Raw genomic sequence first — 51432 nt, 5'->3', positions numbered from 1 at the left:
CTGAAACCGTATGCGTACAAGCAGTGGGAGCAGACTTTGTTCTGTGACTGCGTACCTTTTGTATAATGGGTCAGCGACTTATTTTCAGTGGCGAGCTTAACCGAATAGGGGAGGCGTAGCGAAAGCGAGTCTTAATAGGGCGTCTAGTCGCTGGGAATAGACCCGAAACCGGGCGATCTATCCATGGGCAGGTTGAAGGTTAGGTAACACTGACTGGAGGACCGAACCGACTACCGTTGAAAAGTTAGCGGATGACCTGTGGATCGGAGTGAAAGGCTAATCAAGCTCGGAGATAGCTGGTTCTCCTCGAAAGCTATTTAGGTAGCGCCTCATGTATCACTGTAGGGGGTAGAGCACTGTTTCGGCTAGGGGGTCATCCCGACTTACCAAACCGATGCAAACTCCGAATACCTACAAGTGCCGAGCATGGGAGACACACGGCGGGTGCTAACGTCCGTCGTGAAAAGGGAAACAACCCAGACCGTCAGCTAAGGTCCCAAAGTTATGGTTAAGTGGGAAACGATGTGGGAAGGCTTAGACAGCTAGGAGGTTGGCTTAGAAGCAGCCACCCTTTAAAGAAAGCGTAATAGCTCACTAGTCGAGTCGGCCTGCGCGGAAGATGTAACGGGGCTCAAACCATACACCGAAGCTACGGGTATCACCTTCGGGTGATGCGGTAGAGGAGCGTTCTGTAAGCCTGTGAAGGTGAGTTGAGAAGCTTGCTGGAGGTATCAGAAGTGCGAATGCTGACATGAGTAACGACAATGGGTGTGAAAAACACCCACGCCGAAAGACCAAGGTTTCCTGCGCAACGTTAATCGACGCAGGGTTAGTCGGTCCCTAAGGCGAGGCTGAAAAGCGTAGTCGATGGAAAACAGGTTAATATTCCTGTACTTCTGGTTATTGCGATGGAGGGACGGAGAAGGCTAGGCCAGCTTGGCGTTGGTTGTCCAAGTTTAAGGTGGTAGGCTGAGATCTTAGGTAAATCCGGGATCTTAAGGCCGAGAGCTGATGACGAGTTACCCTTTGGGTGACGAAGTGGTTGATGCCATGCTTCCAAGAAAAGCTTCTAAGCTTCAGATAACCAGGAACCGTACCCCAAACCGACACAGGTGGTTGGGTAGAGAATACCAAGGCGCTTGAGAGAACTCGGGTGAAGGAACTAGGCAAAATGGCACCGTAACTTCGGGAGAAGGTGCGCCGGTGAGGGTGAAGGACTTGCTCCGTAAGCCCACGCCGGTCGAAGATACCAGGCCGCTGCGACTGTTTATTAAAAACACAGCACTCTGCAAACACGAAAGTGGACGTATAGGGTGTGACGCCTGCCCGGTGCCGGAAGGTTAATTGATGGGGTTAGCTAACGCGAAGCTCTTGATCGAAGCCCCGGTAAACGGCGGCCGTAACTATAACGGTCCTAAGGTAGCGAAATTCCTTGTCGGGTAAGTTCCGACCTGCACGAATGGCGTAACGATGGCGGCGCTGTCTCCACCCGAGACTCAGTGAAATTGAAATCGCTGTGAAGATGCAGTGTATCCGCGGCTAGACGGAAAGACCCCGTGAACCTTTACTATAGCTTTGCACTGGACTTTGAATTTGCTTGTGTAGGATAGGTGGGAGGCTTTGAAGCGTGGACGCCAGTTCGCGTGGAGCCATCCTTGAAATACCACCCTGGCAACTTTGAGGTTCTAACTCAGGTCCGTTATCCGGATCGAGGACAGTGTATGGTGGGTAGTTTGACTGGGGCGGTCTCCTCCTAAAGAGTAACGGAGGAGTACGAAGGTGCGCTCAGACCGGTCGGAAATCGGTCGTAGAGTATAAAGGCAAAAGCGCGCTTGACTGCGAGACAGACACGTCGAGCAGGTACGAAAGTAGGTCTTAGTGATCCGGTGGTTCTGTATGGAAGGGCCATCGCTCAACGGATAAAAGGTACTCCGGGGATAACAGGCTGATACCGCCCAAGAGTTCATATCGACGGCGGTGTTTGGCACCTCGATGTCGGCTCATCACATCCTGGGGCTGAAGCCGGTCCCAAGGGTATGGCTGTTCGCCATTTAAAGTGGTACGCGAGCTGGGTTTAGAACGTCGTGAGACAGTTCGGTCCCTATCTGCCGTGGACGTTTGAGATTTGAGAGGGGCTGCTCCTAGTACGAGAGGACCGGAGTGGACGAACCTCTGGTGTTCCGGTTGTCACGCCAGTGGCATTGCCGGGTAGCTATGTTCGGAAAAGATAACCGCTGAAAGCATCTAAGCGGGAAACTTGCCTCAAGATGAGATCTCACTGGGACCTTGAGTCCCCTGAAGGGCCGTCGAAGACTACGACGTTGATAGGTTGGGTGTGTAAGCGCTGTGAGGCGTTGAGCTAACCAATACTAATTGCCCGTGAGGCTTGACCATATAACACCCAAGCAATTTGCGAACTCGAGAGAGGCCAGATTGCGGTGTGTGAAGACGAAACGAACCGAAAGTTCGAGAGACTCGCAAAACACCCGCTGTCACATACCCAATTTGCTGAAGCGAGGCCAACTGGCCACGACTCGGTACCCGAATTTCTTGACGACCATAGAGCGTTGGAACCACCTGATCCCATCCCGAACTCAGAAGTGAAACGATGCATCGCCGATGGTAGTGTGGGGTTTCCCCATGTGAGAGTAGGTCATCGTCAAGATTAAATTCCGAAACCCCAATTGCGAAAGCAGTTGGGGTTTTGTTTTTATGCGCGAAAAAACAGGGAACGACCCATTCAGGGTCAATTGTGAAAAAAATCACACAAACCTGACTTCCCGGGTTTGGTAAGGTGCAGCTCATTTTTAATGGACTGAGTCTGCGCCCACGGATCGGCATTCTTTTCAAAGAGTTGCTGCACAAGTGCCTGAACCGATACCGATCAAGGACCACGAAAAAGAAACACGCCTGGTCAACAAGAGACTCCTGGCCTGCGCCTTGTTCGTTGCCGCCATCACCTGTGCTCTGGTGGTACGCCTGTATGTCCTGCAGGTCGTTGAGTTCGACTATCACTCGACCATCTCCGAAAACAATCGCGTACATGTCCTGCCGATTACGCCTACCCGCGGATTGATCTATGACCGCAACGGCGTGCTCCTTGCGGACAACCGCCCCAGCTTCAACCTGACCATCACCCGCGAACGTGCTTCCAATGTCAACGAAGAGCTGGATGAGGTCGTCAATCTCCTGCACTTGTCCGCTGAAGACCGCTCGCAATTCGACAAGGTGATGAAGCAGGCCCGTCACCCCTTCGTACCGGTGACGCTGTTCTATGAACTGAGCGAAGAACAGATCGCCGTGCTCGCCGTCAACGAGTTCCGATTGCCGGGCATCGATGTCGAGCCGCAGTTCGTTCGGCACTATCCGTTGGGTGCGCACTTCGCGCATTCGGTCGGCTACGTCGGACGCATCAACGAGAAAGAGTCAAAGGCTCTGGATACGGTCGAGTACCGAGGTACCCAATCCATTGGCAAGACCGGGATCGAAAAATTCTACGAGGCGCAACTGCACGGCCATGTCGGTTATGAGGAAGTCGAAACCAATGCCCAGGGCCGCGTGCTGCGAGTGCTCAAGCACACGGATCCGGTGCCGGGTGAAAACATTGTCCTGAGCCTCGACGTCAAGCTGCAGGAAGCCGCCGAACAAGCTCTGGGCGATCGTCGCGGCTCGGTGGTTGCGCTCGATCCGTCGACCGGTGAAGTGCTGGCCATGGTCAGTAACCCGAGTTTCGACCCTAATCTGTTCGTCACCGGCATCAGCTCCAGGGAGTACTCCACGCTACGCGACTCCGTCGACCGACCGCTGTTCAACCGTGTGCTGCGCGGTCTGTACGCGCCGGGTTCGACCATCAAGCCGGAAGTCGCAATCGCCGGCCTCGACGCGGGAGTCGTCACGCCACAGACCCGTGTGTTCGACCCCGGTTATTACCAGCTGCCGGATTTCGATCACAAGTACCGCAACTGGAACCACAGCGGCGATGGCTGGGTGGATATGGATGCAGCGATCATGCGTTCCAACGACACCTATTTCTATGACCTCGCACACAAGCTGGGGATCGATCGCCTGCACGACTACATGGCGATGTTCGGACTGGGTGAGAAAGTTTCCCTGGACATGAACGAAGAATCCCCCGGCCTGATGCCATCCCAGGCATGGAAGCGCGCCACGCGTCGGCAGGCCTGGTTTCCTGGCGAGACGGTGATTCTCGGTATCGGCCAGGGCTACATGCAAGTCACGCCGCTGCAATTGGCCCAGGCTACGGCGCTGATTGCCAACAAGGGCGTGTGGAATCGCCCGCACCTGGCCAAAACCGTGGACGGCATCGCGCCGGTGGATGAGCATCCAATGCCCAATATTTTGCTCAAGGATCCACGCGACTGGGAGCAGGTCAACCATGGCATGCAGATGGTGATGCACGATGCCCGCGGTATTGCCCGGGCCGCAGCGGCGGGCGCGCAATACCGTATTGCCGGCAAGAGTGGTACCGCGCAAGTGGTGGCGATCAAGCAGGGCGAACGTTACAACCGGGAGAAAACCCGTGAGCGTAACCGCGACAATGCCTTGTTCGTCGGTTTCGCCCCGGCCGAGCACCCGAAGATCGTGATTTCGGTGATGATCGAAAACGGTGAGGCGGGTGGCCGCGTCGCCGGACCGGTCGTACGACAGATCATGGACGCCTGGCTACTCGATCAGGACGGGCACCTGAAGCCGCAATACGCAGCGCCGAGCAAGGCGCCGGGCGATCCTCAGGTCTGAACCTTCATGGCTTCACAGCACAGGCTCGCGGATGCTGAGCATGTGCAGGAAGCTCTCCAGGAACACCGTTTCGGCCGGGCTCATCTTCTGTTCGCGGTTCCACAGCAAATGAATGTCGACATCGGCAATCCCTTCGTGGGGCGGCAGGCGCCAGAGTAATCCGGCGTCGACGTCCGCTGCATGCTCAGCTCCTGGCCAATCAGCCGAAAGGTGTGCAGAAGGTTCCAGTCCAGACGGTCATTGCGCAGGCATTGCATAGACGTTCATCTGCAAGTCAGGGGGCGATGGGGAAAGTCCATGGCTTGCAAGCGCCGTGCGCAAGCCATGGAAAATCTACAATCGCGAGTTCGTAACGCTATTGGCACGCCGCAGCCGAAGCAAGTCGGATCCTGCAAAAAAGCCTCATGCGTAGGCGAGGTTTTTTTCTTCCAGCAGTTCCTCATACAACGCCGCCCATTTGCGACCCATTTCGTCCGCCGTAAACAGATTCTGATAGCGGGCCTGCGCCTTCTCGCCCATTTGTGCCGCCAGCACCGGGTTTTCCCAAAGCGTGCGCATCGCCTGACGAAACGCCAGTGGATCACTGGGCGGCACCACCAGTCCGGTTTCGTTATGGATGTTGATGTAACTGGTGCCCGTGCCAATCTCACTGGAGATCATCGGTTTGCCATACATCGCGCCTTCAAGCAGTGAAATGCCGAAGGCTTCGGAACGCAGGTGCGACGGAAACACCACTGCATAACTCAACTCGAGCAAGGCAACCTTGTCTTCATCACCGAGGAAGCCGAGAAAGTGCAGGTTCTGCAGCCCCAGTGTCCTGGCCTGGGCATGCAGCTCTTCTTCCAGCGGGCCGGCACCGACGATCACCACGGGATAGTTCAGTCCCCGCATCGCTTCGAGCAGAATGTGCAACCCCTTGTAGTAGCGCATGACACCGACGAACAGGAAGAATTTGTCTCCCAGCTTCTGGCGCCAACGATCGGCCCGTGCCGCGTCATGCTTCGGATAACCCGACTTGTCCAGGCCGTAGGTGATGATTCTGGTCTTGTCCCGGTAGTCCTTGAGCACGTCGCTGGTGTGAAAGTAGTTGGGGGACGCCACGGTGATTCGATCCGCGCTGTCCAGGAACCGGCGCATCAACGGACGGTACAGCTTGAGCAAATAACGCTGGCGAATGATGTCGGAGTGGTAACTCACCACGCTGGGCTTTTTGGTGGCGCTTGCAAAATGCACCAGGTCCATGAAAGGCCAGGGGAAGTGGTAGTTGACCACGTCGGCCTCAGCCGCGAGCTCACGAAACTGCTTGAACACGCTGTAGGAAAAACCGGTGGAGGCGAATTGAAAATCCATTCTGGCCTGATGCACCTGGTGCTCGCGGATCTGCAACACGCCCGGCGCCGGGTTATTGCTCAGGGTCAGTACCGTGCTGTCGACACCATGGCGCACGCCAATTTCGCTCATCTGGAAAATGACTTGCGCGATGCCGCCCATGGAGTCGGGCAAATAGGTTTTGTAAAAGTGCAGAACGCGCATATCAGTTCTCCATAGCCTGGCGGTAGGCGCGGGCGGTCACCGTCGCACAACGCTCCCAGGAAAAAAGCTTCGCCCGCTGCAAACCCGTCTCGCGACAGGCCTGCCAGTGTGCCGGGTCGTCGATCAACCGCAGCATGGCATCGCGCAAGGTGTCAGGGTCGTGCGCCTCGATGTAGTTGCCGGCCTCGCCAGCCACCTCCGGCATCGCCGATATACCCGTCAGAATCACCGGGGTGCCACTGGCCATGGCTTCCAGCACCGGCAGACCGAACCCCTCGTACAAGGAAGGGAAGACCAGCGCCCGGGCGCCGGCCAGCAATTGCGCCAGATCCTCGTCGGGCAGGTAACCCAGCAGGCACACGTGACCTGAGGCGAGGGCCGAACGCAACTCGTCGTTGAACTGCTGACGCTGCCAGCCGGCCATACCGGCGATCAGCAAGGGAAAACGCTGGCGCACAGTTTCCGGTAGTCGGGCATGGGCGCGCAGGGCCTGGGTCAGGTTCTTGCGCGGCTCCAGGGTGCCGACGCAGAGAAAATACTCCCGCGCCTCGACGCCGTGGGTCTTGAGGACGCGATCGATGGCCTCGGGTTCACGCGGGTGGAATCGTGCGGCCACACCCAGCGGTGCCACCACGAAGCGCTCGGCAGGCAGTGCGAACCAGGCCTGCGCTTCATCGGCGATGTGCTGCGAGTCCGTCAGAATCAGCCGCGCCCGTTGTACGCCGTCGGCCAGTCGCCGCTCGATTTCGCGCAGACGGGCCGGTGGTTGAGTGTCGGGATAGTGCAGGTGGGTGAGGTCATGCAGCGTGATGATGGTCGGGCCGTTGAACGACAGCGGCCACAGGCTCGGCTCGTGATACAGATCGATTGCCTGGGCGGGTCGCTGGTCGAAGCGCTTCTGTTCCAGCCAGCGCCGTGCCTGATAGGCCCCCGGGATCTGTCGCAACAATGGCGTCAAACGCGAGTAACCGGGCATCGCCGCTTCAGGCAGGCTTGAACTCCAGCGCCAGCCATGGAACAACGCCAGATCGACGTCTGGTTCTCGGGCCAGGGCTGTCGCCAGTTCGGCGACGTAGTGGCCGATGCCCGTGCGCGGGGCCTGGAGGATGCGGGCGTTAAGGGCAATTCGCATGCTGACTCTCAGGCACCCTCGCATCGCTGTGCAGGTTGTACTGTATGCGATCGACCAGTTGCGCACTTGCCTCGCGCCAGCTCAGCCAGCGCCAGTTATCCAGGTTGAGGGGCGCGGGAAATGCGCCGCTCGTTTCCATGTCGATGATCATGTCGGCCAGGTTCTGCGGGGCGGTAAGATCGAAGTACGCCATGTACTCTCCACCGATTTCGCGGAACACCGGGATGTCGCTGGCCATTGCCGGCAGACCACGCTGCATGGCTTCCACCAGCGGCAACCCGAACCCTTCGACGTAGGACGGGAACACCAGCGATGTCGCGTGGGAATAGGCGTGTTCCAGGCTCTTGTCCGAGAGCGTGTTGAACATGAACAGGCGCTGGTTCAACTGCGGATGCAGGCGGATACGCTCGATCAGCGCCTCGCACTTCCAGCCGATCTTGCCGACGATGCACAGGCGGGCCCTGGACCCGGCCGCCCAGGCGCGCTCGAACGCGTCGAGCAGATACGCATGGTTCTTGCGCGGTTCGATGGTGCTGACCATCAGGAAGACAGGGTCCGCCGATTTGAACATCTGCAGCAGCCCCGGGTCGACGGCGGAGCGGGCATCGCTCAGGTCGAGCTCGGAGCCGAGGTGAAAGTAATCGAACCAGCGTTGCTGGACCTGCGCGGTGCCGATCCTGCGGGTCATTTCCTGGCGCACCTGGTCGCGGATGGTGGTCGAGATCGTCACGTAGCCATCGGCGGTACGGGCGATCCAGTCGAACCATTCATTGAACACCTTCACCAGCCCGCCATCGCAGAACTGCGGGTGGGTCAGGGGAATCAAGTCGTAGATCACCGACACGATGCCGACCCCGTCACGCTTGAGTTGCTCGGCCAGGGGGAAAAAATTGGCGTGCCAGGACGAGTCCAGCAGCACCAACTGGTCGCCAGAGCGATGTTTCAATGGCACGCAGCGCTCGGGAACCGGCTTGCCCTTGAGTATCCGGTCCAGCAGGCGAATCGGCAGGCTCAGGCAGGCAAATGCGGTGAGTCGGCAACCGACATAAAGCACCCCGCGGGCGAGCTTCGATTGGCTGAAAGGACGGCGTCGTTCCAGCGTGCGGTGGCGCAACCAGAACTGATTGGCGACCTGCTCGATCTTCACCCGCAGGCTCGTCAAATCCACTTTGACGGTCGGTAAAGGGGCCAGGCTTTTCACCTCGAACAACGCGCCATTGAGCATCACCACCGGAATGCATTCACGCTGGGTGTCTGCGGCCGGCAATTGCTGAATTACATTACGAACGACCCGTTGAATACCCGAGTTGGCATCCGGGTGTTCGAAGACGTAGGTACATTCCACCAACAATCTGGTCATCGTGTTTCCCCAATAGATTCCACCCGATTCTCACTGGAACGGGTTACGCTGGTCTGCGCTTCGAGCCAGGAGCAGCCCACGAAGTCTTCCTGGCGATTGTTGATCACGTGGAAGACCAGCCCGTAGTCACGCCATTCGAAATTGCGATCCAGATGCGAATCCAGCCGCGACAGGCTCAGGGCCACTGAATAATTGCCTTTGCCCAGGCGCATGTCGAAGGCAAAACGGTAGGTGATGCGTTCGCCGGCACTCAGGTCGGTGAGGGCTTTGTCGATCCGGTGGGTATTGATGCCGTACATGGGCTGGCCGAGGCGATCCTTGATCATGAAGCCGAGAATCAGCCGTTCGATATCCTGGCGCACCTCGACCTGCACTTCCAGGACCATCGCCTGACCGACTTCTGCCACTTCCACCGAACGGCCCTTGGGGTCAAGCAGACGGACGCTGAGAATGCCCGCTTCGCCTGTCCCGGAAATGGTTTGCACCTGCCCGTTGGCGAGCATTTCCTGGCGCACCGTCTGGCCCTCGCGCTGGGCGAGCATGGCGTTGTAGTAGTCCATCACTTCTTCGGGTTTGCCGTGCATGGCCATACGCCCGTTTTCCAGGAGGATGGCGGTGTCGCAGATCGACTGGATCGCGGAGCGGTCATGGGACACGATCAGCAACGTGGTGCCGGCTTTGCGGAAGTTGCGGATGCGATCGAAGCTTTTGTGCTGGAAGTAGGCGTCACCCACGGACAGCGCCTCGTCGACGATCAGGATATCCGGCCGTCGCGCGGTGGCTACGCTGAACGCCAGGCGCATCTGCATGCCACTGGAGTAGGTGCGAACCGGGTGGTCGATGGCCTCGCCGATTTCGGCGAAGCTCTCGATCTCCGGCATCAGCGCTTCGATTTCTTCCACCTGCATGCCAAGCAACTGGCCGGCCATGAAGGTGTTCTGCCGACCGGTGAAGTCCGGGTGGAAACCCATGCCCAGTTCAAGCAGCGCGGCCACGCGGCCTTGCAACTGGATGTCGCCGCAGGTTGGCTGGGTGGTGCCGGTGATCATCTTCAACAGCGTACTTTTGCCGGCACCGTTGACCCCGACGATGCCCACGGCTTCGCCAGGCTGAATCTCGAAATCGACCCCTCGCAGCACCCAGTGCAACTGATGCCGGGTAGGGGAAAAGGGCACCAGCCATTCGAACAACCGGCTCCAGCGATTCGGGTATTGCTTGTAGGCCTTGCCCAGGCCACTGACACGTATCTGTCCCATCAGAGCTCGTCCACCATTTCACCGACACGCTGGCGGAACAGCCGCAGCGCCATCCCGCAGAACAACAGGCCGATCACCAGCAACGGGACCAGCGAGCTCCAGTTCGGCCATTGGTTGTAGAGAAACAGGTTCTGGTAGCTGTTCATCAGTGCCGTCATCGGGTTCAGTTCGATGAAGCTCTGGATACCCGACGGCAGGATCGACAGCGGATAAACGATCGGCGTCAGCCAGAACCAGAATTGCAGGCAGATGCCGAAAAACTGACCGACGTCGCGAAAGAACACGTTGAGCACACCCAGGATCATCCCCAGCCCCGCGGCGAACATCACTTGCAGGATCAGCAACGGCACCAGCGCCAGTAACGCGATGCCGGGCAGCCGCCCGCTGATCAACAGGAAGCCGAGGAACAAGCCCAGGATGATCGCGAAATTGATCCCGGCATTGAGCAGCGCGATGACCGGCAGGCAGATTCGCGGGAAGCTGATTTTCTTCAGCAGATTGGCATTTTCCAGGAACATGCTCTGGCTGCGCGTGGTGATCTCGGCGAACAGGCCCCAGGTGAGCAGGCCGGCGCAAAGGTAGACACTGTAGGCGAGCCCATCATCTACGCCCGGCAAGCGGGCGCGCATGATCGTGGAAAAGATCACCGTGTAGACCAGGATCATCGACAGTGGATTGAGCACGGTCCACAAGGCACCGAACAGCGAGTTGCGATAACGCGCCTGGAACTCTCGTTTGACGCTGCCGAGGATGAAACCCCTGTAACTCCACAGCGATTGGTAAAGATTACGCAGCATTCAAACCGTCCGCCCGTATTGGTCTTCGAAGCGGACGATGTCGTCCTCTCCCAGGTATTCGCCGCTTTGCACTTCGATGATCACAAGGTCGATCACACCGGGATTCTCCAGGCGATGCTTGTGACCGGCGGCAATGAAGGTCGATTCGTTCTTGGCCACCAGGTGCGTGCCGGTGCCGTTGTTGGTGACCTTGGCCATGCCTTCGACCACGACCCAGTGTTCATTGCGATGGTGGTGCATCTGCAAGGACAACTTGGCGCCGGGCTTGACCACGATACGTTTGATCTTGAAGCGCGGGCCTTCCTCGAGCACGGTGTAGGTGCCCCATGGCCGGCTGACCGTACGGTGCAAGCGATAGGCCTCGTGTTCTTTGTCCTTGAGTTGCCTGGCCACCCGGCGCACGTCCTGGGCGCGGTCGGCGTGGGCTACCAGCACCGCGTCGGCGGTGTCGACGATGATCAGGTCATCCACGCCCACGGTCGCGACCAGACGGTTGTCGCTCTGGACAAAGTTGTTGTGGCTGTCGATGAAAATCGCCTCGCCGACGGCGCGGTTGTTCTGTGCATCCGCCGGTACCAGTGCGGCCACCGCGCCCCAGGAGCCGATGTCGCTCCAGTCGAAACGGGCGGGCACGACGACCACTTTGTCGGAGCGCTCCATCAACGCGTAGTCGATGGAAATGTCCATGATTTCGCCAAACAGGGCCGGTGACAGTTCCTGTTGTACGCTCCCGGCGTTTTCCACCGCCGCGCTGGCGGCCATGCAGGTTTGCGTCTGCTCCAGCAAATCGGGAGCGTGGGTTTGCAGTTCGGCCAGCAGGGTGGCGACCGAGAAGCAGAACATCCCGGAGTTCCACAGGAAGTTGCCGCTTTCCACGTAATGCGTGGCGGTTTGCAAGTCGGGTTTTTCGACGAAGCGTCGCACGCTGGCAGCGCCCTTGTCGTCCAGTGGTGTGCCGGCCTCGATGTAGCCAAAACCGGTTTCCGGAGCAGTCGGCACGACACCGAAGGTCACCAGGTGACCGCTCCTGGCCAATGTCACGGCATGCTCGACTGCGTCCTTGAGTGCGTCGACATTGACGATCAGATGATCGGCCGGCATGACCAGCATGATCGCGTCGTCGCCATGCAGGGCCTGGAGGGAGAGGGCAGCGGCGGCAATCGCCGGCGCCGTATTGCGTCCCGTCGGTTCCAGCAGGAAGTGCCCGCGATGACGGCCAAGGTGCGCGTCCCGAAAGTGATCCTTGCTCTGGAAGTAGTATTCGCGGTTGGTCACTGTGACGATATCGCCCCAGCCGTCAAGCAGGTCGGCGGCACGCCGATAGGTCTTGCCCAGCAGCGACTGGCCGTCAGGCAAGGCCATGAACGGTTTGGGATGGCCTTCACGCGACACCGGCCACAACCTTGTCCCGGCACCGCCGGAGAGAATCACGGGAATCAGCATGGCCTACTCCTTGGCAACGCGTTTCATGTCCGCATCCATCATCATGCGGATCAAGGCATCCAGGTCGGTTTTTGGCTTCCAGCCCAGCACACGCTGGGCCTTGGCCGGGTTGCCGAGCAGCACTTCCACTTCGGCCGGGCGGAAGAACGCCGGGTCGATCTTCACGTAGTCGCGGTAGTTCAGGCCCACATGATCGAAGGCGATCCGGCACATCTCGCGTACGGTGGTGGTCACGCCGGTGGCCACCACGAAGTCGTCGGGTTTGTCCTGTTGCAGCATCAGCCACATGGCTTCGACGTAGTCCCCGGCAAAACCCCAGTCGCGCTTGGCGTCTATGTTGCCCAGGCGCAGTTCCTGCTGTTTGCCCTGTTTGATCCGGGCGGCGGCGTCGGTGACTTTGCGTGTCACGAACTCGATACCGCGCAGCGGTGATTCATGGTTGAACAGAATCCCGCTGCTGGCGTGCAGGTCGAAGCTTTCACGGTAGTTCACGGTAATCCAGTGGCCATACAGCTTGGCCACGCCATAAGGGCTGCGCGGATAGAACGGCGTGTTCTCGTCCTGCTGCTCGGCCTGGATCAGGCCGAACATTTCACTGGTGGACGCCTGATAGAAACGTGTGTGCGGACTGAACTGGCGGATCGCTTCGAGCAAGTGCGTAACGCCCAGGCCGTCGACGATGCCGGTGGTCACCGGTTGATCCCAGGAGGCCGCGACAAAGCTTTGCGCGGCGAGGTTGTAGACCTCGTCCGGCGCTGACTTGATCACCGCACGCTGCACTGAACAGGCATCGGCCATGTCGCCATCGAGGTAGACGATGTCCGCCTCGACCCCCATCTCGCGCAGGCGCCAGCGCGAGTCGCTACTGCGACGCGCGACCAGACCGTGGACTTTGTAACCCTTGTCGAGCAGCAGTTTGGCCAGATACGCGCCATCCTGGCCGGTGATCCCCGTGATCAATGCACTTTTAGTCATACTTGTCGTACTCGCTTCTCCCAGTCGGACAGGATCGCCCGCAGGGATTGTTGTGTTGTGATTTCAGACTTCCATCCGGTGGTCCGGGCCAGTCTGTCAGGGCTGCCACACACCCGACGCTGATCCGCGCGGCGAAGTCGCGCAGGGTCCTGGACCAGTTGCAGGTCGACCTGGGCAAGATCTGCCAATTGTTCGATCAGACTGCGAATGCTCTGCTCGCGTCCCGAGCAAATGTTGTAGACCTGCCCCGGTATGCCTTTTTCCAGCAAGGCCAGGTAGGCCGAGACCACGTCCGCGACATCAAGGAAGTCGCGCGTGACGTCGATGTCCCCGACCTCCAGTCGTGGCGCTTGCAGGCCTTGCTTGATCCGGCAGATCTGGTGCGCGGCGCCGGCAATGACGAAGCTGTCTTTCTGCCCGCTGCCGATATGGTTGAACGGGCGGGCAACCAGCACAGGCCAACCTTCGCTCAGGCCCCATTGCAGACTCAGGAACTCGGCCGACAGTTTGCTCACGGCATAAGGATTGCGCGGGCAGGGGGGCTGCAATTCAGTGATGGGCAAATGCTCTTCAGCGACCTGGCCATAGACATCACCGGAGCTGACGTACAGAAACGTGCCGGTGAACCCGCGTGCCTTGAGGGCTTGCAGCAGGTTCAGGGTGCCCAGCAGATTGATGTTCAGGGTGCCGGCCGGATCACGAAAGGCCTCCGGGACGAACGTCTGGCCGGCCAGGTGAATCACCGCATCGGGCATTTGCGGCCACAAGCCTTCAAGGCTGTCCGGCGCAGCAAGATCGTAGCGGCAAGGAACCGGCAGCAGCTCCCATTCCGAGGTATCAGCCTGCAAACGCGATTGGATGTGTTGTCCTACGAATCCACTCAGACCCGTGACAAACAGACGTTTTTTCAAACAGCGACCCCTTGGTCATGCATTTCATCCATTTTCCACAGGCTCCATGGAAAAACTTGCGAGCGACATGATCGCTCGAATGGTGGGTGAAATGTTTGTTGTAGTTGTTTGGTAGCCAATCTGTGCCATTTGCTCGGCAATTTCAACAAGTCCAATCGTGACTGATCGGTTCTCGTCAGCGTACCCCGATTTATTCTCGTCGGGCGGTTCACGAATCATCAACGGATGTGGTTAGAATGCCCCTCGTCACGATTACCCGGGGTTCGGCAGCGTCACTTCGAAACTGCGAGAAACTGACCACTAAAACAAGAACGTAGACGAGCAGGAAGACGATGGGCGAGCGCTGCTAAACGCGGGCTCGAACCCTGTCCTCCCCGTCATAGCGTGAGGCTGCCGGGATGGCGGCGTCACCGTGGGGTGCCATGAACTTCATTCTTTACTCCGACGTCAACGACAGCTCCATCAGCCAGAGTCTCGGCCGTCCCGAGTACAGTTACTACTTCGTGCTCAAGGCGTATCGGCCGTTGTTCGAAAGCCTGGGACCGGTGCACGTCGTGTCATCGGCCTCTGAAGTCGATCCGCTGTACCGACAGTTGCAGCAGGCCGGTCAGGACTGCCTGTTCATTTCGTTCGCGCCACCGCACAAGACTCCCACTGACTTGCAATGTCCGATGGTGTGCGTGGTCGCCTGGGAGTTCGACACTATTCCCGCCGAGCACTGGGACAACGATCCGCGGCAGGACTGGAGCCGGACACTGGCACGCCTGGGGCGGGTGATCACCTTGTCCACCCACACTGCCGAGGCCATCCATCGAACCTTGGGCGACGACTTCCCGGTGCTGGTGCTGCCGACGCCTTTGTGGGAACGCTTCGCCGACATTCGCCAGCAGTATCCCGGTGCGCCGGTGAACGCCGGTGCCACGCTGCAGATCAAGGGTTGCATCCTGGACAGCCGCGCGATGGGGTTGTCCGCCGATGGCCTGATCGCGCCGATCATCGAGCAACCACCCGTGGAAATCGTTGAGCCGGAGCCAATACCAGAACCAGAACCAGAACCAGAACCGCAACCCGCGCCGCCGTTGACCCTGCGGCGACGCCTCTTCATCACAAGGCATTACGTGCTGCTGTGGTATTGCGAAGCCATTCGCGATCTGGTGCCGGATGCCGTTCGCCCATGGCTGGCCAGGTTTCGCAGGCCTCAGCCGTTGCCGATCGAATCTGTCGTCAGCGTACCCTCCGTGCCGGATGAACCCGCCCTCAGCGCAGCTTGCGCGCAGGACGAGCATCCACAAGCGGCTTTCCCTGACACCAGCCAAACGGTCGAAATCGAGGTCGACGGCGTCATCTACGTGAGCGTGTTCAACCCTGATGATGGTCGCAAGAACTGGCACCACCTGATCACGGCGTTCTGCTGGGCGCTGCGTGATGTAGAGGACGCCACGCTCGTGTTGAAGATGACCCAGAACGACCTGTCGACCTATTACGTCGAGCTTATCACCTTGCTGTCCCAACTCTCGCCCTTCGCCTGTCGCGTGGTGGTCATGCACGGTTATCTGCAGGACGAGCAGTTCGCCCGTCTCTATGGCGCGGCGAGTTACTACGTCAACGCGTCACGCTGCGAAGGCCTGTGCCTGCCGCTGATGGAGTTCATGTCGTGCGCCCGGCCGGTGATCGCCCCGAACCACACGGCGATGGGCGACTATATCGACGAACGTGTGGCCTTCGTCGTCAAGTCCAGCCAGGAACCGACGATCTGGCCGGAAGATGCGCGAATCCTGTATCGCACCCTGCGTCACCGTCCGGATTGGGGTTCGTTGAAAACGGCTTATGAGAACAGCTACGCCATGGCAAAAAACCGGCCGGACGCCTGGCAGGCCATGGCGGTCGCGGCCAGCGAACGCATGCACGAATACTGCAGCTTCGCGCCGGTGCAGCAGCGGCTGGCGCTGTTCTTCAAACAGGAATCCGTCCGTGATGTCGTGCCGGTGGTTGCCGAAACGGGAGCTGCATCGTGCTGATCATCATTCATTCGGAAACCAACAAGAGCAACATCCAGCAGAATCTGGGGCGACCCGAGTACAGCTATTACTTCGTCCTCAAGGAATTCCGCCCGGTGCTCGAACGGCTGGGGCAAGTGATCGAGGTCAGCAACCCGGACGAGTTGGTCGACCGGCTGTATTTCGATTGCCTGGGCCGGGGCGAAGACTGCGTGTTCCTGTCCTTCTCCCCGCCGCATCGCACGCCGGTCCACTACGCGTGCCCGACGATTCCGGTGTTCGCCTGGGAGTTCAGCACCATTCCCACCGAGAGTTGGCAGAGTGAACCGCGACATGACTGGCGGATGGTGTTGGGCACCTGCGGGACGGCGATCACCCACTCCAGTTTTACCGTGAATGCCGTGCACGATGTGATGGGCCGCGATTACCCGATCAGCGCCATCGCGGCCCCCGTCTGGGACCGTTTTGCCGCCCGCGGTGAGCTGCTGGACAAGCGTCCGGTCGTGGGCCCCACGCGCCTGAACCTGCGCGGGCTGTTGATCGACAGTCGCACGGCGGACTTGCGCCCCTATGGCCCCGAGCGTTTGCGCGAGGGCACGCCGATCGCCTTCGATCAACCGCCGCGCGACTGCGAGCTGTTGCTCGAGGGCGTGGTCTACACCTCGGTGTTCAATCCGTACGATGGCCGCAAGAACTGGAAGGACATGATCAGTGCGTTCTGCACTGCCTTCCGCGATACACCCGACGCGACCCTGGTGCTCAAGCTCACGCACCATGACATCGCCAATGCACTGACCGACATGATGCACCACGTCTACAAGAACCAGTCCTACCAGTGCCGCATCGTGTTGATCCACGGCTATCTGGCCGACATCGACTACGAGCGCCTGGTCGAGGCCACCAGTTACGTCGTCAACTGCTCCTATGGTGAGGGGCAGTGCCTGCCGTTGATGGAGTTCATGTCCTGCGGCAAGCCGGCGATTGCGCCGCTGAATACCGCAATGGCCGACTACATCGACCGTGACAACGCGTTTATCGTCGAAGGCACCGACGAGCTGACATCCTGGCCCCACGATCCTCGTGCAGCCTATCGTACCCTGCGCTACGTCACGGACTGGGACTCTCTGTGTACGGCTTTTTCCGCCAGCCATGACGTTGCCAAACAGGACGTCGAGCGCTATCAGCGGATGTCGGCCCATGCCGTTCGCAGCCTGCAGGGATTCTGCAGCCAGGCCGTTGCCGAGCAGCGCCTGAAGGCGGTGTTCGAGCAGTTGCTGCAACGGCGTGAAGCAAACTGCGCACAAGCGTCGGACACATGATCCGGCGCCTGCTTGCGAAGTTACGACCCGCACCGGCAGCGGTCGCCCCACCAGAAAAGCGAGTCTCGCCCAGGGACATCGGTTTGTACGATGCCCTGCTCGACGGCTGGTTTCTGGGCGACAGCGGCGAATTGCTCAAAGGGTTTGCCATCACCGCCGACGACACCTTGCTGGATGTCGGCTGTGGCGAAGGGGTCGCGACCTTGTTTGCGGTGCGTCAAGGCGCTTCGGTGATCTTCACCGACAGTGAACACGACAAGGTCCGCGACCTGGCGCTGCAAGTGCAAGCGCAGTCGGATAAAGCGAATCTCGGTCTGGTCAGCAACAGCCTGCCGCTGCCATTGGCCGATGGTTGCGCGAGCAAAGTCGTGTGCATGGAAGTGCTCGAGCATATCGACCAGCCGGAACCCTTCATGGCCGAGCTGGTGCGTATGGGCCGCCCCGGCGCGCAGTACCTGCTGAGCGTACCGTCGCCGGTGGGCGAGCATTTGCAGAAAGGCATCGCCCCGGCCAGCTACTTTCAATCGCCCAACCATGTGCAGATATTCACCCCCGAGCGGTTCGCCGCGCTGGTGGAGGACGCAGGCCTGGTCATCGAACATCGCCAGGCCACCGGGTTTTTCTGGGTCATGGGCATGATTTTTTTCTGGGCCAGTGAACGGGCCGCCGGGCGCGACCTGGGGGGTGCGGTTCGCGACCGGATCCAGGCGCCGTACCCGCCGCTGATGGAGAGCTGGGCGAAAACCTGGCAGGACTTGCTGGCACAGCCCGACGGGTTGGCGATCAAGCAGATGCTGGACCGGTTCATGCCCAAGAGCCAGGTGATCATTGCTCGAAAACCTCATGTCCGGGAGGGCGCATGAGCAACGAAAAACGGATCATGGACATCGAACTGTTGCGCGGCATCGCGGTGCTTGGCGTGCTGTTTCATCATTTGCAGGACAGCCTGTTCGCGGCGGCTGTGCCCTTGCTGCAGGCCATCACGCTGTACTGCCAGCCGTGGTGGGGCGTGGATCTGTTTTTCGCGATCTCGGGCTTTGTCATTGCCCGCAGCCTGATCCCGGCCATGCGCCGCTGCACAACGCGCCGGGAGTATTGGCAACAGACGCGCAATTTCTGGTTGCGCCGGGCCTTTCGATTGCTGCCGTCAGCCTGGTTGTGGCTGGCGCTGATGTTGCTGGCGTGCCTTTTTCTCAACCGCTCCGGCGCCTTCGGCACCCTGCACGCGAACCTTCAGGCGACCCTGGCCGGTGTCGCGCAGTACGCCAATTTCCGCTTTGCCGACAGTTTCTATCGCTACGAGTACGGCACCAGTTTCGTGTACTGGAGCCTGTCGCTGGAAGAGCAGTTCTATCTGCTGTTCCCGCTGATGATCGTGCTGTTTCGCAAACACCTTGTGTGGCCTTTGCTGGCGCTGGTTGCGGTGCAGTTGTTCACCTTGCGCACGCCGATCCTGATGGTGGTGCGCACCGACGCGCTGGCCCTTGGCGTGCTGTTGGCGATGTGGAGTACGCAACCGTCGTACCTGCGCTGGGAGCCAACATTCCTGCGTCGTCCATGGGCGGGTGTTGCCGCACTGATCACGGTGTCGCTGCTGCTCAGCTACATGGCCACGGATCGCTTTACCTTTACCCATTACCGGATCGGTGTGATCGCGGTGCTGTGCGCAGTGCTGGTCTGGATCGCTTCCTACAACCGCGATTACCTGTTGCCGCGCGGTGTGTTCAAGCACCTGATGACGTGGGTCGGCAGCCGTTCCTACGGGATCTACCTGATCCATATCCCGGCCTACTTGCTGGTACGTGAATTCATTTTCCGTTTGCAGGCTGCCGGGCTGCCCAGCCCGGCTGGCCATCCGATACTGATGTTGCTGATGGCAGGCGGCCTGATCGTGCTGCTGAGCGAACTCAACTATCGCTACATCGAAATGCCCATGCGCAACCGCGGCGCCTCGCTGGTCAAACGCCTGGGCACCTCCCGAACAGCCGTCTCATCCTCTGGAGCCACCTCATGCTGAGCCTTTTGAAGAAACTCACGGCGGGCACGCCCGCGCCTGTGCAGCCAGAGATTGCGCCTGCCCCACCCCTGGCGGAGAAGGTCGACCCCTATATGCTCGGCCTGCACGACGCCATGCTCAGCGGCTGGTTCAATCAGCAGACCGGCGAACTGTTCAGCGGTTTCCCGGTGACCCCCGAGGACACACTGCTGGATGTGGGCTGTGGCGACGGCGGCAACGTGCATTTCTGCGGGATGCGCGGAGCGAAGATCATCATCGCCGATATCGACGCGGCCAAGGTCGAAGCGACCCGCCAGCGCTTGAGCGATACACCGGCCCGCGACGTCGAATGCCACGTCACCGATTGCAACCCGCTGCCGATTGCGGATGCGACCGCCACTCGGGTGGTGTCGACCGAGGTCATCGAGCATGTGGACGATCCGGTCCAGTTCCTCGCTGAACTGGTGCGAGTGGGTAAACCGGGAGCGTTGTATCTGCTGAGCGTCCCGCACCCCAGCTCCGAAGACCTGCAGAAAGACATCGCGGCGGCCGAGTACTTCCAGAAGCCCAACCACATTCGCATCATCAGCGAAGCGCAGTTCAAGGCCATGGTCAGCGATGCCGGCCTGGAAGTGATCAGCCACAGCCAGTATGGATTCTACTGGTCGATGTGGATGCTGCTGTTCTGGGAAGCCAAGGTCGACTTCAGCAACCCGGACCATCCATTGCTCAACCACTGGGCGGACACCTGGCAGGCGATCCTGGCTTCGCCGCGGGGTACACAGATCAAGCAGGCGCTGGATGCGGTGGTAGCCAAGAGCCAGGTGATCATTGCGCGTAAACCCTGATTGGCCAACGGTGGGGGTGACGGTCTGCAACAGGCCGTCAGGCACAGCCATGGATGCCGTCCCGTAGCATCGCATCAAGCCGGATCAGCAAAGTCCGCCAGGCTGCGGGGGCAGGCAGCCCCTGGCAAATGCGGCCGGTGCAACAGGGCCGCCCCTCTCTCCATAAATGGGGCATTACACCCACCCAACTGGGCGGTTACCACCAAAGTTGAGGAATATTCCCCCCTCACGCTTCCTCTTGCTTGAAACATTCTGAAACAGCCTGTTCATTAATCTGAGCTTTTTCTTCGCCCTGGGTAATGGCTCATTTGTTGCACCACCTCAGGCACCCGAAACAGCCGTCGTCCCGGACATCATGGAGACGCCAGGGCTTGCCGGATTCGGCCGGACGCGAGGGGTGAAAAATGAAACATGCGACATCAACCTTGAGCTCCATCGCCTCTCATGAGGAGCTTCTTATGAGTCCCACGATCAAGATTGGCATTGTTGACGATCACCCACTGTTAAGGGATGGGGTCACAATGGCGCTGAAGAAAATAGCTGACTTTCAGGTGGTCGAGCAGGGCGGGTCTGCCGATGATGCCATGGAAATAGCCGCTCGTTTTGCTCCGGATGTCTTGCTGATGGATGTCAATATGCCGGGCGACAGCTTTGCTGCCGTGCGAGCGATCTCGGCGTCTTCACCGGCCGTTAAAGTATTGATGCTGACGGTATCCGAGTCCATCGAGGACGCCTATTCCGCTCTCGAAGCGGGCGCGCAGGGATATGCGTTGAAAGGCATCAGCGGTCTTGAGCTTGTGCAAGCCATCAGAAATGTTGCCGGAGGTGAAACCTTCATTACCCCTAAACTTGCCGGCAGGCTGTTGAGCAATATCAGAAAGAATGCGGGTGACAAGCCAAAGGTCGAGCTGACCCATCGCGAAGAACAGGTTATCCGAGAGGTATCGAAGGGCCTGACCAACCGCGAGGTGGCTATCAAGCTTGAGCTCTGCGAGAAGACCATCAAGCACTACATGACGAATGTCATGTACAAGCTGCGCGTTCGTAACCGGACGCAGGCGGTGGCTGCAGTGATACGGCATTGGGAGAGTGACCATATATCCAGCCTGTGTGGTGCTCTTCAACGCCGCGACTGGAATGACAACAGGAAGTCGAATAACGAGCCATAAGCGCTTGCGGTGACTTGGGCGCAACGATCAATCTGGTACGGGTTATCAGATTTTGAACTGCGCCCTGGCTTTGGTTCCGGCATTGGGAGCCGATTCAATGCTGAATACGCCGCCGAGGGATTCGACGCGATAGCGCATGCCGACAAGACCCAGACGAGTTCTGCCTCGACCTGGCACACTCGGTTTCTCGGTTGAAATACCCATCCCCGCATCCTCGACTTGCACTTCCAGCAATCCTTCAGAGTGCGAGGCGCTGAGTTTTTGGCCTTTTCCCCCGGCGTGAACATAGGCATTGTTCAACGCTTCCTGAGCGAAGCGGTAAATACCAATTTTAAGCGCTATCGGTACATCCTCCGCAAGCGTACCAAGGTGCAGCTCGACTTGCGTCTCGGTTCGCTCTTCGTGCCGCTCGGCCAGCAATACCAGGGCATCGTGCAGGGTCAGGTCATTGACTTCCGGAAGTGCCAGGCCAAGTGATATTTCCCGCACTTCGTTTAAAGCATCCTCGCCGGCACGCCTGATCATTTCCAGGGCTTCTACATCCGAGGCGCCTTCCGAAGATTCGAGCTCTTCAAGGCGAAGGAGAATAAGTGCCAACAGCTGGGCAGGACCATCATGCAGATCGGCCCCGATCCGCCGCAGAGTAAGTTCATTGATTCTGGAGAACTCGCGATTGGCTTTAGTGACTTTGCGCTGAAGGGCGGCATTGTTTGAGTGCAATCTGGTTTGCTCATCCATTCGCCATTTAAGTGCTGTTTCATGCAGTTTTATTATCTTGTCACCACGCCGAACGATAAAAAACAACAGTAAAATCATGGCTGTCGTTGCTGCCCCGACAATCGCCCACACTTTCTTGCGAACGTTATTGATTTCGCGCTGTAACGCCTCCGCGGTTTCGTAGAACTCACCCACCGCAATAATCTTTCCAGTACCCGCTTCGCGCAGTGGAGCAAATATTTCATAGAACGGAATATTCAGGCTTCGCTCAAAGGCATCTTCAATATCGTCCACCGCATAACTTCCAGGATCATTGTCGAACTCTGTATGGATCTTGCCGGTCAGCGCCTGTGAGATCTCCTCTGTCGGAAAGGTTTTCTGCACCGTGGATTTGTCGGTGCTGTAGACAATCATGCCGTCCGGCAACCAGATCTTCACCGAGACAACATGCGTACTGAGTGAGGTGCTGGACAGCAGGTGGTCAATGGTCTGAATGGTTTCATCGGGGAGTTCCTTTGCCGTGGTCAATTCCTGGACGAAAGGTTCGAGAAAGTTCTGCATGTAACGCGCGCCCGTCTCTGCCGCCGTTTGAACCGCTGCATCTTCGATGCTCTGGCTTACGAGATTGCCAACGAACGTCATGGTCAAGCCCAGAATGATTGTGGCGCAGATCACGAACTGGGTTGAGCGGCTCAAATGGCGCAGTTTCGCACCGCTGCCCGGTCTCCCGGGCCCTGTGCCATGGGACTTTAGGCCAGGGTCCGATTCGACCAAGGTCTGATCCGATTCGTTGACCAAGGTCTCGGAATTTGGCTGGGCTTTCGTCTCTGTACACATCCGGGTAGCCCTTCAATACTCATTTTCAATGGAGTGTAAAACTGGTGTTTGAGGTTGAGGGCGGGAGGCGCGATGAGTATTTTAAAAAGATTCTCAAACAGACTGGGTAATCGTTACTTCCGGCCACAACAGCCTGGGGTTATTACCCATAGTGCTCAGCTCAATCAAAACCAAACCAATGGTTTGAATGATTTCCTGACGCCTCCAGCAGGCGTGAGCAACCACTCTCCCATACATACTAGTCAATTCGTAGTCGATGCCAGTTTTCTCATGGATAAAAGGCTTGTTGACGAAGCCGCATGGACGCAGAACCGTGCCATCACCCCTCAGGAAGTCCCGGACTCTGATCGCTGGATGTGTGGCATCTGTGACAAGCCCCCCATGCCTGAGAGTGCTCCATGGACAGATGCATAAAGCCCCGATACGTGACGGGGCCATTAGCAAGTCACACCTTCTATTCGACCTGCGTTCATGGGCCGTCGCCTCCTTGAGACGCAATACCCGCCTGTAGATACGGTTGTCACGGGGAATCAATCCTCAGTCGAGCACTGCTGATTGCACGCAATCGGGCAAGGGTTCGGTGCGGCCGTGGTACCAGGTCCCGTCGTGCAATTTTCGATTTTCTGTTTATGGGGTTCAGCACTAAACCACGCGTTTGCAGCGGTGTTTTATGCGTGTGGTTTCCTGATTGCCAAGCATCGAGGAAACAGCCATGGCCAGCTTCATCAAGTCCGATCTAGAGTTCATTCTCGAACAAATCTTCATCTCCGAACGGCATGCGGCAGGCGAGAGTCTGATAGACATGCTGCCGAACGTAGAAGTCCCCTTCGGCCTGCGCACCGTAACCGGCATCTACAACAACCTGGCCAATCCACAGTTCGGTGCCGCCGACAATTTCTTCCCGCGCATGACGACGCCAGTGTTCAATACCGCGCAGGTCCAGCCGGTCGGCTTCTTCGGGCCCGCCGACCCTGGCGGAACCACGCCGACCTCCTACCTGCAGACCAGCGGTGCCGTCTTCGACTCGCAGCCGCGCACCATCAGCAACCTGATCGTGGACCAGACCGCCAACAACCCGGCGGCGGTCGCGGCCGCAGCGGCTAATCCGGATTCACAGGTCGTCACCAGCCCAGGCCTGGATGGCCTGTTCGGCACCGCCGACGACGTTTCCGTCTTCCAGATCCCCAACATTACGCCGGACGCGGGCCTGACCGCGCCGTTCAACCAGTGGATGACGTTCTTTGGCCAGTTCTTCGACCATGGCCTTGACCTCGTGACCAAGGGCGGCAGCGGCACCGTGTTCATTCCGTTGCAGCCGGACGACCCGCTTTTCGTGCCGGGCAGCCCGACCAACTTCATGGTGCTGACGCGCGCCACCAATCTGCCTGGCCCCGACGGCATCCTGGGCACCGCCGATGACATCCACGAGCAGAGCAACACCACCTCGCCGTTTGTCGACCAGAACCAGACCTACAGCTCGCATCCGTCGCACCAGGTGTTCCTGCGTGCCTATGAGCTCAACGCCGCGGGCGATCCGGTCGCCACCGGCAAGCTGATCACCAATCGTGACCTGGGCGTCGATGGGCATTTCGGCACTGCCGATGACGTCGAAATCGGCGGCATGGCCACCTGGGCGGTCGTCAAGGCCCAGGCCCGTGATCTGCTCGGCATCAACTTGACCGATGCAGACGTGTTCGACGTACCGTTGCTGGCGACCGATGCCTACGGCAACTTCATCAAGGGGCCCAACGGTCTCCCCCAAGTCGTGATGAAGGGCGTGGACGGCATCGCCGGCACCGCCGATGACGTGCTGGTCGAGGGTAACCGGGCCGCGCCGATCAGCCTGACGAACGCTGTTCGCACCGGCCACCAGTTCCTCATCGACATTGCCCACAGCGCCGACCCCACCGGCGGTCTGACGGCTGACGCGGACACCGTCATTGGCGGCCCGCAAGCCCCCGGCACCTACGACAACGAACTGCTCGACAAGCACTACATCGCCGGTGATGGCCGCGTTAACGAGAACATCGGCCTGACCACGGTGCATGAGATCTTCCACAGTGAGCACAACCGGCTGATTGACCAGACCAAGGAGACAGTGCTGGCCTCCGCCGACCTCGACTTCCTGAACAAGTGGCTGATGCCCGACGCCCAAGTGACCGCGCTGCCCGTGACGCCGGCCGACATCGCAGGCCTGCACTGGAACGGCGAGCGGTTGTTCCAGGCCGCCAAGTTCGGCACCGAGATGCAGTACCAGCACCTGGTGTTCGAGGAGTTCGCGCGCACCATCCAGCCGCAAGTGGACGTGTTCCTGGCGCCTATGGGCAACGACACCACCGTCAATCCGGCGATCGTCGCCGAGTTCGCGCACACGGTCTTTCGCTTCGGCCATTCGATGCTGCTGGAGACGGTCGATCGTTTCGACCCCAACTTCAATGTCGTCGGCGATGGCAATCCGGTTGACCCTGGCAATCAACAGACCGGCCTGATCGCGGCCTTCCTCAACCCTCTTGCGTTTGCTGCAAGCGGCCCCACGCCGGAGGAGGCGGCTGGCGCCATCGTGCGCGGTGTCACACGGCAGGTCGGCAACGAGATCGACGAGTTTGTCACTGACGCTCTGCGCAACAACCTGGTCGGCCTGCCGCTCGACCTTGCGGCGCTCAACCTGGCACGCGGCCGCGAAACCGGCATCCCGTCGCTGAACGCGGCGCGGCGTGAGTTCTACCACATGACCGGCGACAGCCAGTTGACCCCCTACACGAGCTGGGCCGATTTCGTGCAGCACATGAAACACCCGGAATCGCTGATCAACTTCATCGCCGCCTACGGTACGCATTCAACCATCACTGGCGCTACGACGCTGGCGGACAAGCGCGCCGCGGCTGCGGATCTGGTGCTCGGCAGCGCCACGGCCCCGGCCGATCGCCTGGACTTCCTGAACAGTACCGGTGTCTGGGCCAGCAACGCCGGTGCGGACGGCATTCTGCACACCGCAGATGACGTGACCACTACCGGCCTGGACTCCATCGACTTCTGGATCGGTGGCCTGGCCGAGGAGAAAATGCCCTTTGGCGGCCTGCTGGGTTCGAGCTTCAACTTCGTCTTCGAAACCCAGTTGGAAAACCTGCAGAACGGCGACCGCCTGTACTATCTGGCCCGCACCGCAGGCCTCAACTTCGGCACTGAACTCGAGAACAATTCGTTCTCCAATCTGGTGATGCTCAACAGCAACGCCACACACCTGGCGGCCAACATATTCCAGACACCGGCCTTCACCCTGGAGGTCGACCAGACGCAGCAATTCAACCCGAGTGTGGTGGCCGGTCCGGACGGCATCGTCGGCACGGCCGACGATCTGCCCGCCAACGCCGACCCGTTTGGCCCGTCGGAGCACCCGATCGGCTCACCAAGGATTGACCATATCACGCCGCTGGTGATCCGCGACAACCCCGACACAGTGGGCCCCGATACCAATTACCTGCACTACACCGGCGGCGACACGGTCGTGCTGGGCGGTACGGCCGGCAACGATATCCTCATTGCCGGTGACTCGGACGACGACACGGTCTATGGCGACGCCGGCAACGATCGGCTCGACGGTGGCTACGGCAACGACAACGTCTTTGGCGGTGCCGGCGACGACATCATCACCGACATCGGCGGCAGCGACACCCTGCGCGGCGAGGACGGCAACGACGTCATCCAGGCCGGCAACTCGACCTTCGGTCTCAACAACCTGGTCTTCGGCGGCGCTGGCAAAGACTTCATCATCACCACCGAAGACATCACGATGACCTTCGCCGGCGCGGGCGACGACTTCATCCTCGGCGCCAAGGTCAACCTCGCACCGACCGGCAACGAAGGCGACGACTGGATCGAAGGCGGCACCCAGGACGGTGCGCCCGGCGATAACATGAGCCCGACTCTGACCGACGATGTGCCCGGCAACGACATCTTCATCGGCACCGGCGGATTCGATGAAATGATCGGTGAAGGTGGCGACGACGTCTTCGTCGCCAGCGATGCCCAGGACAAGATGGACGGCATGTCCGGGTTCGACTGGACCACCTACAAGAATGACAAGTACGGCGTGACCGTCGACATGGTCGTTCCCTTCTTCAGCCCCTATCACGCGGTGCCCAATGCGGCGGGCGATATCGTGGGTGCAGTAGGGCAATCGCCCGATGCGGTCTATGACCGGTTCGCGGAAGTGGAGGGCCTGTCGGGGTCGGCCTTCTCCGACTTCCTGCGCGGCGATGAACAAAACGCGGCCATCATCGCCAACATCACGGCCAGGGGCAGCATCCTCACCAACTTCGATCTCGTCAGCGGCCTGCGGGACTTCGTCGGCAGCGCCGGTTTCGGAGCCGACGGTATCGGGGGCACGGCCGACGATCAGTTCGGCGCGGGCAACATCATCCTCGGCGGCGATGGCAGCGACATCATCGAAGGCCGTGGCGGCAGCGACCTCATCGACGGCGACAAGTGGCTCAACGTGCGCATCAGCGTGCATCAGAATCTGGATGGCACCGGGCCGGAGATCGCCAGCTTCGACAGCATGACGCAGATGATCCCGCTGATGTTGAACGGCACCTACAATCCGGGCCAGCTCGTCGCCGTGCGGGAGATCCTGCCGGGCGTGGGTGGCTTCGACACCGTCAACTTCCTGGGCCCACTGGCGAACTACACCGTCTCCGTCAACGATAACGGCACGGCGCTCGACTTTAGCGACGACATCGTCAGCGTGACCGACAATGTCGGCAAGGAAGAAACCGACCGTCTCACCCACATCGAACGGCTGCAGTTCTCCGATCAGTCGATGGTCCTCGTGCCCGGGCTCAACGCTGAGCCGGTGGGTGCGCTGACGGTGGATAACACCGCGCCGACCGTTGGCCAGACGCTGACCGTGTCGGCGGCAGGCCTCAGCGATGCCGACAACGCGGGCGGGGCGATCCACAACTCGATCAGTTACATATGGCAGTTTGAAGCGACACCGGGTTCGGGCGTGTTCGAGGACATCATCCTCGGGCCAGGCCGCATCGGTATCGGATTTACCCGAGCTGACGCGCCCACGCTCACGGTGACCCCGGATCTTGCCGGCCTGGCCGTGCGCGTCAAAGGCATTTATGCGGACGATCATGGCGTGACCGAGCAGGTATTCTCGGCACCGACCACGGCAATAGTGGCCGCGGCGCCAGCCCCCGCACCAGCGCCTTCGCTGATCGATCCGCAGACCAGTGCCCCGAGCAACGGTGTGCGTTACACGCAATCGGACCTGGCGTTCATCCTTGACCAGATCAAGATAGCCGAACACCACGCGGCCGGTGAGAACCTGGTTTCTCTGCTGCCGAACATACGCGTGCCCTACGGTTTGCGCACGGTCGAAGGGACGGAAAACAACCTGCTTCATCCCGAGTTCGGTGCCGCCGATAATGTATTCCCGCGCCTGACCACGCCGGACTTCCGCCCGGCCGACGCCGGCACGAGTTACACCCAGACCAGCGGCCTGGTGATCGACTCGCAACCGCGCACCATCAGCAACCTGATCGTCGACCAGACCGCCAACAACCCGGCAGCGGTCGCGGCCACCTTCGACCCTGGCCTGGATGGCATCCTCGGCACGGTTGACGATGTCCTCAAGGCCGGCGCGCAGGTGGTGACCGGAACCCGCACCGACGGCAGCACGTTCCAGACCTTCTTCGACCCGAACGTGAGTCCCGACGCGGCCCTGACCGCGCCCTTCAACCAATGGATGACCTTCTTCGGCCAGTTCTTCGACCATGGCCTGGATCTCGTCACCAAGGGCGGTTCGGGCACCGTGTTCATTCCGCTGCAGCCGGATGACCCACTGTTCGTGCCCGGCAGCCCGACCAACTTCATGGTGCTGACGCGCGCCACCAATCAGCCCGGCCCCGATGGCATCCTGGGCACGGCCGACGACATCCACGAGAACACCAACACCACCTCGCCGTTTGTCGACCAGAACCAGACCTACAGCTCGCATCCTTCGCACCAGGTGTTCTTGCGTGCCTATGAGCTCAACGCAGCGGGCGATCCGGTGGCCACCGGCAAATTGATCGAAAATCGTGATCTGGGCGCCGATGGCGTGTTCGGCTCTGCCGACGACGTCCAGATCGGCGGCATGGCCACCTGGAAGGTGGTCAAGGCGCAAGCCCATGATCTGCTCGGGATCAATCTCACCGATGCCGATTTCGATAACGTGCCGCTGCTGGCGACCGACGCCTACGGCAATTTCATCAAGGGGCCGAACGGCTTCCCTCAGGTGGTGATGTTGGGCCCGGACGGCATTGCCGGCACGGCCGACGATGTGCTCGTTGAAGGCAATCCGGCGGCGCCCATCAGCCTGGCCAACGCCGCGCGCACTGGCCATGCCTTCCTCAACGACATTGCGCACACCGCCGTTCCGGTGGACGACCAGACCGGCGCGGCACTCCTGCCCGATGCCGACAATGTCGTTGGCGGTACGCCTGCGCCGGGCTTCTACGACAACGAACTGCTGGACGCGCACTACATCGCCGGCGACGGCCGGGTCAACGAGAACATCGGCCTGACCACCGTCCACTCGATCTTCCACCATGAGCACAACCGCCTGGTCGATCACACCAAGGAGGTGGTCCTGGCGACAGCGGCAAGCGGCGATGTGTCGTTCCTCAACGAGTGGCTGCTGACGCCCGTCACTGCCGTTCCCGCCGACACCTCGACCCTGGACTGGAACGGCGAGCGCCTGTTCCAGACGGCGAAGTTCGGTACCGAGATGCAGTACCAGCACCTGGTGTTCGAGGAGTTCGCGCGGACCATCCAGCCGATGGTCGATCCCTTCTTCGCCCCGGGCCAGGTGTACGACACCGCGATCGATCCGAGCATCGTTGCCGAGTTCGCACACACCGTCTATCGCTTCGGGCACTCGATGCTGCTGGAGCAGGTCGACCGGCTCGATCCGAACTTTGCCTCGAGCGATATCGGGCTGATTCAGGCCTTCCTCAACCCGCTCGAGTTCGCGGGCAGCGGCCCCACTCCGGAAGAGGCGGCCGGTGCCATCGTGCGTGGCGTGACCCGCCAGGTCGGCAACGAGATCGATGAGTTCGTTACCGAAGCCCTGCGCAACAACCTGCTGGGCCTGCCGCTCGATCTGCCCGCCATCAACCTGGCGCGTGGCCGCGATACCGGCGTTCCGTCCCTGAACGCGGCGCGGCGGGAGTTCTATGGGCCCACCGGCGACGCAGAGCTCAAGCCCTACACGAGCTGGGCTGATTTCGTGCAGCACATAAAACACCCGGAATCGCTGATCAACTTCATCGCCGCCTATGGCACGCATTCGAGCATCACCGATGCCATTACGCTGGCGGACAAGCGCGCAGCGGCTTCGCTGCTGGTGCTCGGCGGTGCGGGGGCGCCGGCCGATCGCATCGACTTCCTCAACAGCACTGGCGCCTGGACCAGCACCGCGGGTACGGACGGCGTTTTGCACACGGCAGACGATGTGACCATCACCGGCCTGGATGCGGTCGACTTCTGGGTTGGCGGGCTGGCCGAGGAGAAGATGCCCTTTGGCGGCATGCTCGGCTCGACCTTCAACTTCGTCTTCGAGAACCAGATGGAGAAACTCCAGGACGGTGACCGCTTCTACTATCTGGAGCGCACCGCCTCGATGGACTTTGGCGCCGAACTGGAGAACAACACGTTCGCCTCGCTGGTAATGGCCAATACCGATGCCACACACCTTTCGGCCAGAGTCTTCCTGACGCCGGCCTACACGTTGGAGGTCAACCAGGCGAACCAGTACAACCCCAGTGTGATTGCCGGACCCGACGGCATTGTCGGCACCGCCGACGATCTGCCGGCCAATGCCGATCCGTTTGGTCCGTCGGACCACCCGATTGGCTCACCGCGCACTGACTTCCTCACGCCACTGGTGATCCGCGACAACCCCAACACAACGGGCCCGGATACCAACTACCTGCACTACACCGGTGCCGATACGGTCGTGTTGGGCGGTACGGCCGGCAACGACATCCTCATAGCCGGTGACTCGGACGACGACACGGTCTACGGCGATGGCGGTAACGACCGGATCGATGGCGGATACGGCAACGACCAACTCCTTGGCGGTACCGGTGACGACATCATCACCGACATGGGGGGCGACGATGTCATCCACGGTGAGGACGGCAACGACGTCATCCAGGGCGGCAACGGCCTCAACCTGATCCTCGGCCAGGCCGGCCAGGACTTCATCATCACCGGTGAAGACGCGGCTGACTCCAGCGGTGGCCTGGGTAACGACTTCATCCTCGGCAGCAAGGCGAACGAATTCGCGCGCGGTGGCGAAGGCGATGACTGGATCCAGGGCGGATCCGCCGATGGCGTTGCCGGTGACAACTTCGACCCCTTCGGCAACGATCCGATCAATGGCAACGACGTCTTCATGGGCGATGGCGGACCGGACAACTTCGACGGGGAGGGCGGCGATGACATCATGGTCGGCAGTCCCAGCGAGGCGGACCGTTTCATCGGGTTCTCCGGGTACGACTGGGCGACCTACAAGGATGATCCGAGCGGCGTGACCATGGACCTCAACTCCAGGCTGCGCTTCTTCGATCAACCGGCGGTGCCTGGTTCCAACGCGTCGATCCTTGCCCGGCTGGACCTGGTGGAAGGGCTGTCGGGATCGGCCCATGCCGACTTCCTCAGCGGCGATGACTCCACTGCCGACTTGCTCGCCGTCGCTGGCGCCAAGGGCAGCGTGCTCACCAACTTCGACCTGATCAGCGGTCTGCGGGACCTGGTCGGCAGCGCCGGTAACGGCGCGGATGGCATCGCCGGCACGGCCGACGACAAGTTCGACGGGGGCAACATCCTCCTGGGTGGCGCCGGCAGCGACATCATCCAGGGCCGCGGCGGCGACGACCTGATTGACGGCGACAAGTGGCTCAACGTGCGCATCAGCGTGCGGCAGAACATCGATGGCACCGGTCCGGAAATCGCTACCTTCGACAGCATGACACCCCTGGTCCCGCTCATGTTGAACGGCACCTATAACCCCGGCCAGCTCCAGATCGTGCGCGAAATCCTGACGGCGACCGGTCCCGACTTCGACACTGCGTTGTTCTCCGGCAACCTGGCGGATTACACCGTGGTGGAAAACGTCAACGGCACCTTTACGGTCACCGACAGTGTCGCCGGCAGGGACGGGACCGACACCCTCAGCCATATCGAGCGGTTGCAGTTCTCCGATCAGGCGCTCGTGCTCGGCGGTTTGAACGCGGAGCCAGTCGGTTCGCTGAGGATCGACGATCCAACGCCCTCCGTCGGCCAGCGGCTGACGGTATCGGCGGCTGACATTACCGATGCCAACAATACCGCGACCGGTGGCGCGATCACCGGGCCGATCAGTTACTTCTGGCAGTTCGAAGCGCGCCCGGGCTCGGGTGTCTTCGAAGACATCACCTTCTTTGCCGCCGGCGAGGTCGCGCGCGCAGAGGGCACGACTGTCACGGTGGGCTCGGAACTCAGGGTCCCACCACCGGCGACCCTCATCGGCGCCGTACCGGCTATCCCGGAACTCGTCGTGGCAGCGGGTCTGGCCCTGCGCGTCAGGGCAGTCTACAGGGACGCCAATGGCGTGCTGGAAGAGGTGTTCTCGGCGCCCACCGCACCGATCGCGCCGGCCGGTACCGGCACTGTCAATGTCCTGCCGGTCGGAACGGTGCTGATCAGCGATACGACCCCGGCGAAAGGCTCGGTACTCACCGCTACGGATGCGTTCACCGACGCCAACGGGACCACGACCTCGGTGATTGCCCATCAGTGGCAGGTGGGGAGCGGCGCGATCTTTACCGACATCGCCGGCGCGACGGGCGCAACCTTCACGCCCGACCAGGCACAGGTCGGCCAGCAACTGCGTGTCGTCGCCAGCTACACCGATGACCTCGGCACACTGGAGCGAGTCACCTCGGCTGCAACGACAGTGGTCAGTGATGTGTTTGTCGGTACCGCCGGTGTCGACGTATGGACCGGCACGGCGGGCGACGACGTGGCCAGCGGAGGTGCTGGCAACGACATCCTGAACGCCTTGGGCGGCAACGACATCCTCAATGGCGACGCGGGCAACGACTTCCTCAATGGCGGTACGGGCAATGACCAGATGGCGGGTGGAACCGGCAACGATACCTACCGCGTCGATTCAGTCGGGGACGTAGTGACCGAGTTGACGGGCGAGGGTCAGGATTCGGTACAGACCACGCTGGGCAGTTACACACTGGGCACTAATGTCGAGCATCTGATCTACCTCGGCGCCGGCAACTTCACCGGCAACGGCAACGCGCTGAACAACGTCATCACCGGTGGGGTGGGTAATGACATTCTCAACGGCGGTGACGGCAACGACACATTGATCGGTGGTGTCGGTAACGACGTCCTCACTGGCGGTGCGGGCAATGACGCAATGGTCGGCGGAGCCGGCAATGATACCTTCCGCGTCGACTCAGCCGGGGACCTGGTGACCGAGGCGGCGGGTGGGGGAGCGGACTCCGTACTCACGACGCTGAACAGCTACGCGCTGGGCGCCAATGTCGAGCACATGCTCTTCACCGGAACCGGCAACTTCGTCGGTATCGGCAACGCGCTGAACAACGTCATCACCGGCGGGGTGGGCAATGACACCCTCAACGGCGCTGACGGCAACGACACCTTGCTCGGTGGAGCCGGCAACGACTTCATCATGGGCGGTGCGGGCAATGACCGGATGGTCGGCGGCGTCGGTAACGACACCTTCCGCGTCGACTCAACCGGGGATCTGGTGACCGAGGTGGCGGGTGAGGGTGCGGACTCCGTACAGACGACACTCAACAGCTACACGCTGGGTGCCAATGTCGAGCACATGATCTTCACCGGAATCGGCAACTTCGTCGGCAACGGCAACGCGTCGAACAACGTCATCACCGGCGGGACGGGTAATGACACCATCAGCGGCGCTGACGGCAACGACACCTTGCTCGGTGCAACCGGCAACGACTTCCTCATTGGCGGTGCGGGCAATGACCGGATGGTCGGTGGCGTCGGCAACGACACCTTCCACGTCGATTCGAGCGGAGACCTGTTGGTCGAGACGGCGGGTGAGGGGGAGGACTCCGTACAGACGACACTCAACAGCTACACACTGGGTGCCAACGTCGAGCACATGATCTTCACCGGCGTTGGCAACTTCGTCGGCACCGGCAACGCGTCGAACAACGTCATCAGCGGCGGGGTGGGTAACGACACCCTCAACGGCGCTGACGGCGGCGACACCTTGCTGGGCGGCGCAGGCAACGACATCCTCGATGGCGGTGCCGGCAACGACGCTATGACGGGTGGTGCCGGCAACGACACGATGTTTGCCAGCACTGGCAACGATATCTTCGTGTTCGCAGCGGCCTTCGGCAATGACCGGATCGTCGGCTTCGATACCGACGCGGCGGGCGGTCAGGATCTGCTCAATATCGCCTCGTTGAACATCACGGCAGCGACCTTTGGCAGTAGCGTCAACGTCGTCGATCTCGGTGCGGATACGTTGGTCAACTTCGGCGCTGACTCCATCACCCTGGTAGGTGTGGCCGACGCAACAACCGTTACGGCCTCGGACTTCATCCTGGCCTCTTGAGGTCCTGACAAGTCCTGTCGCAGGGAGTGTGGAAGACGGAGGGGAGGGCACTGGATGCCCTCCCTTTCTCATTCCGTTCAATTGCCCAATGGGCATCGGGGGGGGGCAGCAGCGTACTGGAGCTCACTAAAGCAGGTTGGAATCGAACTCCTGGTTGGGCCCGCGCATTGTTGCGGGACGGCACCGAATGACGGTGACGAGCGGCAGGGGAAAGACGGTTGCTCCCACCGTGTCCGAGTAAAACCGCAGATTTGCGGACGGCACTGAACCTGTGGGAGCGGGCTTGCCCGCGAAGAACGATAATGCGGCCCACCTGACGGAACACAAACGCCCTACGGCACTTGCCATAGCCCTTACGTTAACGTAAAGATTGCGGCAGGGCGCCGACGTATGAAGGCGCAAGGGCGGACGACCCGGAGCGCTTGATGACGCTAATAAAAACAAACTCCCCCAAACTGCATCGCGAAGCCCGGCTGGCCCGGGAAAAGCTGCACCTGGAAGGCGAAGTGCCGGATGGCGTCCTGCGTGCGGAAATCGATGCCTCGTGGCGGCGCAGCCTGAGCCATGGCGTGCATTTCAATGCCAAGCACGAGCTGGCGCTGGAATCGAGCGCCAGCCTGGACCTGTTGCTGGCCAGCAATCGCCTGCTGATCGACGCCGCGTTGCCGGCCATCGATTACCTGGCCGAGCGTCAGGGCAAGGAAGGGCTGATCATCCTCGCCAACTCCGACGCCACCATCCTCGCCGTCGAAGGCCGCGCCGATCGCCTCAAGGGCAGTGGCCTGCAGGACATCACCCTCGGCGCCTGCTGGAGCGAAGCGGTCCGCGGCACCAACGCCCTCGGCACGGCACTGGTGGAAGCCCGGCCGACCCTGATCGATTGCGGCGAACATTATCTGGACCGTCTCAGTGATTTTTCCTGCACCTCGGTGCCGATCCATTGCCCCCAGGGCGATATCCTCGGTGTCCTCGACCTGACCCGTGAAGGCCCGCTCGGCCGCGCCCACGACAGCACGGCGCTGCTGGCCATGGCCGTCAGCCAGATCGAAAGCCGGGTGTTCAACGCCAGTTATCCGGACGAAATCGTCCTCGCCTTCCACAGCCGTCGCCAATACCTCGAATCCCCGTGGCAAGGCTTGCTGGCGGTGAGCCTTGGCGGGCAGATCCTCGCGGTCAGCGCCCAGGCTTGTCAGTTGCTCCACGCCGAGCGCTCGGCCCTGGTCGGTCGGCGCTGCGAGGAGTTTCTCGGCGTCGACGGTCTGCAATTGTTGGCACGCCTGCATCAGGGCGGCACCGGCAGCCTGCAGACCGCCAAGGGTGAATTCTTCTACAAAACCCTGCGCGCGCCACAACGCTCGATCAACGTCGGCAGCCCGCCGCGCACTGTGGCGAAACCGGCCAAGGCGCAACCGGATCTGGAAGCGCTGGCTGGCAGCAATACGCGCTACGCCCGTGCCTTGCGCATGGCCCGTCAAGGGTTGGCCAACGAACTGCCGGTGTTGTTATTGGGCGAAACCGGCACCGGCAAAGAGGTGATCGCCCGCGCCCTGCACATGGCTGGAGCGCGCTGCGACAAACCCTTCGTAGCGGTGAACTGCGCGGCCATTCCCGAGGGCCTGATCGAGTCCGAACTGTTCGGCTACCGCGAAGGCGCGTTCACCGGTTCACGCCGGGGCGGTATGGTCGGCCGCCTGCAACAGGCCCATGGCGGGACCTTGTTCCTCGATGAAATCGGCGACATGCCCCTGGCCTTGCAGGCCCGACTGTTGCGGGTGTTGCAGGATCGCAAGGTCGCGCCACTGGGCGCTGGCGAGGAGCAGGACATCGATGTCGCACTGATCTGCGCCACCCACCGTGACCTCAAGCGTCTGGTGGAAGATAAACACTTTCGCGAGGATCTGTTCTACCGGGTCAACGGCATCAGCGTGATGCTCCCGGCCCTGCGCGAACGTGAGGATTTCGCCGCGCTGGTCAGCCGCCTGCTGGTGACACTGGGCGCACCCGCCGTGGTCCTGCACGATGATCTCGATCGCTTGCTCAGCGGTTATCACTGGCCGGGCAACATCCGCCAGCTGGAGATGGTCCTGCGCACCGCGCTGGCCATGCGCGAACCGGGTGAAACCGTGCTGACCCTCGACCACCTGCCCGACAGCATGCTCGACGAATTGACCGCCAGCGAACGCCCCCAGGCCGGCAGCATCCGGGAAAACGAACTGGAGCTGATCCGCCAGTCCCTGGACGCGCATCAGGGCAACGTCTCGGCCGCCGCCGACGCCCTGGGCATCAGCCGCGCGACCCTGTATCGCAAGCTCAAACAGTTGCGCTCCTGATGCAACGCCTGATCGTCCGGCTGATCGACAGCCAGAACCCCGAGGCCTTGCAGGCGTCGCTGCGCTGGCTGTACAGCTTCGTGCGCCCCCATCGCCTGGCGATTGCCGGGCTGCTGGGCCTGTCGGTCTGCGCTTCGGCGCTGGTGCTGGTGCAGCCCTGGCTGACCAAACTGTTGATCGACGACGGCCTGCTGGCGCGCAACTTCCCGATGCTGGTGCTGATCGCCGGGCTGATGATCGTTGCCGGGTTGCTGGGCACGGCGCTTTCGGGCATCAACCGCTACCTGCACACGCGACTGTCCGGGCGCATGCTGTTTGCCCTGCGCGATGACCTGTACCGGCATCTGCAAACCCTGTCGCCGAGCTTTTACGGTCAGCGGCGCATCGGTGACCTGATGTCGCGCCTCGATGGCGACGTCGCGGAGATTCAGCGGTTCGCCGTGGACTCGCTGTTCTCGGCGGTGTCGAGCGTGATTGGCCTGGTGGTTGCCATCGCGATGCTGGTGACGCTGTCGTGGAAGCTCTCGCTGCTGGCCCTGGTACTGATCCCCCTCGATGTCCTCTGGCTGCGCTGGATGCGGCGCAAGGTCGAGCGCGATGTGCGGCAGTTGCGCGAGCGTTCGGCGGACATGTCATCGTTCATGGTCGAGACCTTGCCGGTGATGAAGTTCATCCAGTCCGCCGGTCAGCAACAGCGCGAAGCGCGGCGCCTCGAAACGCTGGGGCAGGGCTACATGAGCCAGTTGCTGCGCCTGCAAGTCACCGAGTTTTTCACCCAGGCCGTGCCGGGTACGCTGACCTCGCTGTCCCGGGCCTGCGCCTTTTTGATCGGCGGATACTGGGTGGTGCAGGGCACCTGGCAGCTCGGGGCGCTGATAGCGTTTTCCACCTACCTGGGGATGGCCGTGGGGCCGGTACAGAGCCTGCTCGGGCTCTACGTGGCGATTCAGCGGATGACCGTCAGCCTCGGCCGGGTCATGGAGCTGCGCGGCGAACAGCCGACCGTATCGACGCCTGCCAGACCTCAGCCGATGCCCAATGGCGGCGATCTCTGGTTCGACAACGTGCACTTCGCCCACCCCGGTCGCCAATCGACCCTGCGCGGTATCGAAGCGCGAATTCCCTACGGTTTGAAAGTGGCCCTCAGCGGCGGTTCGGGCGTGGGTAAATCCACCCTGATCGACCTGCTGCAACGGCATCACGATCCGCAATCGGGAAGGGTGCTGCTGGGCGACGTCGATGTGCGCGAGCTGGACCTGTTCCAGTTGCGTCGACGCATTGCCATCGTCAGCCAGGACATCGTGCTGTTTCGCGGCAGTCTCGCCGACAACCTGGCTTACGCGGTGCCGGACGCCAGCCGCCAGGCGATTGCCGAAGTGGCGCGCCTGGCGCAACTCGACAGCCTGATCGAGTCCTTGCCCGAGGGCCTCGACAGTCCGCTGGGCGAGCGCGGCCAGCAGTTGTCCGGTGGACAGAAGCAGCGCATCGCGATTGCCCGGGCGCTGTTGCAGGACCCTTTGATTCTGGTGCTCGATGAAGCGACCTCAGCGGTAGACGAAGCCACCGAGCGCGAAGTCATCGACGCCATCGACCGCTTGTTTGCCGCACGCACGCGCATCCTGATCAGCCATCGCCCTTCAACCCTGGCAGATGCCGATCTGCGGTTCGAATTGCTCGACGGCGTGCTGACCTCGAAAACGGTGCTGCATGAAACCTGAGTTGCGCGTGGGTGTGGTGGACAGCGGCCATTCGGCGGCGCAACGGGTGCAAGTGATCGCCGGTCGGCGCTTTTCATTGCTCGAAGACGGCCTGGCCGAGGGCGACTTGCGCGAGGATCCGCTGGGGCATGGCAGTGCGGTGATCGAGGCGATTGGCCGGCGTGCACCCTCGGCGCTGTTTTGCGTGGCCCAGGTGTTCGACCAGCGCGGTGTCACCAGTGCCTTGCAGATCGCCACGGCGATTGACTGGCTGGTGGCGCAGAACGTGCGGCTGATCAATTTGAGCCTCGGCCTGCGCCAGGATCGCAGCCTGTTGCGCGCGGCCTGCGCGGCGGCGGTGGCACGGGGCGTGCTGTTGTGTGCGTCGAGTCCGGCCCAGGGCGAAGGGGTGTTTCCGGCCAACTATCCGCAGGTGTTGCGGGTGACCGGCGATGCGCGCTGCGCCGAACAGGAATGGTCGTGGCTCAACAGCGCCCAGGCGGATTTCGCCGCCTGTGTGCATGGCACGTACCCGGGGCAATCCGGGGCGAGCCTCGGTTGCGCCGCGTTGAGCGGGCACATCGCCGGGTTCCTCGTCGAGCAGCCTGATGCCAGCAATGAGCAAGTCATCGAGTGGCTGCGCGACCATGCCCGTTACCGTGGCCCTGAACGGCGCTTCGGGCCATGACGGACATCGTCATTCTTGGCGCCGGACCGGCTGGAGCCGCTGTCGCACTGGGGCTACGGCGGCTTGGCCATGGCGTCACGCTGATCAGCGAATGGCGCCGGTTTGCGGCGCTTGAAGGCGTGTCCGTGCGGGTTCTGGATGCCTTGCGCAGTGCGGGCCTGCATCAGGCGGCGACGCAGGCGGCGCTGCCTTCTCAACGCCAGGTGAGCTGGAACGGCCAGCACCATGCGCAGAACATCGAGTACTTGCTCGACCGTCCGCTGTTTGACCGAGGCCTGCGTGAGGACTTGCGCCTGGCGGGAGTCGAACTGATCGAAGGCCGAGTGCTCAGGGTTCAGTCATCGGCCAATGGCCACCGAATCGAAATCGACGGACACGAAGCGCTGCTCGCGCCGTTTCTCGTGGAAGCCCGAGGACGCCAGGCACCCGCTATCGGCAAGGGCTTGCGTGGCCCCGAGACCGTCAGTTTGCTCAATCGCTGGCAGGGCACGCCGGGCAGCACCGCCAGCGCCGTGGAAAGCCTTGCCGACGGCTGGGCGTGGATGGCGCGCCGCGCCGACGGCCAGTGTTACTGGCAATGGACGGTGGATGTGGCCAGTGCCGGGTTGCCGGGCAAGGCCATGTTGCTCGATTACTGCCGGCAAAAACGTGGGGAGTCGGCAGTGGCCCGTGGTTTTTTCGGCGGCGAACCGGAGCTGGATGTGCAGCTGCATGCCCGCAGCAGCACGGCGATTCTCCACCCACAGGTTTGCGGCGATAACTGGATTCGGGTCGGCGATGCGGCGATGGCCGTGGACCCGTTGTCGGGTAATGGCATCTTTCAATCGCTCTCCTCGGCGTTGCAGGCGCCGACGGTGATCAACACGCTGTTGTGCAAACCTGAGCGAGCGGCTCTGGCCCGGCGTTTCCACCAGCAACGGGTGGAACAGCTGTTCCTGCGGTTCGCGCGGATCGGCCGGGATTTCTATGCCGATGAGCAGCGTTGGCTGGACCAGCCATTCTGGCAGGCCCGGCGGCAATGGCCGGATGCTGAAATCGCCCATGCCGAGGCCGATTTCAATGCGCTGAGAATCGAACGCGCACCGGTGCTGCGTGACGGATTTGTCGATGAGGCCGAGGTGGTGATCTCGGTGGATCAGCCGCTGGGGATCTGGCATGTGCAGGGGGTGGAGGTGGCGCCGTTGGTGCGGCGGTTGCGCACGGAGCCGGCTGAGCAGGTGTTGGCCGGGTTGACGGTGGAGCAGGGAAGGATGGTTCGGGGTTGGTTGTTGGCTCAGGGATACAAACCCTGATATTTGGGCTGTCTGGACCGGCCTCTTCGCGGGCAAGCCCGCTCCCACACTGGAATGCGTTCCCCTGTGGGAGCGGGCTTGCCCGCGAAGGCGGCCTAAAGGACGCTACAAATCACAATTTGATCAACACCGACTTCAACTCGGTGTAATGCTCGATCGCCGCATACCCCATCTCACGCCCGACGCCGGACATCTTGTAGCCGCCGAACGGCAACGCCGGGTCCAGCGCGCTGTGGCAGTTGACCCACACCGACCCCGACTTGATGCGCGGAATCATCCGGTGCACCGCCGCCAGATCATTCGACCAGATGCTCGCCCCCAAGCCGTAGGGGCTGTCATTGGCCATGCGCAGGGCATCGGCCTCGTCATCGAACGGAATCGCCACCAGCACCGGGCCGAAGATTTCTTCCTGCACCAGTGAGTGCTTCTGATCGACATCGACAATCACCGTCGGCTTGACGAAGAACCCCGGGCCAAACTGCTCACCACCGCAGGCGATGGTCGCGCCGCTTTCCCGGCCTTTTTCGATGTACCCGTACACTCGCTCCTGCTGGCGCGCCGAGATCAACGGGCCCATGTCGACGCTCGGGTCCAGGCCGTTGCCGAGTTTCATCGCGTTGGCGATGTCGCTGATGTCAGCCACCACGTTGTCGAAATGCTTGCGCTGCACATACAGCCGCGAGCCTGCGCAGCAGACCTGGCCCTGATTGAAGAAAATCGCGCTGGCGGCACCGGCTGCGGCGGTTTTCAGGTCGGCGTCGGCCATGACGATGGTCGGCGACTTGCCGCCCAGTTCCAGGGTGACCCGGGTCATGGAGTCCATGGCGATCTTGCCGATCTGCTTGCCCACCGCGGTGGAGCCGGTGAAGGTCAGTTTGTCCACCAGCGGGTTGTGGGTCAGGGCGGAGCCAGCGGTGATGCCGGTGCCGGTGACCACGTTGAACACGCCTTCGGGATAACCGGCCTCCAGCACCAGCTCCGCGAGTTTCAGTGCGGTCAGCGGGGTTTCATCGGCTGGTTTGAGCACCACGGTACAACCGGTGGCCAGGGCCGGGCCGAGTTTCCAGCAGGCCAGCAGCAGCGGGAAGTTCCAGGCAACGATGGCACCGACCACGCCCACCGCTTCACGACGGATGAAGCTGTGGAACTGATCGTTGGGCATCAGCGGTGCCGACACGTCAACCGTCGAGCCTTCGATCTTGGTCGCCCAGCCGGCCATGTAGCGCAGGAAGTCGATGGCCAGTTGCACGTCCATCACCTGGGCCACGGCCGCGCTTTTACCGTTGTTCAGGCATTCCAGTTGCGCCAGCAGCTCGGCGTCGCGCTGCATCAGGTCGGCGAGTTTCCACAACAGGTTCTGCCGCTCCCGGGGGCGGGTGCGGGTCCAGGACGAATCGTCGAATGCCTGGCGTGCGGCGAGTACGGCACGATCGACATCCTCCGGCGTTGCCCGTGGCACCACGCACAGCACTTCACCGGTGGCCGGGTTGTGCAGGGGCATGGTCTGGCCGTCGGCGGCCTCGACCCAGTCACCGCCGATGAGCATGCGCGGGGCGCGCTGGATGAACGCCGAAGTGGCGGGAAGCAGGTGTGGGAGCGACATGATGAAACCTCGTCTTGTTCGTGTGGCGAGGTCTTTCGCAATGGCTGTGCCAGTTGTGCTCGTTTGATTGGAACCCTGATCGGATGGGCCTCTTGGGCTATTTGCCGATGTCAGGGGAACAAGTGAGCGTCGCAAATTGCGACAGTGAGGATCAAAAGATCGCAGCCTGCGGCAGCTCCTACACGAAAATCGCCGCACACCTGTAGGAGCTGCCGCAGGCTGCGATCTTTTGATCTTGATCCTATGCTTGTCTCAGAGTGAAACAACTGTCGCGAAATTGGACGCCTGTCGTCTGCTTCAGAAGGCGCCAATAGCCCTGTATTTCAACTAAATGATTGATAAAGAACACTATTCATAAGCTGGCACGCTCCGTGTATTGCTCATCGCAGACGTTTCTCTTGCCTCCGTCAGCGGTGCACCGCCGGCGGCAGAAACCATAAAAACGCTAAGTCACAACAATAAGAACGCACCGTGCGAGGTTCGACGTTGATGAAGAGAAAACTCCGATCAGGCATGAGCGCCAGCCTGCTGGCCGTAGCGGCTTGCATAGCGCTGCATTCGCCCTATAGCCTGGCAGCCCGCGACGCCCAGACCATCCTCAAGGAAACCTGTCAGGGCTGTCATACCCCCGAAGCCGATAACGCCCTGAGCCGCATCAGCCACCAGCGCAAAACGCCGGAAGGCTGGCTGATGAGCATTGCCCGCATGCAGACCATGCACGGGTTGCAGATCAGCGACGACGACCGTCGCACGCTGGTCAAATACCTGGCCGATACCCAGGGCCTGGCGCCGAGCGAAACCGACGGCGTGCGTTATGCGCTGGAGCGCCGGCTCAATACCGTCGAGCAATTCGATGAGCAGACCAGCCAGATGTGCGGCCGCTGCCACTCCGGTGCGCGGGTCGCCCTGCAACGGCGGCCGGCCCAGGAGTGGGAGCGCCTGGTGAACTTCCACCTCGGTCAATGGCCGTCGCTGGAATACCAGGCGCTTGCCCGCGACCGCGACTGGTTCGATCTGGCCCGCAAAGAGATGGTGCCGCTGCTGGCCAAGCGTTATCCGCTGGACAACCCGGCCTGGAAAAAATGGCAGAGCGCCGCACCGAAAAGCGAGGCGCTGGCGGGGGACTGGAGCTTCAGCGGTCACTTGCCGGGCAAAGGCGAGCTGGCCGGTGTCATGAGCGTAACCGCCGACGGCAGCGATACCTTCAAGGTCAGCGTCAAAGGCCAGTATGCCGACGGCACGCCATTCAACGGCGACGGCAGCGCGATTCTCTATACCGGCTATGAATGGCGCGGCAACGTGACCATCGATGGCGTGACCATGCGCCAGGTGTTCGCCGCACAAGGCAATGCCATGCAGGGCCGCATGTTCGAGGCCGAGCACGACGAGCGCGGCCTGGACTTCGTCGCTGCCAAACAGGGCTCCCAGCGTTTGCTGGCGGTGCAACCGGGCTACGTTAAGGCCGGCAGCGAAACTGAAGTGACCCTGATCGGCAGCGGTCTTTCCGGCAAGCCGAATTTCGGCAAAGGCGTGGAAGTGGTCGAAGTCGTCTCGCAGAGCCCGGAGCAGATCAAGGTCAAGCTCAAGGCCGCCGCCAATGCCCAGCCGGGCGCGCGTGCAGTCACCGTCGGCACGCTGAAAGGCCCGAGCCTGTCGGTGTACAGCAAGATCGACGCAGTCAAGGTCGTGCCTGAGTTCTCGGTGGCACGGATCGGCGAGGGTGGCGGTTCGACGCCGAAAGTCCAGGGCCGTTTCGATGCCGAGGCCTGGGGCAAGGGCGCCGATGGCAAGCCGTACCGCATCGGCGTGTTCCCGGCGCAGTGGAAGGTCGAAGCCTTCGACGACCGCGCCAAGGAAGACGAAGACGTCAAGTTCGCCGGCACCATGCAGGCCGACGCGGGCGTGTTCACCCCGGGCGATGCCGGGCCGAACCCGGCACGCAAGATGTCCACCAACAATGCCGGCAACCTCAAGGTGATCGCCGCCGTCGACGATGCAGGGAAATCCCTGACCGGCGAAGGCCACATGATCGTCACCGTGCAACGCTGGAACAATCCACCCATTCCATAAGTTGACTGATCTCTCACGGTTTCAGACATCTTTTTGGAATGACCGCAGGCCCCGCCAACCGGGGCCTGCACAGGAGGTTTGCAATGGGCGCTATCTTGAATCTGGTCGAACGCAATCTGCACGAAGTGCAGGTCGATGCCGACCGCATGCTGTTTCACATCCCCAGCAGTTCGCTGTTCGCCAGCGATGAACTGACGGGCACCATCATCGATACCCTGCGCGGCCCCGGCTGCTCCTCGGACGACCTGATCCAGCGCCTGGCCGCGCGCTTCAACGGCGAGGAAATCACCGAGACCCTGCGCGAGCTGATGGCCCTGGAACTGGTCAGCGACGGCTCGCCGCTGACCCCGGACATCGCCACTAAACGGGTCGAGCGCACGGCGATCAACACTGTGGTGCTCAACGTCAACACCGGCTGCAACCTGAGCTGCACCTACTGCTACAAGGAAGACCTCGACAAGCCCTCGGCGGGCAAGAAAATGGACGTCGAAACGGCCATCGCCTCGGTGGAAATGCTGCTGCGCGAATCGCCGGACGAAGAGCGTTTCACCGTGGTGTTCTTCGGCGGCGAACCTCTGAGCAACCGCAAGCTGATCGAGTACATGGTCGATTACTGTGAAAAACGTTTTCGCGAGGCCGGCAAGTTCGTCGAATTCGTCATGACCACCAACGCCACGTTGCTCACCGAAGAGACCGTGGACTATCTCAACGCCCACCGCTTTGGCTTGTCAGTGAGCATCGACGGGCCGAAGACCGTGCACGACCGCAACCGCATCACCGTGGGCGGGCAGGGCACCTATGACGTGGTGCGGCGCAAGGCCGAGATGCTGCTGTCGCGCTACAACAGCCGTCCGGTGGGCGCGCGGGTGACCCTGACCACCGGCGTCACCGATGTCGAGACCATCTGGGATCATTTGTTCAACGAGCTGGGTTTTGCTGAAGTCGGCTTTGCCCCGGTGACTTCCGGCGATATCAGCAGCTTCAACCTGACCAGTGATGAGCTGATCGAAGTCTTCGCTAGCATGAAACGCCTCGGTCGGCGCTATCTGGAAGCGGCGCTGGAGCACCGCAACATCGGTTTCTCCAACCTGCACCAGCTGATCACCGACATCCACGAAGGCCACAAAAAGGCCCTGCCGTGCGGCGCGGGCCTGAAGATGCTGGCGGTCGATCACAAGGGCGAGCTGAACTTGTGCCACCGTTTTACCGGTTCGAGCCTGCCGACCTTCGGCAACGTCCACAGCGGCGTCAAGCAGGTGGAGTTGAACGACTTCCTGTCCCAGCGCCTGGACCGCACCAACACCGGTTGCGAAGACTGTCAGATCCGCAACCTGTGCTCCGGCGGTTGCTACCACGAGAGCTACGCCCGCTACGGCGACCCGACGCACCCGACCTATCACTACTGCGAACTGATGCGTGACTGGGTCGACTTCGGCATTGAGGTCTACACCCGGATCATGGCCCATAACCCTGCGTTCATCAGCAGTTACATCACTCCGCGCAAGGCTCACTGATATGAAACATCTCAAGGCAATCAATAACAAGGCGTTGAAGCTGGATCAGGCTGCGGACGAGAACCGCATTGAGGAAGTGGTGGCCATGAGCTCCGTGGCGGGCTGTGCCTCGACCACCGACCCGGGCTGGGAAATCGATGCGTTCGGCGGTGTGTCGTCACTGTGCCAGCCGATGGAGGCCGACCTCTACGGGTGCTCCGACCCGTGCTGGTGGCCGGCCCAGGTGCCCGACATGATGAGCACCTACCCGGACTGGAACAAGGATGCCCAGGCGTCCAACGAAAACTGGCGCAACCTCGGCACTGTCTTCCCCAAGGACAAGTGATGCCCTTGAAAGCAGCGTATAACAAGAAGGATTCCAGCATGCACAGCATCAAAGCCTGCGGCCTGGCCGCGTTTGCCGTCCTGAGCAGTTGTTCGGTCAGTGTCCTGGCCGATGAAAACACCGCGCTGCAGGACGGTCGCGAATACATGTTGACCACCAACTACCCCAACAACCTGCACGTGATCGACCTGGCCACCGACACCTTGTACAAGACCTGCAAGATGCCCGATGCCTTCGGCCCCGGCACCGTGCAACTGTCGCCGGACCGCAAGACCGCCTACGTGCTGAACAACCACTACGCGGATGTCTACGGCGTCGAACTGGACAGTTGCAAACAGGTGTTCCACGCCAGTATCACCCAGAAGCCGGGGGAGAAAGCCAGGTCGATGTTCGCCTTCACCCTCAGCCATGACGGCAAGGAACTGTTCACCATCGCCAACCCGACGCTGATGATGAACGACCGCTACGAAGTGCAGCAGCCTCGGCTCGACGTGTACAAGACCGACGCCGGGATGGATGCCAAACCGGTGCGCAGCTTCCCGGCGCCGCGGCAGCTGACCATCATGCAGAGTGGCGACGACGGCACCTTGTATGTGGCGGGGGCGGACGTCTACAAGGTCAACGTGCAGACCGGCAAGTTCGACGTGCTGATCCCCAGCCGTCACTGGAAACGCCCGAACTACAGCGCGCCGGACGTGCTCTACGTGTGGAACCAGCAGACGTATCGGCACGACTTCTCGCTGCTCTACACCGCCGCGAAATTCAAGGACAAGAAGCAGGACCCGGCCACCGCCGAATACCTGTACGGCCTGTTCAGCGTCGACCTGAAAACCGGCAAGACCGAAACCACCGACTTCGGGCCGCTGACGGAAATCTATTTCAGCGGCATGCGCTCGCCCAAGGACCCGAACCTGATGTTCGGCGTGCTCAATCGCTTGGCCAAGTACGACATCAAGGAGAAGAAAATGCTCCAGGCGGCGACGCTTGATCACTCCTACTACTGCATTTCCTTCAACAAGGACGGCAGCAAGATCTACCTGGCCGGGACGTTCAACGACGTGGCGATCTTCGATGCCGACAGCCTGAAACAGACGGGCAGCATCAAATTGCCGGGCGGGGACATGGCGATTACCACGGCGCAGATTTTCGTCCGGTAATTGCGGCGCCTGAAAGGACTCCATCGCCGGCAAGCCGGCTCCTACAATGGATCCCTGTCTACTGACGATCTACTGTAGGAGCTGGCTTGCCAGCGAAGCTGCCCTCAAAAACACTACAAATCTTAAACCCCCGGCACCGGACAACTCATATCCCCCTCCTGGCACTTCAGGTAGTTCTTGAACGTCTGAACCCGTGCCTTCGTCAGTTCCGTGGTGCAGTTGCTGTAGATCAGCGGATACACACTCCCGCCTTCCACCCCGGAGGCCGAGAACTTGCACTCGGCATCGCGGAACGCCACCCACGCCCGCTGCGCACCCACCAGCAGCTTCTTGTTGTCCGGGTTGCCCTTGAATCGCGAAGTGATCTGCTGGTACAGCGCATTCAATTCCTTGTCGGCGGCCGCATTCTGCTGCGCCGCACACTGGTTCATCGTCGCCTGGTCGCTGGCGTTGTCGCAGTCCACGGCGACAGCCATGGGGGTGAACAGCAGGGGCGTCAATGCCAATAGTAAGCGTGGGTTCATGCCGGATTACTCGCTGTGACCGAATGTTGAGGTGCAGTGTAGCCGTGTGACGGATTCAGTCCGCTACGCTTGCCACTGCAAATGTTTTCACCAGCGATTGCCATTCGATGCTTTTCAGCAGAGAGCGTAAGCAGTTTCGAGCCTCTGACTTTGTGATTGCCCCAGAACTTATCCGCGCAAATGCAACCGAATATCTCAGGCATGGTTGATTGCCCATCCCGATTGGTACAACTTTAGGGTTGGTCTTGTGGTCTTACTGACCTACTGTTCAAGTACAGGAGGTGACTTATGAACCCAGCATCTGATCGCATCGAAAGGAAAATCCTGCTCAAGGCCAAGCGTTCGCAGGTCTGGCGCGTGCTGGCCAATGCCGAAGAGTTCGGGAAGTGGTTTGGCGTGGCGCTGCAAGGCAAGCGTTTTGTGGCAGGCGAGTGGACCCAGGGGCAGATTACTTACCCCGGTTATGAGCATTTGCGCTGGAATGTACTGGTGGAGCGGGTCGAGCCGGAACGGCTGTTTTCGTTTCGCTGGCACCCTTATGCGATAGAGCCGGAGTTCGATTACTCCCAGGAACCCACCACCCTGGTGAAATTCGAACTTGAAGACATGGATGACGGCACGCTGCTCAAGGTGTCCGAATCGGGTTTCGACCACATTCCCCAGCATCGTCGCCTCAAGGCATTCCGTATGGACAGCCGTGGTTGGGATGAGCAGATGAGCAACATCGAACAGTTTCTTGTGGAAAGGGCCAAGGCCCACGAGCTTCAGGGTGACTGACCAGCGCCTGGCCGTCGAAAGTCAGCTGGAGGCCTTTAGACTCGCTGCTTCCAGGCCAGGCACCTGAGGCGTCTAAGGGTTTTCGGAAGGTGCCTTATAGCGAATGTCTTACACGCGATGGTAGTGATATCGCCTGTTACAATTTGGATCCGATGCGTATTCTGGCCTCACCCACTGAAGCACAGGATGTGCTCAGGATCACGGATGATCGACCATATGCAAGGAACGCTGCGACAAGGAGTCGTCATGGTCTTGGAAAAACCCGCTTCGGCGGGTTTTTTTGTGACCGCAGGAAAGGTCGGGGCGGCAGCAAGCGGATGCCCGCCGCCGTTTTCCTACTGACGATCGAGTTTCGCCGCCGCGCGCTCGGTGATTTCCGCCCGCAGCTTCAACGAGGCGGCAGCCCGCTGGCGAGCCTCTTCCAGCACACTGGCTGGCGCCGTCTCGGGGCTGCCCGCCGTAAACGGCGGGGCCGGAGCGTATTCCAGTTGCAACTGCACCAACTCGGCGGTGGCCGGATCGAACAGCTCGGCGGCCAAGGTCAGGGCGAAGTCGATACCGGCGGTGATCCCGCCACCGGTCAACAGATGGCCGTCGCGAACCACCCGATCCTTTACCGGGATTGCGCCCAGCGGCTTGAGCAACTCGTGATAGGCCCAGTGAGTGGTGGCGCGTTTGCCCTTGAGCAATCCCGCTGCGCCCAGTACCAGTGCGCCAGTGCACACCGACGTGATGTACCGGGCGTTGGCGGCCTGGGCCCGGAGGAAGTCCAGGGTCGGGTCATCTTCCATCAACGGCCCCACGCCACTGCCACCGGGTACGCAAATCACGTCCAGTGCCGGGCAATCCTCGAAGGTGGTCGTCGGTTTCAACAGCAGGCCGGTGCTGGCGGTGACCGGCATCAGGTCCTTCCAGATCAGATGCACTTTCACATCCGGCAGCGAGGCCAGTACGTCATAAGGGCCGGTCAGGTCCAGTTGCTGAACCTGTGGAAACAACAGAAAGCCGATCTGCAACGTCATGGTGTTTTTCTCGTGAAGTGGGTGGACGGTTCAACTGTAGGCTCGTAGGATTTGGCGTATACGCCAATATCCCCACGAATTACGCCAAATGTCGAAAACCATCCATGTACTCGCGTTCGCCAACGTGCAATTGCTCGACGTCACCGGGCCGTTGCAGGTATTCGCCTCGGCCAACGACATTGCCCGTCAGCAAGGCCTGCCGCCACCCTACGCGCCGACGGTGATTGCCAGCGGCGGCGGGGCGGTGATGTCGTCGGCGGGCCTGGCGCTGTTGGCCGAACCCTTACCGGATGACGGCACTGACACCCTGATCATCGCAGGTGGCTGGGGTGTCTACGCGGCGGCACAAGATGCGTCGTTGGTCGCCTGGGTGCGCGAGCATGCCCGTGGCTGCCGACGGGTTTCCTCGGTGTGTACCGGTGCGTTTCTGCTGGCGGCCAGCGGCTGGCTCGATGGCCGGCGCGTGGTCACCCACTGGACCCGCTGCGAGCAACTGGCGCAACAGCACCCGCGCTTGCAGGTCGAACCCAACCCGATCTTCATCAACGACGGCCCGGTCTGGACCTCGGCCGGCGTGACGGCCGGCATCGACCTGGCGCTGGCCATGGTCGAACAGGACCTGGGGCGCAACATGGCCCTGGAAGTCGCCCGGCAACTGGTGGTGTTTCTCAAGCGTCCGGGTGGCCAGTCGCAATTCAGCGTGACCCTGTCCCTGCAACAGGAAGGCCAGCGATTCGACGAACTTCACGCCTGGATCAGCGAAAACCTGACCAAGGACCTCGGCATCCCGACCCTGGCCTTGCAGGCCGGCATGAGCGAACGCAGCTTCGTGCGCCACTACCGCGCCGACACCGGCCAGACCCCGGCCCGGGCCATCGAACTGATCCGCGTCGAAACCGCGCGGCGTCTGCTCAGCGATACCGGAGTGCCGGTCAAACGGGTGGCGGTGCAATGCGGCTTCGGCAGCGAAGAAACCCTGCGCCGCAGCTTCCTGCGGGCCATGGGGGTGACACCGCAGGCTTACCGGGAGCGGTTTTCGGTCAGTGCTGGAGTAGATCCAGTCGTGCCTTGAGTCACTTACTGCCTGAACTCGAACATTGTTTGATCCGGACTCAAGGCTGCCAGACAACCTTCTCCCCACTCAACCTGCGGTCCAGAAAACACGCCGCACTGATCAACGCCAGATGCGTCAGCGCCTGCGGCGTGTTGCCCATGTGCCGTCCATGGCTGTCGAACTCTTCGGCATACAACCCCAGCGGGTTGGCGTACCTGAGCAACTGTTCGAACTCCAGGTGGGCCTTGTCGAGCTGGCCGGCGCGGGCCAGGCATTCGACGTACCAGAACGAGCAGGCGGCGAAGGCGCCTTCGCTGCCGGGCAGGCCGTCGATCTGGCTGTCCTCGTTGCGGTAGCGGTAGATCATGCCGTCGCGCACCAGGCTCTTTTCGATGGCTTGCAGGGTCGTCAGCCAGCGCGGGTCGCGGGCGCTGACGAAGCGCAACAGCGGCATCAGCAGCATCGAACCGTCCAGGCCGGTGCCGCCGATGTGCTGGACGAAATGCCCGCGCTCCTCATTCCAGAAGTTTTCCCAGATGTCGGCATGGATCGCCTGGCGAGTCTGGTCCCAGCGGGCGAACGGGGCGGGCAGCGAGCGTTTGGACGCGAGGCGGATGGCGCGGTCCAGGGCGACCCAGCACATCAGCCGTGAATGCAGGAAATGATATT

33 protein-coding genes, 2 rRNA genes and 1 pseudogene (2 of these 36 cut by a window edge) are annotated in these 51432 nt (G+C 61.2%); 22 read left to right on the top strand and 14 right to left on the bottom strand.

Annotated elements, in window-relative coordinates:
- The 3 genes from ACEN83_RS21835 to mrdA all read left to right on the top strand — a co-directional run.
- Positions 1 to 2394: ribosomal RNA gene (locus ACEN83_RS21835) — 23S ribosomal RNA — on the top strand; it begins 500 nt to the left of the window's first position.
- A 155-nt stretch (positions 2395 to 2549) separates the two neighbouring features.
- Positions 2550 to 2665, top strand: a 5S ribosomal RNA gene (gene rrf / locus ACEN83_RS21830).
- A gap of 200 nt (positions 2666 to 2865) precedes the next feature.
- Positions 2866 to 4758 carry a penicillin-binding protein 2 gene (gene mrdA, locus ACEN83_RS21825; RefSeq protein ID WP_495578413.1) on the top strand — a complete coding sequence of 631 codons (1893 nt, stop codon included), beginning with the start codon at positions 2866 to 2868 and terminating at the stop codon, positions 4756 to 4758.
- A 12-nt stretch (positions 4759 to 4770) separates the two neighbouring features.
- On the opposite strand, the pseudogene ACEN83_RS21820 reads toward mrdA, so the two are convergent.
- From ACEN83_RS21820 to ACEN83_RS21780, 9 genes and pseudogenes are all read right to left on the bottom strand, one after another.
- A pseudogene (locus tag ACEN83_RS21820) lies at positions 4771 to 4938 on the bottom strand (LysR family transcriptional regulator); the annotation flags it as partial.
- 222 nt (positions 4939 to 5160) lie between these two features.
- Entirely contained in the window at positions 5161 to 6291 is a 1131-nt protein-coding gene (locus tag ACEN83_RS21815) for a glycosyltransferase family 4 protein (protein WP_495578412.1), read from the bottom strand.
- Between the two features lies 1 nt (position 6292).
- Positions 6293 to 7423 carry a glycosyltransferase family 4 protein gene (locus tag ACEN83_RS21810; RefSeq protein ID WP_495578411.1) on the bottom strand — a complete coding sequence of 377 codons (1131 nt, stop codon included), beginning with the start codon at positions 7421 to 7423 and terminating at the stop codon, positions 6293 to 6295.
- Positions 7407 to 8783: a glycosyltransferase family 4 protein gene (locus ACEN83_RS21805; RefSeq protein WP_495578410.1), complete on the bottom strand. Its 1377-nt coding sequence runs from the start codon at positions 8781 to 8783 to the stop codon at positions 7407 to 7409. Before ACEN83_RS21805 ends, ACEN83_RS21810 begins: the two co-directional genes overlap by 17 nt.
- Entirely contained in the window at positions 8780 to 10039 is a 1260-nt protein-coding gene (locus ACEN83_RS21800; RefSeq protein WP_495578409.1) for an ABC transporter ATP-binding protein, read from the bottom strand. Before ACEN83_RS21800 ends, ACEN83_RS21805 begins: the two co-directional genes overlap by 4 nt.
- Positions 10039 to 10836: an ABC transporter permease gene (locus ACEN83_RS21795; protein WP_495578408.1), complete on the bottom strand. Its 798-nt coding sequence runs from the start codon at positions 10834 to 10836 to the stop codon at positions 10039 to 10041. Before ACEN83_RS21795 ends, ACEN83_RS21800 begins: the two co-directional genes overlap by 1 nt.
- Complete coding sequence (locus tag ACEN83_RS21790) at positions 10837 to 12279, bottom strand: mannose-1-phosphate guanylyltransferase/mannose-6-phosphate isomerase (RefSeq protein WP_258682021.1); 1443 nt, start codon at positions 12277 to 12279, stop codon at positions 10837 to 10839. It lies immediately after the preceding gene.
- Between the two features lie 3 nt (positions 12280 to 12282).
- The gene (gene gmd, locus ACEN83_RS21785; RefSeq protein WP_495578407.1) at positions 12283 to 13254 is read right to left on the bottom strand and encodes a GDP-mannose 4,6-dehydratase; all 972 of its coding nucleotides are present in this window, start codon (positions 13252 to 13254) and stop codon (positions 12283 to 12285) included.
- Positions 13251 to 14165, bottom strand: a complete 915-nt coding sequence (locus ACEN83_RS21780) for a GDP-mannose 4,6-dehydratase (protein WP_495578406.1) — start codon at positions 14163 to 14165, stop codon at positions 13251 to 13253. Before ACEN83_RS21780 ends, gmd begins: the two co-directional genes overlap by 4 nt.
- Before the next feature lie 422 nt (positions 14166 to 14587).
- Here ACEN83_RS21780 and ACEN83_RS21775 point away from each other — a divergent pair, with 422 nt between their 5' ends.
- The 6 genes from ACEN83_RS21775 (at position 14588) to ACEN83_RS21750 (ending at position 21494) form a co-directional block, all read left to right on the top strand.
- On the top strand, positions 14588 to 16183 hold the full coding sequence (locus ACEN83_RS21775; RefSeq protein ID WP_495578405.1) for a glycosyltransferase: 1596 nt from the start codon (positions 14588 to 14590) through the stop codon (positions 16181 to 16183).
- On the top strand, positions 16177 to 17481 hold the full coding sequence (locus ACEN83_RS21770) for a glycosyltransferase (RefSeq protein WP_495578404.1): 1305 nt from the start codon (positions 16177 to 16179) through the stop codon (positions 17479 to 17481). Before ACEN83_RS21775 ends, ACEN83_RS21770 begins: the two co-directional genes overlap by 7 nt.
- On the top strand, positions 17478 to 18344 hold the full coding sequence (locus ACEN83_RS21765; protein WP_495578403.1) for a class I SAM-dependent methyltransferase: 867 nt from the start codon (positions 17478 to 17480) through the stop codon (positions 18342 to 18344). The genes ACEN83_RS21770 and ACEN83_RS21765 overlap by 4 nt, the downstream gene beginning before the upstream one ends.
- The gene (locus ACEN83_RS21760) at positions 18341 to 19498 is read left to right on the top strand and encodes an acyltransferase family protein (protein ID WP_007970673.1); all 1158 of its coding nucleotides are present in this window, start codon (positions 18341 to 18343) and stop codon (positions 19496 to 19498) included. The genes ACEN83_RS21765 and ACEN83_RS21760 overlap by 4 nt, the downstream gene beginning before the upstream one ends.
- A complete protein-coding gene (locus ACEN83_RS21755; protein ID WP_495578402.1) occupies positions 19492 to 20325 on the top strand; it encodes a class I SAM-dependent methyltransferase in 834 nt (277 codons plus the stop codon). The genes ACEN83_RS21760 and ACEN83_RS21755 overlap by 7 nt, the downstream gene beginning before the upstream one ends.
- Positions 20326 to 20783: 458 nt before the next feature.
- On the top strand, positions 20784 to 21494 hold the full coding sequence (locus ACEN83_RS21750; protein WP_495578401.1) for a response regulator: 711 nt from the start codon (positions 20784 to 20786) through the stop codon (positions 21492 to 21494).
- Between the two features lie 45 nt (positions 21495 to 21539).
- Here the strand turns inward: ACEN83_RS21750 and ACEN83_RS21745 are convergent, their stop codons facing one another.
- Positions 21540 to 23048, bottom strand: coding sequence for a sensor histidine kinase (locus ACEN83_RS21745; protein ID WP_495578400.1), 1509 nt, complete (start codon positions 23046 to 23048; stop codon positions 21540 to 21542).
- Positions 23049 to 23120: 72 nt separating this feature from the next.
- Here ACEN83_RS21745 and ACEN83_RS21740 point away from each other — a divergent pair, with 72 nt between their 5' ends.
- The 6 genes from ACEN83_RS21740 (at position 23121) to qhpG (ending at position 40717) form a co-directional block, all read left to right on the top strand.
- Positions 23121 to 23462 (top strand): hypothetical protein, encoded by a 342-nt coding sequence (locus tag ACEN83_RS21740; RefSeq protein ID WP_495578399.1) that lies wholly within the window; start codon positions 23121 to 23123, stop codon positions 23460 to 23462.
- A 298-nt stretch (positions 23463 to 23760) separates the two neighbouring features.
- Entirely contained in the window at positions 23761 to 34710 is a 10950-nt protein-coding gene (locus ACEN83_RS21735) for a peroxidase family protein (protein ID WP_495578398.1), read from the top strand.
- Positions 34711 to 35135: 425 nt separating this feature from the next.
- Complete coding sequence (locus ACEN83_RS21730; RefSeq protein WP_116581461.1) at positions 35136 to 37040, top strand: sigma-54-dependent Fis family transcriptional regulator; 1905 nt, start codon at positions 35136 to 35138, stop codon at positions 37038 to 37040.
- Positions 37040 to 38758: an ABC transporter ATP-binding protein gene (locus tag ACEN83_RS21725; protein ID WP_495578397.1), complete on the top strand. Its 1719-nt coding sequence runs from the start codon at positions 37040 to 37042 to the stop codon at positions 38756 to 38758. The genes ACEN83_RS21730 and ACEN83_RS21725 overlap by 1 nt, the downstream gene beginning before the upstream one ends.
- Complete coding sequence (gene qhpE / locus ACEN83_RS21720; protein ID WP_258682011.1) at positions 38748 to 39425, top strand: subtilisin-like serine protease QhpE; 678 nt, start codon at positions 38748 to 38750, stop codon at positions 39423 to 39425. The genes ACEN83_RS21725 and qhpE overlap by 11 nt, the downstream gene beginning before the upstream one ends.
- Positions 39422 to 40717, top strand: coding sequence for a flavin-dependent monooxygenase QhpG (gene qhpG / locus ACEN83_RS21715; protein WP_495578396.1), 1296 nt, complete (start codon positions 39422 to 39424; stop codon positions 40715 to 40717). The genes qhpE and qhpG overlap by 4 nt, the downstream gene beginning before the upstream one ends.
- A 112-nt stretch (positions 40718 to 40829) precedes the next feature.
- Here the strand turns inward: qhpG and ACEN83_RS21710 are convergent, their stop codons facing one another.
- Positions 40830 to 42320, bottom strand: a complete 1491-nt coding sequence (locus tag ACEN83_RS21710) for an aldehyde dehydrogenase family protein (protein ID WP_007977837.1) — start codon at positions 42318 to 42320, stop codon at positions 40830 to 40832.
- Between the two features lie 489 nt (positions 42321 to 42809).
- Between ACEN83_RS21710 and peaA the strand changes: the two genes are divergently transcribed.
- The 4 genes from peaA to peaD all read left to right on the top strand — a co-directional run bounded on the left by peaA (position 42810) and on the right by peaD (position 47386).
- Positions 42810 to 44390, top strand: a complete 1581-nt coding sequence (gene peaA, locus ACEN83_RS21705) for a quinohemoprotein amine dehydrogenase subunit alpha (protein ID WP_495578395.1) — start codon at positions 42810 to 42812, stop codon at positions 44388 to 44390.
- Between the two features lie 83 nt (positions 44391 to 44473).
- Positions 44474 to 45904 carry a quinohemoprotein amine dehydrogenase maturation protein gene (peaB, locus tag ACEN83_RS21700; protein ID WP_116581466.1) on the top strand — a complete coding sequence of 477 codons (1431 nt, stop codon included), beginning with the start codon at positions 44474 to 44476 and terminating at the stop codon, positions 45902 to 45904.
- A 1-nt stretch (position 45905) separates the two neighbouring features.
- A complete protein-coding gene (gene qhpC, locus ACEN83_RS21695) occupies positions 45906 to 46229 on the top strand; it encodes a quinohemoprotein amine dehydrogenase subunit gamma (protein WP_007971075.1) in 324 nt (107 codons plus the stop codon).
- A 38-nt stretch (positions 46230 to 46267) separates the two neighbouring features.
- Positions 46268 to 47386, top strand: coding sequence for a quinohemoprotein amine dehydrogenase subunit beta (gene peaD, locus ACEN83_RS21690; protein ID WP_495578394.1), 1119 nt, complete (start codon positions 46268 to 46270; stop codon positions 47384 to 47386).
- Between the two features lie 122 nt (positions 47387 to 47508).
- On the opposite strand, the gene ACEN83_RS21685 is transcribed toward peaD, so the two are convergent.
- Positions 47509 to 47910, bottom strand: a complete 402-nt coding sequence (locus ACEN83_RS21685) for a lysozyme inhibitor LprI family protein (RefSeq protein ID WP_495578393.1) — start codon at positions 47908 to 47910, stop codon at positions 47509 to 47511.
- A gap of 288 nt (positions 47911 to 48198) precedes the next feature.
- Here ACEN83_RS21685 and ACEN83_RS21680 point away from each other — a divergent pair, with 288 nt between their 5' ends.
- Together ACEN83_RS21680 and ACEN83_RS21675 are read left to right on the top strand one after the other, a co-directional pair.
- Entirely contained in the window at positions 48199 to 48687 is a 489-nt protein-coding gene (locus ACEN83_RS21680) for an SRPBCC family protein (RefSeq protein ID WP_495578392.1), read from the top strand.
- A gap of 204 nt (positions 48688 to 48891) precedes the next feature.
- Positions 48892 to 49029 carry a hypothetical protein gene (locus tag ACEN83_RS21675; RefSeq protein ID WP_495578391.1) on the top strand — a complete coding sequence of 46 codons (138 nt, stop codon included), beginning with the start codon at positions 48892 to 48894 and terminating at the stop codon, positions 49027 to 49029.
- Here ACEN83_RS21675 and inhA read toward each other — a convergent pair.
- Complete coding sequence (gene inhA, locus ACEN83_RS21670) at positions 49023 to 49709, bottom strand: isonitrile hydratase (RefSeq protein ID WP_495578390.1); 687 nt, start codon at positions 49707 to 49709, stop codon at positions 49023 to 49025. The genes ACEN83_RS21675 and inhA overlap by 7 nt on opposite strands.
- Before the next feature lie 88 nt (positions 49710 to 49797).
- Here inhA and ACEN83_RS21665 point away from each other — a divergent pair, with 88 nt between their 5' ends.
- Positions 49798 to 50781 carry a GlxA family transcriptional regulator gene (locus ACEN83_RS21665; protein ID WP_495578389.1) on the top strand — a complete coding sequence of 328 codons (984 nt, stop codon included), beginning with the start codon at positions 49798 to 49800 and terminating at the stop codon, positions 50779 to 50781.
- A gap of 40 nt (positions 50782 to 50821) precedes the next feature.
- Here ACEN83_RS21665 and ACEN83_RS21660 read toward each other — a convergent pair whose 3' ends face one another.
- A protein-coding gene (locus tag ACEN83_RS21660) for a glycoside hydrolase family 15 protein (RefSeq protein ID WP_495578388.1) crosses the window boundary here: on the bottom strand, positions 50822 to 51432 show its end. It continues 1213 nt past the right edge of the window; 611 of the gene's 1824 nt are visible here — the last part of the coding sequence; its start codon lies beyond the right edge, outside the window; its stop codon occupies positions 50822 to 50824.

Source organism: Pseudomonas sp. Pseusp49 (assembly GCF_059491875.1).
The sequence above is the reverse complement of the archived record's forward strand: the minus strand, read 5'-3'. Positions and strand labels throughout refer to the sequence as shown.

What these genes read in the sequence shown, in the direction of transcription:
- ACEN83_RS21815 (WP_495578412.1), bottom strand. Translation starts at nt 6,291, where the DNA reads ATGCGCGTTCTGCACTTTTACAAAACCTATTTGCCCGACTCCATGGGC.
- ACEN83_RS21810 (WP_495578411.1), bottom strand. Translation starts at nt 7,423, where the DNA reads ATGCGAATTGCCCTTAACGCCCGCATCCTCCAGGCCCCGCGCACGGGC.
- ACEN83_RS21805 (WP_495578410.1), bottom strand. Translation starts at nt 8,783, where the DNA reads ATGACCAGATTGTTGGTGGAATGTACCTACGTCTTCGAACACCCGGAT.
- ACEN83_RS21800 (WP_495578409.1), bottom strand. Translation starts at nt 10,039, where the DNA reads ATGGGACAGATACGTGTCAGTGGCCTGGGCAAGGCCTACAAGCAATAC.
- ACEN83_RS21795 (WP_495578408.1), bottom strand. Translation starts at nt 10,836, where the DNA reads ATGCTGCGTAATCTTTACCAATCGCTGTGGAGTTACAGGGGTTTCATC.
- ACEN83_RS21790 (WP_258682021.1), bottom strand. Translation starts at nt 12,279, where the DNA reads ATGCTGATTCCCGTGATTCTCTCCGGCGGTGCCGGGACAAGGTTGTGG.
- gmd (WP_495578407.1), bottom strand. Translation starts at nt 13,254, where the DNA reads ATGACTAAAAGTGCATTGATCACGGGGATCACCGGCCAGGATGGCGCG.
- ACEN83_RS21775 (WP_495578405.1), top strand. Translation starts at nt 14,588, where the DNA reads ATGAACTTCATTCTTTACTCCGACGTCAACGACAGCTCCATCAGCCAG.
- ACEN83_RS21765 (WP_495578403.1), top strand. Translation starts at nt 17,478, where the DNA reads ATGATCCGGCGCCTGCTTGCGAAGTTACGACCCGCACCGGCAGCGGTC.
- ACEN83_RS21760 (WP_007970673.1), top strand. Translation starts at nt 18,341, where the DNA reads ATGAGCAACGAAAAACGGATCATGGACATCGAACTGTTGCGCGGCATC.
- ACEN83_RS21755 (WP_495578402.1), top strand. Translation starts at nt 19,492, where the DNA reads ATGCTGAGCCTTTTGAAGAAACTCACGGCGGGCACGCCCGCGCCTGTG.
- ACEN83_RS21750 (WP_495578401.1), top strand. Translation starts at nt 20,784, where the DNA reads ATGAGTCCCACGATCAAGATTGGCATTGTTGACGATCACCCACTGTTA.
- ACEN83_RS21745 (WP_495578400.1), bottom strand. Translation starts at nt 23,048, where the DNA reads ATGTGTACAGAGACGAAAGCCCAGCCAAATTCCGAGACCTTGGTCAAC.
- ACEN83_RS21740 (WP_495578399.1), top strand. Translation starts at nt 23,121, where the DNA reads ATGAGTATTTTAAAAAGATTCTCAAACAGACTGGGTAATCGTTACTTC.
- ACEN83_RS21735 (WP_495578398.1), top strand. Translation starts at nt 23,761, where the DNA reads ATGGCCAGCTTCATCAAGTCCGATCTAGAGTTCATTCTCGAACAAATC.
- ACEN83_RS21730 (WP_116581461.1), top strand. Translation starts at nt 35,136, where the DNA reads ATGACGCTAATAAAAACAAACTCCCCCAAACTGCATCGCGAAGCCCGG.
- ACEN83_RS21725 (WP_495578397.1), top strand. Translation starts at nt 37,040, where the DNA reads ATGCAACGCCTGATCGTCCGGCTGATCGACAGCCAGAACCCCGAGGCC.
- qhpE (WP_258682011.1), top strand. Translation starts at nt 38,748, where the DNA reads ATGAAACCTGAGTTGCGCGTGGGTGTGGTGGACAGCGGCCATTCGGCG.
- qhpG (WP_495578396.1), top strand. Translation starts at nt 39,422, where the DNA reads ATGACGGACATCGTCATTCTTGGCGCCGGACCGGCTGGAGCCGCTGTC.
- ACEN83_RS21710 (WP_007977837.1), bottom strand. Translation starts at nt 42,320, where the DNA reads ATGTCGCTCCCACACCTGCTTCCCGCCACTTCGGCGTTCATCCAGCGC.
- peaA (WP_495578395.1), top strand. Translation starts at nt 42,810, where the DNA reads ATGAAGAGAAAACTCCGATCAGGCATGAGCGCCAGCCTGCTGGCCGTA.
- peaB (WP_116581466.1), top strand. Translation starts at nt 44,474, where the DNA reads ATGGGCGCTATCTTGAATCTGGTCGAACGCAATCTGCACGAAGTGCAG.
- qhpC (WP_007971075.1), top strand. Translation starts at nt 45,906, where the DNA reads ATGAAACATCTCAAGGCAATCAATAACAAGGCGTTGAAGCTGGATCAG.
- peaD (WP_495578394.1), top strand. Translation starts at nt 46,268, where the DNA reads ATGCACAGCATCAAAGCCTGCGGCCTGGCCGCGTTTGCCGTCCTGAGC.
- ACEN83_RS21685 (WP_495578393.1), bottom strand. Translation starts at nt 47,910, where the DNA reads ATGAACCCACGCTTACTATTGGCATTGACGCCCCTGCTGTTCACCCCC.
- ACEN83_RS21680 (WP_495578392.1), top strand. Translation starts at nt 48,199, where the DNA reads ATGAACCCAGCATCTGATCGCATCGAAAGGAAAATCCTGCTCAAGGCC.
- ACEN83_RS21675 (WP_495578391.1), top strand. Translation starts at nt 48,892, where the DNA reads ATGATCGACCATATGCAAGGAACGCTGCGACAAGGAGTCGTCATGGTC.
- inhA (WP_495578390.1), bottom strand. Translation starts at nt 49,709, where the DNA reads ATGACGTTGCAGATCGGCTTTCTGTTGTTTCCACAGGTTCAGCAACTG.
- ACEN83_RS21665 (WP_495578389.1), top strand. Translation starts at nt 49,798, where the DNA reads ATGTCGAAAACCATCCATGTACTCGCGTTCGCCAACGTGCAATTGCTC.